At 68.9% G+C, this 44,444-nt stretch carries 43 protein-coding genes, 1 tRNA gene and 1 pseudogene (1 of these 45 running past the window's edge); 31 read left to right on the forward strand and 14 right to left on the reverse strand.

Features of this window, described 5'->3' with window-relative positions:
- Nucleotides 1-485, reverse strand: the 5' portion of a protein-coding gene (locus ABS64_RS03915) for a CGNR zinc finger domain-containing protein (RefSeq protein ID WP_005049319.1). 76 nt of this gene lie to the left of the window's left edge; 485 of the gene's 561 nt are visible here — the first part of the coding sequence; its start codon is at nucleotides 483-485; the stop codon falls past the left edge of the window.
- Nucleotides 486-615: 130 nt separating this feature from the next.
- On the opposite strand from ABS64_RS03915, the gene ABS64_RS03920 reads away from it, so the two are divergent.
- Nucleotides 616-1,611 (forward strand): DMT family transporter, encoded by a 996-nt coding sequence (locus ABS64_RS03920; RefSeq protein WP_292681042.1) that lies wholly within the window; start codon nucleotides 616-618, stop codon nucleotides 1,609-1,611.
- Here ABS64_RS03920 and ABS64_RS03925 read toward each other — a convergent pair.
- The gene (locus tag ABS64_RS03925; RefSeq protein WP_005049322.1) at nucleotides 1,553-2,032 is read right to left on the reverse strand and encodes an Lrp/AsnC family transcriptional regulator; all 480 of its coding nucleotides are present in this window, start codon (nucleotides 2,030-2,032) and stop codon (nucleotides 1,553-1,555) included. The genes ABS64_RS03920 and ABS64_RS03925 overlap by 59 nt on opposite strands.
- 168 nt (nucleotides 2,033-2,200) lie before the next feature.
- Here ABS64_RS03925 and ABS64_RS03930 point away from each other — a divergent pair, with 168 nt between their 5' ends.
- From ABS64_RS03930 to ABS64_RS03940, 3 genes are read left to right on the forward strand one after another with little or no spacing between them, the layout of a single operon-like run.
- On the forward strand, nucleotides 2,201-3,331 hold the full coding sequence (locus ABS64_RS03930; protein ID WP_043340164.1) for a thiamine pyrophosphate-dependent dehydrogenase E1 component subunit alpha: 1,131 nt from the start codon (nucleotides 2,201-2,203) through the stop codon (nucleotides 3,329-3,331).
- Entirely contained in the window at nucleotides 3,328-4,347 is a 1,020-nt protein-coding gene (locus ABS64_RS03935; RefSeq protein ID WP_292681049.1) for an alpha-ketoacid dehydrogenase subunit beta, read from the forward strand. The genes ABS64_RS03930 and ABS64_RS03935 overlap by 4 nt, the downstream gene beginning before the upstream one ends.
- Nucleotides 4,344-5,738, forward strand: a complete 1,395-nt coding sequence (locus ABS64_RS03940) for a dihydrolipoamide acetyltransferase family protein (RefSeq protein WP_292681052.1) — start codon at nucleotides 4,344-4,346, stop codon at nucleotides 5,736-5,738. Before ABS64_RS03935 ends, ABS64_RS03940 begins: the two co-directional genes overlap by 4 nt.
- A gap of 15 nt (nucleotides 5,739-5,753) precedes the next feature.
- Here the strand turns inward: ABS64_RS03940 and ABS64_RS03945 are convergent, their stop codons facing one another.
- Entirely contained in the window at nucleotides 5,754-6,377 is a 624-nt protein-coding gene (locus ABS64_RS03945; protein WP_292681055.1) for a TetR/AcrR family transcriptional regulator, read from the reverse strand.
- A gap of 116 nt (nucleotides 6,378-6,493) precedes the next feature.
- Here ABS64_RS03945 and ABS64_RS03950 point away from each other — a divergent pair, with 116 nt between their 5' ends.
- Nucleotides 6,494-7,690: an acyl-CoA dehydrogenase family protein gene (locus ABS64_RS03950; protein WP_292681058.1), complete on the forward strand. Its 1,197-nt coding sequence runs from the start codon at nucleotides 6,494-6,496 to the stop codon at nucleotides 7,688-7,690.
- A 9-nt stretch (nucleotides 7,691-7,699) separates the two neighbouring features.
- Nucleotides 7,700-8,512, forward strand: a complete 813-nt coding sequence (locus tag ABS64_RS03955) for a CoA ester lyase (protein WP_036289289.1) — start codon at nucleotides 7,700-7,702, stop codon at nucleotides 8,510-8,512.
- A gap of 33 nt (nucleotides 8,513-8,545) precedes the next feature.
- On the opposite strand, the gene ABS64_RS03960 is transcribed toward ABS64_RS03955, so the two are convergent.
- Nucleotides 8,546-9,154 carry a histidine phosphatase family protein gene (locus ABS64_RS03960; protein WP_061681515.1) on the reverse strand — a complete coding sequence of 203 codons (609 nt, stop codon included), beginning with the start codon at nucleotides 9,152-9,154 and terminating at the stop codon, nucleotides 8,546-8,548.
- 30 nt (nucleotides 9,155-9,184) lie between these two features.
- Entirely contained in the window at nucleotides 9,185-10,060 is an 876-nt protein-coding gene (locus ABS64_RS03965) for a Sir2 family NAD-dependent protein deacetylase (protein WP_292681066.1), read from the reverse strand.
- 105 nt (nucleotides 10,061-10,165) lie between these two features.
- Here ABS64_RS03965 and ABS64_RS03970 point away from each other — a divergent pair, with 105 nt between their 5' ends.
- Nucleotides 10,166-10,972, forward strand: a complete 807-nt coding sequence (locus ABS64_RS03970) for an RNA methyltransferase (protein WP_292681068.1) — start codon at nucleotides 10,166-10,168, stop codon at nucleotides 10,970-10,972.
- On the opposite strand, the gene ABS64_RS03975 is transcribed toward ABS64_RS03970, so the two are convergent.
- Nucleotides 10,969-11,841 (reverse strand): SGNH/GDSL hydrolase family protein, encoded by an 873-nt coding sequence (locus tag ABS64_RS03975; protein ID WP_292681071.1) that lies wholly within the window; start codon nucleotides 11,839-11,841, stop codon nucleotides 10,969-10,971. The two genes, ABS64_RS03970 and ABS64_RS03975, sit on opposite strands and share 4 nt — an antisense overlap.
- A gap of 95 nt (nucleotides 11,842-11,936) precedes the next feature.
- On the opposite strand from ABS64_RS03975, the gene ABS64_RS03980 reads away from it, so the two are divergent.
- From ABS64_RS03980 to ABS64_RS04005, 6 genes are all read left to right on the forward strand, one after another.
- Nucleotides 11,937-13,775 (forward strand): DEAD/DEAH box helicase, encoded by a 1,839-nt coding sequence (locus ABS64_RS03980; protein WP_292681073.1) that lies wholly within the window; start codon nucleotides 11,937-11,939, stop codon nucleotides 13,773-13,775.
- 31 nt (nucleotides 13,776-13,806) lie between these two features.
- Nucleotides 13,807-14,337 (forward strand): hypothetical protein, encoded by a 531-nt coding sequence (locus tag ABS64_RS03985; protein WP_036289305.1) that lies wholly within the window; start codon nucleotides 13,807-13,809, stop codon nucleotides 14,335-14,337.
- Nucleotides 14,338-14,348: 11 nt separating this feature from the next.
- Nucleotides 14,349-15,437, forward strand: a complete 1,089-nt coding sequence (locus ABS64_RS03990; RefSeq protein ID WP_288120463.1) for a VIT1/CCC1 family protein — start codon at nucleotides 14,349-14,351, stop codon at nucleotides 15,435-15,437.
- Between the two features lie 73 nt (nucleotides 15,438-15,510).
- Nucleotides 15,511-15,595 (forward strand) — tRNA-Leu (locus ABS64_RS03995).
- A 98-nt stretch (nucleotides 15,596-15,693) separates the two neighbouring features.
- Nucleotides 15,694-16,989: a M20/M25/M40 family metallo-hydrolase gene (locus ABS64_RS04000; RefSeq protein WP_288120465.1), complete on the forward strand. Its 1,296-nt coding sequence runs from the start codon at nucleotides 15,694-15,696 to the stop codon at nucleotides 16,987-16,989.
- A gap of 10 nt (nucleotides 16,990-16,999) precedes the next feature.
- Nucleotides 17,000-17,833, forward strand: coding sequence for an undecaprenyl-diphosphate phosphatase (locus tag ABS64_RS04005; protein ID WP_036287774.1), 834 nt, complete (start codon nucleotides 17,000-17,002; stop codon nucleotides 17,831-17,833).
- Here the strand turns inward: ABS64_RS04005 and ABS64_RS04010 are convergent, their stop codons facing one another.
- Nucleotides 17,834-18,700: a PAC2 family protein gene (locus tag ABS64_RS04010; protein WP_288120469.1), complete on the reverse strand. Its 867-nt coding sequence runs from the start codon at nucleotides 18,698-18,700 to the stop codon at nucleotides 17,834-17,836.
- Nucleotides 18,701-18,813: 113 nt separating this feature from the next.
- Between ABS64_RS04010 and ABS64_RS04015 the strand changes: the two genes are divergently transcribed.
- The 9 genes from ABS64_RS04015 to lnt all read left to right on the forward strand — a co-directional run bounded on the left by ABS64_RS04015 (nucleotide 18,814) and on the right by lnt (nucleotide 28,745).
- Nucleotides 18,814-19,500 carry an HAD family phosphatase gene (locus ABS64_RS04015; protein ID WP_288120471.1) on the forward strand — a complete coding sequence of 229 codons (687 nt, stop codon included), beginning with the start codon at nucleotides 18,814-18,816 and terminating at the stop codon, nucleotides 19,498-19,500.
- On the forward strand, nucleotides 19,497-20,543 hold the full coding sequence (locus ABS64_RS04020; RefSeq protein WP_061683416.1) for a tRNA (adenine-N1)-methyltransferase: 1,047 nt from the start codon (nucleotides 19,497-19,499) through the stop codon (nucleotides 20,541-20,543). The genes ABS64_RS04015 and ABS64_RS04020 overlap by 4 nt, the downstream gene beginning before the upstream one ends.
- A gap of 4 nt (nucleotides 20,544-20,547) precedes the next feature.
- Nucleotides 20,548-21,498 (forward strand): FKBP-type peptidyl-prolyl cis-trans isomerase, encoded by a 951-nt coding sequence (locus ABS64_RS04025; RefSeq protein ID WP_036287765.1) that lies wholly within the window; start codon nucleotides 20,548-20,550, stop codon nucleotides 21,496-21,498.
- A 49-nt stretch (nucleotides 21,499-21,547) separates the two neighbouring features.
- Nucleotides 21,548-22,552: a WYL domain-containing protein gene (locus ABS64_RS04030; RefSeq protein WP_036287763.1), complete on the forward strand. Its 1,005-nt coding sequence runs from the start codon at nucleotides 21,548-21,550 to the stop codon at nucleotides 22,550-22,552.
- A complete protein-coding gene (locus ABS64_RS04035; protein WP_016465288.1) occupies nucleotides 22,549-23,517 on the forward strand; it encodes a WYL domain-containing protein in 969 nt (322 codons plus the stop codon). The genes ABS64_RS04030 and ABS64_RS04035 overlap by 4 nt, the downstream gene beginning before the upstream one ends.
- 59 nt (nucleotides 23,518-23,576) lie before the next feature.
- Nucleotides 23,577-23,822: a twin-arginine translocase TatA/TatE family subunit gene (locus tag ABS64_RS04040; RefSeq protein WP_036287757.1), complete on the forward strand. Its 246-nt coding sequence runs from the start codon at nucleotides 23,577-23,579 to the stop codon at nucleotides 23,820-23,822.
- Nucleotides 23,823-23,887: 65 nt separating this feature from the next.
- Nucleotides 23,888-24,640, forward strand: a complete 753-nt coding sequence (gene tatC, locus ABS64_RS04045; RefSeq protein WP_036287794.1) for a twin-arginine translocase subunit TatC — start codon at nucleotides 23,888-23,890, stop codon at nucleotides 24,638-24,640.
- Nucleotides 24,637-27,117, forward strand: coding sequence for a DEAD/DEAH box helicase (locus ABS64_RS04050; protein WP_292681084.1), 2,481 nt, complete (start codon nucleotides 24,637-24,639; stop codon nucleotides 27,115-27,117). The genes tatC and ABS64_RS04050 overlap by 4 nt, the downstream gene beginning before the upstream one ends.
- 23 nt (nucleotides 27,118-27,140) lie before the next feature.
- A complete protein-coding gene (gene lnt / locus ABS64_RS04055; protein WP_292681086.1) occupies nucleotides 27,141-28,745 on the forward strand; it encodes an apolipoprotein N-acyltransferase in 1,605 nt (534 codons plus the stop codon).
- A 3-nt stretch (nucleotides 28,746-28,748) separates the two neighbouring features.
- On the opposite strand, the gene ABS64_RS04060 is transcribed toward lnt, so the two are convergent.
- The 4 genes from ABS64_RS04060 to ABS64_RS04075 form a co-directional block, all read right to left on the reverse strand.
- The gene (locus tag ABS64_RS04060; protein ID WP_292681089.1) at nucleotides 28,749-29,123 is read right to left on the reverse strand and encodes an RNA polymerase-binding protein RbpA; all 375 of its coding nucleotides are present in this window, start codon (nucleotides 29,121-29,123) and stop codon (nucleotides 28,749-28,751) included.
- Nucleotides 29,124-29,224: 101 nt separating this feature from the next.
- Nucleotides 29,225-29,998: a glycerophosphodiester phosphodiesterase family protein gene (locus ABS64_RS04065; protein WP_036287746.1), complete on the reverse strand. Its 774-nt coding sequence runs from the start codon at nucleotides 29,996-29,998 to the stop codon at nucleotides 29,225-29,227.
- Nucleotides 29,995-30,954, reverse strand: a complete 960-nt coding sequence (locus tag ABS64_RS04070; protein ID WP_036287743.1) for an SPFH domain-containing protein — start codon at nucleotides 30,952-30,954, stop codon at nucleotides 29,995-29,997. The genes ABS64_RS04065 and ABS64_RS04070 overlap by 4 nt, the downstream gene beginning before the upstream one ends.
- The gene (locus ABS64_RS04075; RefSeq protein WP_036287740.1) at nucleotides 30,954-31,469 is read right to left on the reverse strand and encodes an NfeD family protein; all 516 of its coding nucleotides are present in this window, start codon (nucleotides 31,467-31,469) and stop codon (nucleotides 30,954-30,956) included. The genes ABS64_RS04070 and ABS64_RS04075 overlap by 1 nt, the downstream gene beginning before the upstream one ends.
- A gap of 151 nt (nucleotides 31,470-31,620) precedes the next feature.
- Between ABS64_RS04075 and ABS64_RS04080 the strand changes: the two genes are divergently transcribed.
- Together ABS64_RS04080 and ABS64_RS04085 are read left to right on the forward strand one after the other, a co-directional pair.
- Entirely contained in the window at nucleotides 31,621-32,385 is a 765-nt protein-coding gene (locus ABS64_RS04080) for an SDR family oxidoreductase (protein WP_036287737.1), read from the forward strand.
- Between the two features lie 2 nt (nucleotides 32,386-32,387).
- Nucleotides 32,388-34,370 (forward strand): S9 family peptidase, encoded by a 1,983-nt coding sequence (locus tag ABS64_RS04085; RefSeq protein WP_292681099.1) that lies wholly within the window; start codon nucleotides 32,388-32,390, stop codon nucleotides 34,368-34,370.
- Between the two features lie 65 nt (nucleotides 34,371-34,435).
- Here ABS64_RS04085 and ABS64_RS04090 read toward each other — a convergent pair whose 3' ends face one another.
- Nucleotides 34,436-34,987 (reverse strand): DUF308 domain-containing protein, encoded by a 552-nt coding sequence (locus tag ABS64_RS04090; RefSeq protein WP_036287731.1) that lies wholly within the window; start codon nucleotides 34,985-34,987, stop codon nucleotides 34,436-34,438.
- Between the two features lie 600 nt (nucleotides 34,988-35,587).
- Here ABS64_RS04090 and ABS64_RS04095 point away from each other — a divergent pair.
- From ABS64_RS04095 to ABS64_RS04105, 3 genes are all read left to right on the forward strand, one after another.
- Nucleotides 35,588-36,628, forward strand: coding sequence for a site-specific integrase (locus tag ABS64_RS04095; protein WP_198159049.1), 1,041 nt, complete (start codon nucleotides 35,588-35,590; stop codon nucleotides 36,626-36,628).
- Nucleotides 36,625-36,966, forward strand: coding sequence for a helix-turn-helix transcriptional regulator (locus tag ABS64_RS04100; protein ID WP_076690905.1), 342 nt, complete (start codon nucleotides 36,625-36,627; stop codon nucleotides 36,964-36,966). The genes ABS64_RS04095 and ABS64_RS04100 overlap by 4 nt, the downstream gene beginning before the upstream one ends.
- A 112-nt stretch (nucleotides 36,967-37,078) precedes the next feature.
- Nucleotides 37,079-38,497, forward strand: a complete 1,419-nt coding sequence (locus tag ABS64_RS04105; protein WP_076690904.1) for a hypothetical protein — start codon at nucleotides 37,079-37,081, stop codon at nucleotides 38,495-38,497.
- Between the two features lie 13 nt (nucleotides 38,498-38,510).
- On the opposite strand, the gene ABS64_RS04110 is transcribed toward ABS64_RS04105, so the two are convergent.
- Together ABS64_RS04110 and ABS64_RS04115 are read right to left on the reverse strand one after the other, a co-directional pair.
- Nucleotides 38,511-39,749 (reverse strand): MFS transporter, encoded by a 1,239-nt coding sequence (locus tag ABS64_RS04110; RefSeq protein WP_076690903.1) that lies wholly within the window; start codon nucleotides 39,747-39,749, stop codon nucleotides 38,511-38,513.
- Nucleotides 39,742-40,128, reverse strand: a complete 387-nt coding sequence (locus tag ABS64_RS04115; protein WP_076690901.1) for a metalloregulator ArsR/SmtB family transcription factor — start codon at nucleotides 40,126-40,128, stop codon at nucleotides 39,742-39,744. Before ABS64_RS04115 ends, ABS64_RS04110 begins: the two co-directional genes overlap by 8 nt.
- A gap of 337 nt (nucleotides 40,129-40,465) precedes the next feature.
- Between ABS64_RS04115 and ABS64_RS04120 the strand changes: the two genes are divergently transcribed.
- The 4 genes and pseudogenes from ABS64_RS04120 (at nucleotide 40,466) to ABS64_RS04135 (ending at nucleotide 44,444) form a co-directional block, all read left to right on the forward strand.
- Complete coding sequence (locus tag ABS64_RS04120; protein WP_292681115.1) at nucleotides 40,466-41,578, forward strand: site-specific integrase; 1,113 nt, start codon at nucleotides 40,466-40,468, stop codon at nucleotides 41,576-41,578.
- On the forward strand, nucleotides 41,575-41,919 hold the full coding sequence (locus ABS64_RS04125) for a helix-turn-helix transcriptional regulator (protein ID WP_292681117.1): 345 nt from the start codon (nucleotides 41,575-41,577) through the stop codon (nucleotides 41,917-41,919). The genes ABS64_RS04120 and ABS64_RS04125 overlap by 4 nt, the downstream gene beginning before the upstream one ends.
- Nucleotides 41,920-42,286: 367 nt before the next feature.
- The gene (locus ABS64_RS04130) at nucleotides 42,287-43,459 is read left to right on the forward strand and encodes a hypothetical protein (protein WP_292681120.1); all 1,173 of its coding nucleotides are present in this window, start codon (nucleotides 42,287-42,289) and stop codon (nucleotides 43,457-43,459) included.
- Nucleotides 43,460-43,583: 124 nt separating this feature from the next.
- A pseudogene (locus ABS64_RS04135) lies at nucleotides 43,584-44,444 on the forward strand (IS5 family transposase).

Genomic DNA, 44,444 nt, shown 5'->3' on the forward strand with positions numbered 1-44,444 from the left:
TAGAGCTTCGAGCCGTTCTTCGAGAAGTCGACGTAGACAGACTCGCAGTCGTCGGCCGCGCACAACCGCACCCGGTCCCACGCGTCGGAGCGGATCACGTCCACGAACGCCATGGCGGACTCGGACAGTATGCGCATCGCCAAGGGGGCGTCGGGTTCGGTGGCGTGAATGTGCCAGTCGAAGTGGTCGTGGATGACCAGCTGTGGGAGAGCATGACCGTCGCGGAGCATGGCGTTGACCAACGGAACGGCGTTGTTGCGGTCCACACTCCAGAGCGCTCGCAGCCGCGGGCGGATCGCGCGGACGGCGGCGAGCTCGTCGGCATCCCGGCGGAACGCGCCGGTGTACGAGAAGGTGGCGAGATAGGCGTCGAGGTCGGCGTGTGTCTCCAGCCGATCCCGCCCCGATGTGTCGGTCTCGGGCAGCGTGTTGACCAGGGCTGCGGCGGCACGCAGAGACATCTCGGTGTCATGGATGAAGACCACGTTGACTCCTGACCTCGGCGAGCGCTAGTGTCACCAGTGTATTCGCTGTTCAGTCATGACAGCCCGCACTCGAACCCGAGGACCGCCGGTGTCCCGCACCGCTTCATCAGCCCGCACGACGGGTATCGTCATGGCCGTCGTCTCGGCCCTCGCCTTCTCCTCGAGCGGTCCGCTCGTCAAGCCGCTGCTCGAGGCGGGGTGGTCGCTCTCGGCGGCGCTCGTCGTGCGGATGGGGCTCGCCGCGCTCATCCTCTCGCCCGCGCTGGTGCGCGCAGCACGGCGCGAGCGCGGGTTCCTCCGCCGCCATGCGCTGTCGCTCGTCGCGTTCGGACTCGTCCCGGTGCTGGGCTGTCAGCTGCTCTTCTTCTCCGCCATGCAGCGGATGCCCGTCGCCGTGGCGCTGCTGATCCAGTACCTCGCTCCGGTCATGCTGGTCGGCTTCGTCTGGGTGCGCACCCGGCGAGCGCCCTCGCGCCTCGTAATGACCGGGTCCGTCGTCGCGATCGTGGGACTCGTGCTCGTCGTCGATGTCACGGGTGCCCGCTTCGACCTGCTCGGCACGGTGCTCGCGCTCGGCGCGGCGCTCTGCGTCTGCGTCTACTTCGTGATGAGCGAGCGCACCGGAGACGACCTGCCTCCCCTCGCCCTCGCCGCGGGCGGGCTCATGGTGGGGGCCTGCCTCATGCTCCTGCTCGCGGTTTTCGGAGTCATGCCGCTGTCCGCCCCGGCAGTGACGCTCACGTTCCGCGGGATCGACGTCCCCGGCCTCCTCGCCCTGGGGTGGGTCGGAGCCGTCGGGACGACTCTCGGCTACGCCTTCGGGGTGATGGCGGTGCCGCGGGTGGGTGCGCGACTGGCCTCGTTCATCGGCCTCAGCGAGGTGCTCTTCGCGCTCGGCTTCGCCTGGCTCCTGCTCGGTGAGGCCCCCTCGGCGGTGCAGATCGTCGGCGGTGCCGTGCTGCTCGCCGGCGTCGTGCTCGTGCGGATGGATGCCGGGGCGGCGCCGCTCGCGGCCCTTCCGGCGGACGCCATGCTGCCGCCGGCGCCCGAGCCCCTCCCCGGCGCGGTCAGCGAATCGCGTCCTCCCGTGCCGACTCCAGGAGCGGTCGGATCCGATATCCGATGACTTCGCCCATGACCAGCGACGTCTCGGTGCGTTCGACCCCGTCGATCGCGAGGATCCGCGCGTCGACGTCGAACAGGTGCTGGGTGTCGCGGGCGGCGACGCGCACCAGCAGGTCGACCTGTCCGCTCATGCCGTAGGCCTGCACGACTTCGGGGATGGTCGCGATCGCCTGGGTGATGCGGGGCAGTTCCGCCTGGCGGACGGTCACGCTCAGCATCGCCTCGATCGGAAGGCCCAGCGCGAGCGGGGGGATGGCGCGTTCGAACGACTGGAAGACGCCACCGCGTTCCAGTCGCGCCAGTCGGGCCTGCACGGTGTTGCGGGACAGGCCGAGCCGCTCGGCGAGCGCGACGACGGTGGCACGGTGATCGTCGGCGAGCGCGTTCAACAGGTCGAGGTCGACGCGATCAAGAGGGCCCATACTGCCCAACTGTACCAGGAGATGTCGGTGCGTTATGGGCAACATGCTCAGTGCAAGTGAGGATGCTTGAGCTAGGTGCCAGTCCGACGTAATCTTCCACGCAACCGGCGACGAGGCCGGCCCGGGCGGCCGCCGCGGTCCACAAGACAGCGGCTGAGCCAGAGAGGGATGACGACGATGTACACCCTGACGACAGACGAAGCGATGACCGCGCTCGACGACACGGCGCGACTGCTGAGCCCCGACGGGCGCCGGATCGCCGACCCGCGGCTGGATCCCTGGGTCGAGGACCTGGACGGCGCCGCGCTGCGGGGCCTGTATCGCGACATGGCGATCGCGCGTCGGATGGATGCCGAGGGGGTCGCCCTCCAGCGCCAGGGTCATCTCGGACTGTGGGCGCCCGCCCAGGGGCAGGAGGCGATCGCGGTCGGGACGGGGCGCGCCTGCCGTGCCGACGACTTCCTCTTTCCGAGCTACCGCGAGTTGAGCCTCGCCCTCTTGCGGGGCGGCGTACCCGCCGATCTCGTCCTCGCCTGGCGCGGAGAGGTGCACTCCACCTACGACCCCTTCGAGCTCCACCTCGCACCTCCCCAGATCATCATCGGTGCCCAGACGCTCCATGCCGTCGGATATGCGATGGGCATCCAGCGCGGCGGCGGGGATCAGGTGGCGGTGGCCTACTTCGGCGACGGGGCGTCCAGCCAGGGCGATGTCAACGAGGCGATGGTGTTCGCCTCGTCGTTCACCGCCCCTGTCGTCTTCGTCTGCTCCAACAACCAGTGGGCGATCTCCGAACCGGTCACGGTCCAGTCGCGCTTCCCGATCGCCGGTCGCGCCCCCGGGTTCGGCATCCCCAGCATGCGGGTGGACGGCAACGACGTGTTGGCGTGCACGGCGGCGATGCGGTGGGCGCTGGACCACGCGCGTCGCGGGGAGGGGCCCGTGTTCCTCGAAGCGGTGACGTATCGCATGGGCCCCCACACCACCTCGGACGACCCGACACGCTACCGGGACCGCGACGAACTCGAGGCGTGGCGGGCGCGTGACCCGCTGACGCGCCTGGAGGCGTTCCTGCGCGCCGGCGGCGACCTCGACGACGACACGATCGCCGTGATCGGTCGGGAGGCCGACGGGCTCGCCGCCCAGATGCGTGAGGCGGTGCTCGCGGCGCGCACGCGCCCGGCGATCGAGGTGTTCGATGACGTGTACGCCGAAGCGCATACCGGCCTGGAGCATCAGCGGGCACGCTTCTCGGCCTATCTGGACTCGTTCGCGGCCGACGCGGAGGGTGTGCGATGACCCAGATGAGCATGGGTGCGGCGCTCACCGCGAGCCTGCATCGGGCGATGGCCCTCGACGAGCGCGTCATCGTGATGGGCGAGGACATCGGCCGCCTCGGCGGAGTGTTCCGCATCACCGACGGCCTCCTCGACGAGTTCGGTCCCACCCGCGTCATCGACACCCCTCTCGCCGAATCCGGCATCGTGGGCACGGCCGTCGGGCTCGCGATGCGGGGGTTCCGCCCCGTCGTGGAGATCCAGTTCGACGGGTTCGTGTACCCGGCCTTCGACCAGATCGTCTGTCAGGTGGCCAAGCTGCACTACCGCACTCGCGGGCGCGTCCGCATGCCGCTGACCATCCGCATCCCCTGGGCAGGAGGCGTCGGCGCTGTCGAGCACCACTCCGAGTCGCCCGAGGCGTACTTCGTGCACACGGCGGGGCTGCGGGTGGTGGCCGTCTCGAACCCGCAGGATGCCTACACCATGCTTCAGCAGGCGATCGCCAGCGATGACCCCGTGGTCTTCTTCGAGCCCAAACGGCTGTATCACACCAAGGGCGAGATCGACCTTGACGGCGATGTGGCCGATGCCGCTCCGATGGGTCTCGCGCGCGTCGAGCGCGAAGGCTCCGACGTCACGCTGCTCGCCTACGGCGCGCAGGTGGCGACAGCGCTGGATGCCGCGATCGCCGCCGAAGACGACGGCATCTCGATCGAGGTCATCGACCTGCGCTCGCTCTCACCCGTCGACTACCGCACCATCGCGGCATCCGTCCGCAAGACGGGTCGCGTGGTGGTCACGCATGAGGCCGGTGGTGAGGCCGGCGTGGGCGCCGAGGTCATCGCCAGTATCACCGAGCAGTGCTTCCACTATCTCGAAGCGCCTCCGCTGCGCGTCACGGGACACGACATCCCGTATCCGCCGGCCAAGCTCGAGAAGCACCACCTGCCCGATCTCGACCGGATCCTCGACGCCGTCGATCGCGTTCTCGACCGGCCGAACAGCCTCACGCCGACGGCGGGGGTGGAGCGATGATCGCGGAGTTCCTCCTTCCCGATCTCGGCGAGGGTCTGCCCGAAGCGGAGATCGTGCAGTGGCTCGTCGCCCAGGGTGATGACGTGCGTCTGAATCAGCCCATCGCCGAAGTCGAGACCGCCAAGGCGATCGTCGAGCTGCCCTCGCCCTTCGCCGGCACCGTGAGCGCGCTGCACGCGGCTGCCGGGGATGTCGTGGAGGTGGGCTCTCCCCTGATCGCGTTCGAGGTCGAGGCTCCTGCCTCGCCACCCGGTGGCGCGTCCGAGCCGGGGTCCGCGGGGGCCGGGCGAGCGGAGCCCGATTCCCCGCTGCCGAACCTCGTCGGCTACGGCGCTGCGCCGCGCGCGGCGGGACGCCCGCAGCGCCGCGCCCGCGCGGGCGCGCGCCCTGACGAGCTCCAGGTCACCCAAACGGTCGCCGCACAGGTTCTGCACGATGCCCCGCATGACGTGGTGACGCCGCTGAGGGACGACGTGCGTGATGAGCGTCCGCGCTCGACTCCGCCGGTGCGCGCCTATGCACGTGAGCGCGGCGTCGACCTCGCGCTCATCGAGGCATCCGGGGTCACAGGGATCATCCGACGCGAAGACGTCGACCATTTCCTCGCCGGCCGCGCCCCGACCGCACCGGGCGCGTCCTCGGCTGATGCGCAGCGGGTGCCGCTCGCGGGTGCCGGTCAGGCGGCTGGAGACCGGGAGACGCGGCTACCGATCCGCGGCGTCCGCAAGCACACGGCGGCCGCGATGGTGCGCAGTGCCTTCACCGCCCCGCATGTCACGACGTTCCTGGAGGTCGATGTCACGGAGGCGACGCGCTTCGTCGCGCGCCTGCGCGCCGACCGGCGACTGGACGGCCACCGTGTCGGCATCATGGCGGTGGCAGCGAAGGCCGTGTGTCTGGCGCTGCGTGCCGAGCCGACGTTGAACGCCGCGTGGGACGAGGAGGCCGGTGAGATCGTGCAGTACCACTACGTCAACCTCGGCATCGCCGCCGCCACGGAGCGCGGCCTCGTCGTCCCGCACGTCGCCGACGCCGACAGGCTCAGTCTGATCGATCTCGCCGACGAGATCGGCCGTGTGGCGGAGACGGCCCGTGCGGGACGCACGAGTCCGGCCGCCCTCAGCGGCGGGACCTTCTCCATCACCAACTTCGGCGTCTTCGGGATCGACGCGGGCACGCCCATCCTCAATCCCGGCGAGGCCGGCATCCTCGGTCTGGGGTCGGTGCGCCGTCGGCCCTGGGAGCACGAGGGTGACATCGTTCTGCGTGACGTGATGACGCTGAGCCTGTCGTTCGACCACCGGCTCGTCGACGGCGAGCAGGCGGCGCGGTTCCTGACGGCGGTCGGCGACATCCTGCGCGAGCCGGGGCGTGCGCTGCTGTTCGTGTGAGCGGTGCCGCGCGGTTCAGGGTGTGGCGAGTGCTGCGTAAGCCATCTCGGAGAGGATTTGACGCAGGAGTGCGTCCGTCTCGGCATCCACCGCCACCTCCCGACGTGTGCGCACGACGTAGGGGGTGGAGTTGATCAGCCCGAACCCCGCGTGGGCCCGGACGCGCAGGTCGGTGTCGCCGCGGTCCGGGTGCACGGCGCGGAGCACGTCGACCCACAGTTCCATGTACTCGCGCTGCAGTCGGCGGACGGTGCGGCGATCCTCATCGCTCAATCGGGTGAGGTCACGGTCCTGCACGCGGATGACATCGGCGCTTCGCACCGCGAAGTCGACGTGGAAATCGACGAGCTCACGGAGGGAGCGCTGGGCGTCGTGCCCTGCCGCCGTCACGTGCCGGCCGCCGGCGAGCAGATCGGAGCTGGCTCGCAGGAGGATGGCGCCGAGGAGCGCGCGTTTGCTGTCGAAGTGACGGTAGACGGCGGGCCCGCTGACGCCGACGGCAGATCCGAGCTCTTCGAGGCTCACCCCGTCGAACCCGTGCTGGGCGAACAGGCGTGCTGCCGCCTCCACGAGTGCGTCCGCACGCTCCGCCTTGGCGCGCTCGCGCGTGGTGCGCGATGCCCGGGAGTGCGTTGTCATTCCAGTTAATCCTCGATAACCTGGACCAATGGGTTAATGAACACTAACCCACCGCTCGTCCGTGCGCCACGCGCGCGCGTGAGCCGTTACGCGACCGCGACATCGAAGGAGATGGCATGGCGATCCTCGACCCCCACGACTACGGATTGAGCGACGAAGAGCGGGAGTTGGCCGCCATGATCCGCGCCTTCGCCGACGAGCGGGTCGCCCCGCAGGCCTACGAAGCCGACCGCACCAAGACCCTGCCGCTGGACATCGTCGCCGAGATGGGGGAGATGGGGCTGTTCGGGATCCCCTTCCCCGAAGACGTCGGCGGGCAGGGCGGCGACGGCGTCGCGCTCGGACTCGCGATCGAGGCGCTGGCCCGCGTCGACCAGTCGATCGCGATCACGCTCGAGGCGGCGGTCAGCCTCGGCGCGATGCCCGTGTTCCGCTTCGGCACCGACGCGCAGCGGGGCGCACTTCTTCCCGACCTGCTGGCCGGGCGTGCGCTCGCCGGATTCGGTCTCACCGAACCCGAAGCGGGATCGGATGCCGGCGCGACCCGCACCACCGCTCGTCTCGAGGCCGGCGAGTGGGTCATCGATGGAGCCAAGCAGTTCATCACGAACTCCGGCACGGCCATCACGCGCTTCGTCACCGTCACGGCGGTGACCGGCGACAGCGGCGCTCGGAAAGAGATCTCCACGATCATCGTGCCCTCCGGAACCCCCGGCTTCACGGTGGGCCCGGCGTACGACAAGGTGGGGTGGCACGCGTCCGACACCCATCCGCTGAGCTTCTCGGGCGCCCGTGTCCCGGCCGAGAACCTGCTCGGCGAGCGCGGCCGCGGCTTCGCCAACTTCCTCAGCATCCTCGACGAGGGCCGCATCGCGATCGCCGCTCTGGCCACCGGTGCGGCGGAGGGCTGTCTGGAGGCGGCCCTGGACTACGCCGGCAGTCGCATCGTGTTCGCCGAGCCGCTGGGCTCACGCCAGTCGATCCAGTTCCTGCTGGCACGGATGCAGCAGCGCGTGCACGTGTCGCGGCTGGCCTGGCTCCACGCGGCGCGCCTGCGCGACGCGGGGCGTGCGTTCGGCACCGCCGCCGCACTGGCCAAGCTCACGGCGGGCGAGGCGGCGATGGACAACGCGAGGGATGCGACGCAGATCTTCGGTGGCAACGGCTTCATGAACGAGTACCCCGTCGCGCGCCACTACCGCGATGCGAAGATCCTCGAGATCGGCGAGGGGACCACCGAGGTGCAGCTCCTCCTGATCGCTCGTGCCCTCGGACTGACCAGCCTCGGATCGGGCGCGCGACCGGCCCGGTAGCGTGAACGCATGACCGCCGACTTCACCCTCGGACCCGCTCTGCTGTTCTGCCCGGCTGATCGTCCGGAACGCTTCGAGAAGGCCCTCGATCGCGCCGATGGCGTCATCCTCGACCTCGAAGACGCTGTCGCACCCGCCGACAAGGTGGCGGCGAGGGTCGCGCTGATCGACTCACAGCTCGACCCCGAGCGCGTCATCGTCCGAGTGAATGCCCTCGGGTCCGCCGAGATCGTCTCCGACCTCGCCTCGCTCTCGCAGACCGATTACCGCCGCGTGATGGTCGCCAAGGCGGAATCGGCGACGGCGATCTCCCGCATCGACCCGCGGTTCGACGTCATCGCGCTGTGCGAGACCGCTCGCGGCATCGTCGCGGCCGAGAAGATCGCCGCTCAGGACAACGTCGTCGCCCTCATGTGGGGCGCGGAGGACCTCGTCGCTTCGCTCGGAGGGACATCCAGTCGCACGCCGAAGGGGCGCTACCGCGATGTCGCACGTGCCGCCCGTTCGCGTCTTCTGCTGGCGGCGGGAGCGGCGGGTATCGCGGCGATCGACGCGGTGCACCTCGACATCGCCGACGAGAAGGGGCTGGCGAAGGAGGCGCGGGATGCCGCCGCGAGCGGCTTTCGGGCCACCGCGTGCATTCATCCGGCGCAGGTCCCGACGATCCGGGCCGCCTACCGGCCCGACCCCGATACGCTCACCTGGGCCCGCGACGTGCTGGATGCCGCCGTCGGCGAGCGTGGCGCCTTCGCGTTCCGTGGTCGGATGATCGACGAACCGGTGCTGCGTCACGCCCGCACCCTCCTCGCCCGCGGAATGTGATGCCGCGGCATCCACGGAGCGATCGCGCGCAGGTCAGGTCATCGGGATCGCGGCGTAGGACTGCACGCTGAGACGGTCGCGCTCCACGAGGAAGCGATGCGTGGACGCGTTGGCCAGACGCTCGCCCTCGAGCGGGAACGCACCGGCAGACGCGTGCCGGATGACCTCGCGGATGAGGGCGCCGTGGGAGACGACGACCACGGTGGGCGCCTGCGGTGCGGCGTCGCGGCGGGCGTCCCGGACGGCGCGCTGGAGACCCGCGAGCGCGCGGCGGCGCACCTGCGGCCAGGTCTCCGCCTCCGGCACCTCTGCCTCGGCCCACGATCCCCACCGGTCGCGGAACTCCTCGACGCTCGCGCCCTCGGCGATGCCGTACGAACGTTCGCGCAGCTGCCGGTAGGTTCGCGGCGCCGGCACTGCCAGAGTGGCGGCGATGATCCGAGCGGTCTCGACGGCGCGCGACAGGTCGCTCGAGGCGACGACCACGGGCCCGACCGCCGAGAGCTCCTGCTGAAGTCGCTCGGCGACCTCTCGCGCCTGAGCGCGGCCGGTGTCGTTGAGGGGGATGTCGGTGGAGCCCTGGATGCGTCTCGTCGCGTTCCAGTCGGTCTCGCCGTGGCGCACGAGGATGAGGGTCGTCACGCTTCGAGCCTAGGCGAGGTCGGCGTGGGTTCAGCGCGCCGCCGGCAGCGCGCGGGCGAACGCGCGCAGCACCTCGGTCGTGCCCGCGTCGATCTTGACCGTCGCCCGCGCATCGCCGCGGGTCTGGCCGCGGTTGACGATCACGACCGGGAGCTTGCGACGTCGGGCGCGCTCGAGCAGTCGGATGCCGGAGTTGACGACGAGAGACGAGCCGGCGATGACGAGGGCCTCGCTGGTCTGTACCAGCTGCTCGGCCTCGGTGAACTTGGCGACGGGGATGTACTCGCCGAAGAAGACGACGTCGGGCTTGAGCATCCCGTGGCACACGCTGCAATCCGGCACGACTAAGCCGTCGCTCGAGGAGGGGAGGACGTCGCCGTCGGGGCCGAGCTCGACGGCATCCGGCACCGTGATCCAGGGGTTGTCCGCCTCGACGCGCGCCGCCAGGTCGCGGCGATCGAACACCTGCCCGCAGTGCGTGCAGAGCACGCGGCGCATCGTGCCGTGCAGTTCGACGACACGGCGGCTGCCCGCGCGCACGTGCAGGCCGTCCACGTTCTGGGTGATGACCCCGCTCGCGATACCGCGGCTCTCCAGCTCGGCGAGGGCGAGATGGCCGTCGTTCGGCTGCGCGGCGGCGAAAGCGCGCCATCCCAGGTGGCTGCCGACCCAGTACCGTCGGCGAGAGGACGCACTGGAGAGGAACTGCTGCGCCGTCATCGGGGTGCGTGTGGGAGCGCCCTTGCCGCGGTAGTCGGGAATGCCGGAGTCCGTCGACACACCCGCGCCGGTGAGCACCGCGATGCGCCGACCCGAGAGGGCATCCACAGCGCGTTCGACGGCATCCGCGGTCTCCGGATCGAGGTGCGGTACGGCCTCGTGCGAGTGATCCAGCAGCGTCGACATGGCGTCCTCCCTCCATCGATCCCACCTCGAGACTACGCGCCCCGCTTTTCGCGGAGGTTACGCCGTGGCCCGCTGCACCCGCGCGCGGCGTGACAGCATGGACGGATGCCTGTCGTGCGCATCGACGATCCGACCGATGACCGTCTCGCGGACTACCGCGACCTGACCGACGTCGCCCTGCGGCGTGTGCTGGAGCCCGCGGGCGGTCTGTACATCGCCGAGTCGTCGAAGGTGATCGCCCGCGCCGTCGCCGCGGGCCACCGGCCACGATCCCTGCTGGTGCAGCAGAAGTGGCTGGACGATACGGCGCACCTCGCCGGTGACGCCCCCGTCTACCTGGTCGACGACGACGTGGCCGAGCGACTCACCGGCTACGCCGTGCACCGCGGAGCACTCGCGGCGATGCACCGGCCGTCTCTGCCGCCCGTCGAGGAGGTCGTCGCCGGTGCGCGCCTGGTTCTCGTCCTGGAGGACATCGTCGACCACACCAATGTCGGCGCGGCGTTCCGCGCCGCCGCCGGGCTCGGCGCCGACGCCGTGCTGGTCACGCAGCGCTGCGCCGACCCGCTCTACCGTCGGAGCGTTCGCGTCAGCATGGGGACGGTGTTCCAGGTGCCGTGGACCCGTCTGCCCGACGAGGCGGACGGGGGCTGGAGCGCGGGCCGCGACCTGCTGCACGATGCCGGGCTCCACCTGGCCGCCCTCGCGCTCGCCGACGATGCGGTCGCCCTCGACGCGTTCGCCGCCGCTCGTCCGCCGCAGGTCGCGCTGCTCATGGGCGCCGAAGGCGACGGGCTCTCGCGGCGCGCACTGGCCGCGGCCGACACGGTCGTCACGATCCCGATGACCGGCGGCGTCGACTCCCTCAACGTCGCGGCGGCCGCGGCCGTGGCGCTCTGGGCCCTGCGCTAAGCCTGCCGACCGGGGCCCGCGGTGCGGTCGCGGGCCGGAGCCTCGACGGTGACCGGCAGCGGCTCGGGGCGCTTCGCGGTGATGTTGTCGCCCGAGGACTGATGGCGAAGGCGACGCAGCACCCAGGGAACGAAGTGCGTGCGCGCCCAGACGAGGTCGTTGGTGCGCGCCTCGCGCCAGGTGAGCTGCGGCAGGGGGTCGGGCTGCATCGGCTGCAGATCGTTCGGCACGTTGAGCGCACGCAGCACCATGCGGGCGATCTCGTGATGGCCGAGCGCGTTGTAGTGCAGGCGATCGTCGTCGAAGAATCGCATGTCCTGCACCTCCTTCAGCGCCCACTGGTCAGCCACGATGCAGTCGTAGCGGTCGGCGATCGCCCGGATATTCTCGTTGTAGATGGCGACGCGCCCGCGGATGCCGCGGAACACCGGCGTGAACTCGGTGTCCACACCGGTGAAGACGAGAAGCGTCGCCCCCTGGGAGCTCAGGCGCGCGACCGCGTCCTCGAACTGCTGCGCCACGGCGTCGGGATCGCCGTTGGGACGCAGCACGTCGTTCCCGCCGGCGGAGAACGTGATGAGGTCGGGGTTCAGGGCGAGGGCGGGCTCCACCTGGTCGGCCATGATCTGCGTGATCAGCTTTCCGCGGACCGCGAGGTTGGCGTAGGCGAAGTCGTCGACCTGGGCGGCGAGCACCTCGGCGACGCGGTCGGCCCATCCGCGGTGACCGTCGGCGGTGCCGGGGATGGGATCGCCGATGCCTTCGGTGAAGGAGTCGCCGATCGACACCATGCGACGCCAGGGGTGCGCACTCTCGTTGGGAATGTAAGGCGAACGGTGCTCGTCGGGGGTTGCTTCGTTCCTGCGCATGGCTCTCCTGACTCGTGGTCTTCTTCGAGGCTACCGGGGAGCGGCCTTCCCACCGAGAGCCGCCGTGGGGGAGGCGTCGTTTAGGGTGGTCAGTCGTGGATGGGACGGACGAGCGAGGACAGGAGCACTTCGGCAGCTTCGCCGCCGAACACCTTTCGCCCGCCTTCCCGCAGCGCGCCCCCTGGGGAACGGCGCAGAATCTCCGCGCGTGGCAGGCCGAAGCGCTCGAGGCGTACTTCTCCGCCGACGGACCAGACGGCGTGGGTTCCGGCCCACGCGACTTCCTCGCCGCCGCGACCCCGGGCGCCGGCAAGACGACCTTCGCGCTGCGTCTGGCGAGTGAACTGCTGCGCCGCGGCATGGTGGACCGCCTCGTCGTGGTCGCGCCCACCGAGCACCTGAAGACCCAGTGGGCAGATGCGGCAGCTCGTGTCGGCATCCGACTCGACCCGCGGTTCACCAACCGTCAGAGCGCGCCGGCTCGTCACTTCCACGGCGTCGCCGTCACCTACGCTCAGGTCGCCGTGAAGGCGTCGGTGCATCAACGTCTGACGATGGACGCGCGCACGCTCGTGATCCTCGACGAGGTGCACCACGGCGGTGACGCGCTCAGCTGGGGCGATGCGCTGCGCGAGGCATACGGTCGCGCGACGCGCCGCCTCCTGCTGTCGGGCACACCGTTTCGCAGCGACACGGCACCGATCCCGTTCGTCGAGTACCACCCGAACGAGAAGGGCATCCGCCTTTCGCGCACCGATTACAACTACGGCTACGGGCGCGCGCTCGCCGACGGGGTCGTGCGCCCGGTGCTCTTCCTCGTCTACGCCGGCAAGATGCGCTGGCGCACGAAAGCCGGCGACGAACTCGAAGCGCATCTCGGGCAGGACAACACGAAGGACGTCACCGCCCAAGCCTGGCGCACGGCGCTCGATCCGGAGGGCGACTGGATCCCCGCCGTGCTCCGCAGCGCCGACCGCCGTCTCACCGAGGTGCGTCAGGACGTCCCGGATGCCGGGGGCCTGGTCATCGCGACGGATCAGACGGCGGCACGCGCCTACGCGGCGATTCTCCGCGAGATCACGGGCGAAGCGCCGACGGTCGTCCTGTCCGACGACAAGGCCGCCTCCGGCCGCATCGAGACGTTCGGAAATGCGACGACCCGTTGGATGGTCGCCGTGCGCATGGTGTCCGAAGGCGTCGACGTCCCCCGCCTCGCGGTCGGTGTCTATGCCACGAGCGCGTCGACGCCGCTGTTCTTCGCGCAGGCGATCGGCCGCTTCGTGCGGGCGCGGCGTCGGGGCGAGTCGGCATCCGTCTTCCTTCCCAACGTGCCGGTGCTGCTCACGCTGGCGGGGGAGATGGAGCGTGAGCGCGACCACGCCCTCGACCGCGAGGGCGGCGACGACGACGGGCTCGAAGACACCTTGCTCGCCGAGGCGGAACGAGAGGACAAGGCCTCCGACGACCTCGAGCAGGAGTTCTCCTATCAGGCGCTCGGTTCGGTCGCCCACTTCGACCGTGTGCTCTACGACGGCAAGGAGTTCGGTCAGCTGGCGGTGCCGGGAACGCCCGAGGAGGAGGAGTTCCTGGGCCTTCCGGGACTGCTCGAGCCCGAGCACGTCCACGAACTGCTCATGCAGCGCCAGTCCCGCCAGAGCCGGCACCGCCGCGCCCGCGAGGCGAAGGAGGGTGCGGCGGTCACCGAGGCACCGGATGCCGAGTCGACACTGCCGCCGGCGCTGCACCGCACGCTGCGCGAACAGCGTCAGCTGCTCAACAGCCTCGTCGGTCTCTACGCGCGCCAGAGCGGAGAGCCGCACGGAGCCGTCCACGCGGAACTCCGTCGGATCTGCGGGGGACCCGAGGTCGCGCGAGCGACGGTGGCACAACTGCAAGCGCGGATCGAGGTGCTGCGCTCGCGCGTGCGCTCCTGATCGAGCCTCGGCGACGGCTACACTCGCGCGCATGTCGCGGGAGTACGCCTTCACTTCGCACTGGCTCGTGCCGGTGTCCGCCGAGGAGTGCTGGCGCCTGTGCGAGCGGAGTCTGACGACGGGCGTCGTCGCGTGGTGGCCGGCCGTCCGCGTCGAGCCCCAGCCCCACCCGCCCACGCCCGGCGACGTCGTGCGGCTGCAGGTGCGCAGCCCGTGGGGGTATCGTCTGCGGGTCGCGCTCACGATCACCGCCGCTACGCCGCCCCGACTGTTGGCGGCCGCGAGCACGGGCGACCTGGCCGGTCGGGGGAGTCTCCGGCTCACGCCCGAAGGCGGCGCCGCCGGTGCGCGGACGGGGCTCACGTGGGTGTGGGAGGTGGCCCTCGTCCGCCGGTGGATGCGGGTGGCGAGCCCCGTTCTGCGGCCCGCGTTCGCTGCCGCGCACGCGATCGTGATGCGCCGCGGCGAGCGCGGACTCCTGGCCGAGATCGCGCGGGGTTCGGACGTCCGAAATGCTGGCAATCCCGGCGATCGGGAGTCACCCGGCACCACGCGCGGCTAGCGTGAACTCCCGTGACCGCGCAGCCCGTTCCCACGCCTCGTGACCGCCGCCGTTGGGCGCGCTACCTCGCCGACGAACGCGCGGAAGCGCAGGTGTACCGCGACCTCGCGCAGCGCCGGGAAGGCGAGGAGCGCGAGATCCTGCTGGCCCTGGCCGACGCCGAGGGGCGCCACGAGGCGCACTGGCTCGAACTGCTCGGCGGCGAACCGTCGCGCCTGCCCTCTCCGGGCCTCGGCTCCCTCCTGCTGGGATGGATGGCTCGGCGGTTCGGCTCCATCTTCGTGCTCGCTCTGGCCCAGAACGCGGAAGGGCGCTCGCCGTACGAGAGCGAGCCGTTCGCGACGGCACGCATGGTCGCTGACGAGAAGATCCATCGTGAGGTCGTGCGAGGTCTGGCCGCGCGCGGGCGGCGGCGATTGTCTGGCACGTTCCGCGCCGCGGTGTTCGGCGCCAACGACGGCCTCGTCTCCAACCTCGCTCTCGTGATGGGCATCGGCGCCACCGGCGTGGGGGCGCAGTTCGTGCTGTTCAGCGGCGTCGCCGGCCTTCTCGCCGGCGCCCTGTCCATGGGGGCGGGGGAGTACGTGTCGGTGCGCTCACAGCGGGAACTGCTGGATGCCACGGAGCCGAGTGACTACGCCGACCATGTGCTGCCGGACCTCGACCTCGATGCCAACGAGCTCGCTCTGGTCTACCGTGCGCGGGGTGTCGGTGAACGCGACGCCGAGAAGCGTGCGCGCCAGATCGTCGAGGCCGCGCAGGCCGCCGACCGCAGTGAGCCGTACCGCTTGCACCGCGCCGCCGGAGCCGATCACGAAGTGGTCGGCAGTGCTCTGGGCGCCGCCGGGTCGAGCTTCCTCTTCTTCGCGTCCGGCGCGATCATCCCGGTGCTGCCCTGGATCTTCGGGCTCAGCGGGCTCCCCGCCGTCGTCCTGGCCCTCGTGCTCGTCGGGACGGCGCTGCTGGGCACGGGAGCGATGGTGGGCCTGCTGTCGGGTGCGCCGCCGCTGCGGCGAGGGCTGCGGCAGCTGGCGATCGGTTTCGGGGCGGCGGCGGTGACGTACGTGCTCGGTCTGCTCTTCGGTGTCTCGGCGGGATGAGCCCGGCCCCGATTCCGCGTCTGGCTCGGAATCTGGTACTGTCGATCTTCGGTTGCGAAACCGAAAACCACCTGCGCGGGTGGCGGAATAGGTAGACGCGCTAGCTTGAGGTGCTAGTGCCCGTATAGGGCGTGGGGGTTCAAGTCCCCCCTCGCGCACAGAAGGAGAAAGGTCCCGTCAGGGGCCTTTTTCTTTTGTCTCCAGAGACGTGTCCTCCGCTCTCGGATCGTGGCATCGGGAGCGCTAGCGTGGAGGCATGCCCTCCTCCGAACTCCCCGAGGTCGCCCGCGTCGCGCGTGACCTGATCCGTTTCGACACCACCAACTTCGGCGAGGGGCGCGCGCACGGGGAGCGAGAGGCCGCCGAGTACGTGGGCGCCTACCTGGAGGCGCTCGGCCTGCGTCCCGAGTACTACGAGCCCATCCCGCGCCGCACCAACCTCAGCGTGCGGGTGCCGGGACGCAATCGCGACAAGCCCGCCCTCGTCCTGCACGGCCACCTCGACGTGGTCCCCGCCGTCGCTGACGACTGGAGCGTCGACCCGTTCGGCGGCGTGATCAGGGACGGAATGCTGTGGGGGCGCGGTGCCGTCGACATGAAGGACATGGACGCGATGATCCTCACCTCTGTCGCCGAGCTCCTGAGAGCGGGGGAGCAGTCGGAGCGCGATCTGATCCTCACGTTCTTCGCCGACGAGGAGAACGGCGGGGTGGAGGGCTCGCAGCTGGTCGTGCGGGATCGGCCGCACTGGTTCGACGGCGCCACGGAGGCCATCAGCGAGGTCGGCGGCTACTCGATCCCGGTGGGCGAGCAGCGCGCCTATCTGCTGCAGGTGGGGGAGAAGGCCCTCGTGTGGCTTCGGCTGCGCGCTCGCGGCACCGCCGGCCACGGCAGCCGCTTCCACCCGGACAACGCCGTGACGCGGCTGGCCGAGGCCGTCGCCGCCCTCGGCCGGTCGGTCTGGCCGCTCGAGCTCACCGCCACCACGCGCCAGACCGTCGACGGTCTCGCGGCCCTGTGCGGCGTCGACCCCGCCGATCCGGATGCCGTGGCAGACGCGACCGGCGCGGCATCCGGTTTCCTGCGTTCCACCTTCCGCACGACGACCAACCCCACGGGTCTCGTCGCGGGGTACAAGCACAACGTCATCCCGGATGCCGCGGTCGCGACGATCGACGTGCGCACGCTCCCGGGGCAGGAGGAGCGGGTGCTCGCGGAGATCCAGCGCATCGTGGGCGACGACATCGAGGTCGAGATCTCGCATCGCGACATCGGGCTCGAGGTGCCCTTTCATGGAGAGCTCGTGGAGGCGATGGTCGGGGCGCTCGAGCGGCACGATCCGGGGGTTCCGGTGCTGCCCTACCTGATGGGCGGCGGCACCGACAACAAGGCCCTCGCCGAGCTCGGCATCGCCGGATACGGGTTCGCGCCGCTGCGGCTTCCCACGGATCTCGATTTCACCGGTATGTTCCACGGTGTGGACGAACGCGTCCCCATCGACGCGTTGGTCTTCGGGCAGCGCGTGCTCACCGATCTGATCCGCACGTACTGAAAGGGCCCCCATGCACCTGTTCGAGGCGATCATCCTGGGCCTGGTCCAGGGACTCACCGAGTTCCTCCCCGTCTCCTCCAGTGCCCACCTGCGCATCATGGGCGAGTTCCTCCCGTCCGCCGAAGACCCCGGCGCGACCTTCACCGCCATCACCCAGATCGGCACCGAGCTCGCGGTGCTCGTCTACTTCTGGGGCAAGATCGTGCGGATCATCTCCCAGTGGGCGAAGTCGCTGACCGGCCGCGTGCCGCGCAACGACCCCGACGCCCGCATGGGGTGGATCGTCATCATCGGCACGATCCCGATCGGCATCGCCGGATACCTGTTCCAGGAGTCCATCCGCAACACGTTCCGCAACCTCTGGCTGGTCGCGATCGTGCTCATCGTCTTCGGTCTCCTGCTCGGCGCCGCCGACGCGTTGGGGCGCCGCACCCGCACCGAGAAGGACCTGACCTACGGGCACGGCCTCGCTCTGGGCCTGGCCCAGATGCTCGCCCTCGTCCCGGGTGTCTCGCGCTCCGGTGCGACGACGACGATGGGCCTGGCCCTGGGCTACACCCGTCCGGCCGCGGCGGAGGTCGCGTTCCTGCTTGCGGTGCCGGCCGTGTTCGGCAGCGGCCTCTACGAGCTGGTGCAGGCCATCAAAGACCCGGGCGACCAGGTGTACAACATGTTCGAGACGGGCGTCGCCACGGTCGTCGCGTTCGGCGTGGGCCTCGCGGTGATCGCGTTCCTGATGCGCTACCTCAAGCGCGGCAGCTTCCTGCCGTTCGTGCTCTACCGGCTTGCGCTCGGCATCCTGTTGATCATCCTGCTCAGCTTCGGCGTCCTGCAGGCGTACTGATCAGGAGCGGCGAGGGTCGGGCGGACCAGGTTTGCCGGGACCCTCGCCGCCCCGGCGCAGGTACCGCTCGAACTCCTGCGCGATGGCGTCGCCGGACGCCTCGGGCGAGTCCCAGGTGTCGCGCGTCTGCTCCAGCTGGTGGATGTACTCGGTCATCTCCTCGTCGTCGGCCGCGGCCGCGTCGATCGATGCCTCCCAGGCCAGTGCCTGAGCGGGGAGCTCCCCGCGCGCCACGACCGCGCCCGTCAGATCGGTGACGCGGTCCAGCAGCGCGACCGTGGCCTTCGGTGACGGGGTATGGCCGGCGACGTAATGCGGAACGTTCGCCCACAGCGCCGCCGTCGGGATGCCGGCCGCCTCGGCAGCCGCAGTGAGCACGCTGAGGATGCCCGCCGGGCCCTCGTAGGTGGGCTTCTCGAGGCCGAGCGCGCCGCGGAGGGTGTCGTTCTCGCTGCCGGCGAACACCGAGATCGGTCGCGTATGCGGAACGTCGGACATCATCGAGCCCAGCGCGACGATGCCGGTGATGCCCTCCGTGAGCGCGGCGTCCACGAGCTCGGCGGCGAACGACTGCCAGGCGCGCGCGGGCTCGACCCCGGACAGCACCCACAGGCGTGTGCCGTCGGCGGGATGGAGCGGTCGCCACAGTGTGGCGTCCGGCCAGGTGAGCGTGCGCGAGCCGTCGGCGTCGAGAGTGATCTGTGGGCGGGTGTACTGGTAGTCGAAGTACAGCTCCGGGTCGACGGCGAAGACCTCCCGGTACGCGCCGGACTCGCGGATGTGCGCCGCGGCGGCGGAGGCGGCCTCACCCGCATCATTCCAGCCGTCGAAGGCCACGATCAGCACGCGGTTACCCAGTTCGTCCACTCCGCCCCTCTCGCACGGTCCATCGATTCCTCCACGATACGCGCCGACGCCGTCGCGAGGGCGGCCGTCACGCGCGCGACAGCGGCGCCGAGGGGCGTCGGTAGCATGGACCGATGAGCTCCGCCCTCCCCGCCGCCGTTCTCTGGGACATGGACGGCACCCTCGTGGACACCGAGCCCTACTGGATGGAGGCCGAGACGGCCCTCGTCGAGAGCTTCGGCGGCACCTGGACGCACGAACAGGCCCTGACTCTGGTGGGTCAGGGACTCGAGACCTCCGGGGCGATCCTTCAGGAGGCCGGCGTGCGGATGTCCGTCGCCGACATCATCGCCCACCTCACCGCAGAGGTGACGCGCCTGCTTTCGGAGCGGGGGAACCCTCTGCGTCCCGGGGCGCACGAGCTGCTGACCGCGCTGCGCGGCGCCGGCATCCGCTGTGCGCTGGTGACGATGTCGATGCGGCGGATGGCATCACAGGTCGTCGCGCCCTTTCCCGAGCTGTTCGAGATCATCGTCGCGGGCGATGACGTCACGCGTCCCAAGCCGTTCCCGGACGCATATCTGCATGCGTGCCGTGCCCTCGGCATCGACCCCGCCGACGCCGTCGCGATCGAGGACTCGCCGACGGGCGTGCGCGCCGCCGTCGCCGCGGGCGTCACGACGATCGGGGTGCCGCTGATGGTCTCGCTCGTCGGGACGGGCGCCCACACCGTGTGGCCGACACTCGCAGGCCGTACGCCCGAGGACATCGCCGCGGTCCACGCGGCGCACCGGACCCACCGCACAGGAGAGCACGCGTGACCACCCCGACATCCCTCGTCGACCTGCGCCCGAGCGGCCCGTTCCGCCTGGGCGACCGCGTGCAGCTGACCGGACCCAAGGGCCGCCTCCACACCGTCACCCTGCGGGAGGGCGGCGAGTTGCACACCCACCACGGCGTGCTCAAACACGAACAGCTGCTCGGTCAGCCCGACGGGTCGGTGGTGACCAACTCCGGTGGTCACGAGTACCTGGCACTGCGGCCGCTGCTTCGCGACTTCGTGATGTCGATGCCGCGCGGTGCTGCCATCGTGTACCCGAAGGATGCCGCGCAGATTCTGGCGTCCGCCGACATCTTCCCCGGCGCGACGGTGGTCGAGGCGGGTGTGGGCTCGGGCGCGCTGTCGATGTGGCTGCTGCGCACGATCGGTCCGGCGGGGCGCCTGATCTCCTTCGAGCGCCGTGACGAGTTCGCGGAGGTGGCTCGTGCCAACGTGGAGACCTTCTTCGGGCACACGCCCGGCAGCTGGGAAGTTGTCGTGGGTGATCTCGTGGAAGAGCTTCCCGGTGCGGTGGGCCCGGCATCCGTGGATCGCGTCGTTCTGGACATGCTGGCCCCGTGGGAGTGCATCGACGCGGTTGCCGACGCTCTCACGCCCGGGGGTGTGGTGCTCTGCTACATCGCCACCGCGACCCAACTCAGTCGTGTCGCGGAGTACATCCGCGCCACCGGTCTGTTCACCGAGCCCGAAGCGACCGAGACGATGGTGCGTGGATGGCACGTCGAGGGACTCGCGGTGCGACCGGATCATCGGATGGTCGCACACACGGGGTTTCTCATCACGGCGCGTCGCCTGGCACCGGGTGCGATGCCCCCGGACGTGCGCAAGCGCGCACTGAAGAAGCCCAGTTATGCCGATGAGGACGTCGAACTCTGGACGCCCGGGGCCGTCGGCGACCGTCAGATCACCGACAAGAACCTCCGCAAGCGCGTGCGCGAGGCACAGCGCGCAGCGGACGGCGCTCGGCAGGCGACGGCCGACGCCGTCACGGCCGGGCGCGGTGCACCGGACGACGTAGACTGATCCGGTGCGCCGGATCCCTGCTGCCCTCGCCGTCATCGGCCTGTCTGCTCTGACCCTCGTCGGATGCGCTTCGACGCCCGGATCGGCGGCCTCGTGCGACCGCCCCACCGACAGCTCGGGTGTGCTCAACACGGTGAGCGTCTCCGGGGCTGAGGGCGCCCCCAACGTGACCTTGAGCGCTCCGGTCTACGTCGATCACACGGTCGCCGTGGACGAGACCGTCGGCTCCGGCCTGCGGGTCACCTCCGACATGCAGGATGTGCAGTTCACCATCACGATCATGAGCGGGTCGACCGGTCAGAAGATCCTGACGTCGGGCACGCAGGTGACGCCGCTGTCGAAGTGGCGTGAGCAGTACGCCGGCTTCGCCGAGCTGATGACCTGCGCGACCGAGGGCTCCCGCATCCTCGGCGCCGTTCCGGCCAGCGCGCTGTCGGCCGAGGCCGCGCAGGGGTGGGGCCTCACCGGCGCAGACTCGATCGTCGTGGCGATCGACCTGCAGAAGGTCTACCTCGCCGCGGCGGACGGCACGCCCCAGTACAACGATCGACGGGGGATGCCCTCCGTCGTGCTGGCTCCCAACGGCACGCCGGGCATCATCATCCCGGACACCGCGCCGCCGTCCGACCTCGCCGTGGAGGTGCTGAAGAAGGGCGACGGCCCCGCCGTCGGAGACGGCGATCAGATCCGGATCAACTACACGGGCCTCACGTGGGCCGATCGTAAAGTGTTCGACTCGACGTGGGATAAGGGGGCATCGACGGCGGTCACGCTGGATGCCGTCGTGCCGGGCTTCGCGCAGGCTCTGAAGGGGCAGACGGTCGGGTCGCAGATCCTCGTGGTGATCCCGCCGTCCCTCGGCTATGGGGACAAGACCACCTCATCGATCCCCGCGGGCTCGACGCTCGTGTTCGTCATCGACGTGCTGGGCGTGGACACTCCCGCCGCCCCCTGACCCCGCGCGGCACCGCCGCCGCTCCACAGGCGGCGCCTAAGATTGACGGGTGCCCACCGAGACCAGCCGCAGCGCGCCCGAGGAGCGCCTCGTCAACCTGGTGGTCGCACTCATGGCGACGGAGCAGGGGCTGACGAAGGACACGATCCTCTCGTCGGTGGCCGGCTACCGCGAGCAGGGTTCCGCGGGGGCTTCCAAAGACGCGCTGGAGAAGATGTTCGAGCGCGACAAGGAGAATCTCCGCTCGCTCGGCATCCCCGTGGAGACCATCGGCGACTACGCCGACCCCGACGATCTCCGTGAGGCGCGGTACCGCATCCCCACCGCAGAATACGAGCTTCCCGCCGACATCGAGTTCACGCCGGCCGAGCTCGCCGTGCTGAACCTCGCCGGCGGTGTGTGGAGCGAGAGCTCGATGTCGGCCGATGCGCGCAGCGGCCTGCGCAAGATCCGGGCGTTGGGCATCGACGTCGACGCGCCGATCATCGGCTACTCGCCGCGCGTGAACCTGCGCGAGCCCGCCTTCGCGCCGATGCAGCGCGCGATCGAACAGGGCCGCGTCGTCGAGTTCTCCTATCTGAAGGCGGGAGAGGAGAGTGCGCGCGTGCGTCGCGTGCAGCCCTACGCGTTGATCGAGTACGAGGCGCGGTGGCACGTCTACGGGTTCGATCTGATTCAGGGTGACGTGCGCACGTTCCTGCTGTCGCGGATCGTGTCGGATGTCGCGATCACGCGGACGACGTTCGATCTCGCCCTGCGCGAGGGCGCCGGCGAGCGTGCGCTGACCGGACTGGCGGAGCTCGCCGCCCGTCAGCAGGCGCTGCTGGAGATCGCCCCGGGCACCGAGGCCGCTCTGCGACTCACGCGCCGGGCGACGCCCGCCGACCAGGGAATCCGCGTGCCCTACGTCGACGTCCACATCTTCGCCGACGAGCTGGCCTCGTACGGCCCGGAGGTGCGCGTGGTCGAACCGGGAGAACTGCGCGACCAGGTGATCGCGCGTTTGGAGCGCACGCTACGTGTGCACGGCACCGGCGCGGGGGAGCGATCATGAGTGCGCGGCGTAAGCCTCTTCTCGCCACCGATCGCGCTGCCCTGATCCTCCAGCTGGTGCCCTACCTGATCGGGAAGGGCGAGGTTTCGCTCACCGAGGCGGCAGAGGAGTTCGACGTCACGGTCGAGCAGATGCGGACCATGGTGGAGAAGCTGACCGTCATCGGGCTACCCGGCGACGGCGGCTTCTGGCAGATGGCGAACGATCTGTTCGACATCGATTGGGATCTTCTCGATCAGCAGGATCTCATCGTCATCACCAACACCGTCGGGCTCGAGCGCACCCCGCGTCTGACGGCACCGGAGGCGGCGGCCCTGCTCGCCGGACTCCGCGTCGCGGCATCGCTGCCCGGCGTCGGCGACAGCGGCGTGATCCAGGGGCTGCTCGCCAAGCTCGCGCGTGGCGCTTCGGGCGTGCCGGCCGATGTCATCGTCGCGTCCGGCGAGGTCGACGACGTCCGTCTGACGGTCGATCGCGCGCTGCGCGACGGCGTCGCCGTGGCCTTCACCTACCAAGCTCCGGATGCCGCGCCCACCACCCGCACGGTCGACCCGGTCAAGGTCCACCTCGCCGGTGGTCAGTGGTACCTGCAGGGGTGGTGCCACCTGCGTCAGGCGATGCGCACCTTCCATCTCGATCGCGTCTCCGATGTGCATCTCACCGACATCGTGAGCACCCACGGCGACGACAGCGTTCCCGCGTTGTTCGAGGGTGCCTCCCGCGACGTCGAAGTCGTCGTCCGCTATCGGGCATCGGCTGCGCCCCTGCTGGCCGACTACGTCGTGATCGACGACCCGGCCGATGCCGGCGCCGCGGTGCGCTCGGCACGGGTGCGCGTGGGGGATGCCCGCAGCCTGAAGCGTGTCGCGGCGAAGCTCGGCGGAGATCTGGAGATCGTCGGACCGGATGCCGCGCGTCACGCAGCCGCGGCGTGGGCCGAGGCGGGGCTCGCCCAGTACGCCTGAGCCCGGCGGCGGGACCGACAGGTAGACTGGGCGATATCCCCAGACCCGAGGAGACCCTCATGCTCGGAGGCTTGACCGGCTGGCACCTGCTGGCCCTTGTCGTCATCATCCTGCTCCTGTTCGGAGCGGCGAAGCTCCCTGCGCTGGCCAAGAGCGTCGGTCAGTCCGCGCGCGTCTTCAAGGGCGAGATGAAGGCGATGAAGGAAGACGACGCCGCCGCGGCGCCGCCCGCACCGCCGGTGACCGGAAGCGCAGCCGGGACGGCCGCCTCGAGCGCCGAGCCCGGACCCGACGCCAAGCCCTGACGTCGGTGGCCACGGTCGAGTCCGCTCGTCTCGGCGAGGACGACGCGCCCCGTCGCGATCGCCGGATGTCGCTGGCGGAGCACCTCACGGAGCTGCGCCGACGCTTCATCATCGGCATCATCGCGCTCGTCGTCGGCATGATCATCGCGTGGATCTTCACTGATGCCATCATCTGGGCGATGACCGAGCCGATCCGGGTCGTCGCCGCGCAACGCGGCGACGGCGACGTTGTCACTCTGATGTACCAGAGCATCACGGGCCCGTTCGATATGCGGCTGCGCATCGCACTGGCCGTCGGCGTCATCTTCTCCGCACCGGTGTGGGTCTGGCAGATCTGGGCGTTTCTCGTTCCGGGTCTGACCCGGAAGGAGATCCGCTACACCATCGGGTTCGTGAGCGCCGCCGTGCCCCTTTTCGCCGCCGGCGTGTTCGTCGGGTGGCTGATCATGCCCCACATCGTGGAGCTCATGGCCTCCTTCACTCCGCAGGGCGCGTCGAACATCTACGACTCGAAGTACTACTACGACTTCGTCTTCAAGCTGCTGCTCGTCGTCGGCGTCTCCTTCGTGCTTCCCGTCTTCCTGGTCGCGTTGAACCTCGCCGGTGTGATGAGCGGTATGGCGATCCTGAGGGGCTGGCGGGTCGCCGTTCTCGTTGCGTCACTGTTCGCGGCGCTCGCCACGCCCGCCGCCGACATCGTCAGCATGCTGCTGCTGGCCGGCATCCTCACCGTGCTCTACTTCGCCGCGGCTGGGCTGTCGGTGCTCTTCGATCGCAGACGCGCCAAGCGCGAGAAGGCGCTCGGGCTCGACCTGTGACGGATCCCGCCAGCCGCTACGCGCAGGCCCAGGCCCGCCAGGCGCATCCGATCACGGCCTCCTTCGCCGACGGCCAGCGCTTCGACCTCGATCCCTTCCAGATCGCGGGATGCCACGCCCTCGAGGACGGACGCAGCGTGCTGGTGGCGGCGCCCACCGGCGCGGGAAAGACCATCGTGGGCGAGTTCGCCGTGCATCTGGCCATGCGCGAGCCCGGCGAGAAGGCCTTCTACACGACGCCGATGAAGGCGCTGTCGAACCAGAAGTTCCGCGAGCTGCAGCAGGTGTACGGCGAGGACGAGGTGGGCCTGCTCACGGGCGACACGAACATCAACGGCAACGCCCGCGTCGTCGTGATGACCACCGAGGTGCTGCGCAACATGCTCTACGCCGACTCCCCGGCGCTGCGCGGTCTGCGCTACGTGGTGATGGACGAAGTCCACTACCTCGCCGATCGGTTCCGCGGCGCGGTGTGGGAGGAGGTCATCATCCATCTGCCGTCGCGCGTGAAGCTGGTGTCGCTGTCGGCCACCGTGTCCAATGCCGAGGAGTTCGGCGACTGGCTCGACACCGTGCGTGGTGACACCGCGGTCATCGTCTCCGAGACCCGACCCGTTCCGCTCGAACAGCATGTGCTGGTCCGTGGCGATCTACTGCCGTTGTTCGACGACCGGGCCGGCATCGCGACCGCGCAGGTCAATCAGGAGCTCATGCGCCTGCGATCGGTGCGCGGCTCCACGTTCGAGAGCAATCGCCGGGCTCAGGATTACCGCTCACAGCGTCACCGGTCGCAGGGCGATCGATCCGGCGGCCCGCGGCCCTCGAAGGGGGCAACGCGGCCGCTGCGCTCTGCCGACATGCAGCGCATCGAGCGCATCGACCGGCCACAGGTGGTGGAGCTGCTGGCGCGGGCGAACCTCCTGCCGGCGATCTTCTTCATCTTCAGCCGTGCGGGCTGCGAGGGCGCGGTGCAGCAGGTTCGACGCTCCGGTGTGCGTCTGACAGACCGCGACGAGCGCGATGAGATCCGCCGGATCGTCGACGAGCGTACGCTGACGCTTCCCGACGAGGATCTCGCCGTGCTCGGCTTCTGGGAGTGGCGGGAGAACCTCGAACGCGGTGTCGCCGCTCACCACGCGGGCCTGCTCCCCGCGTTCAAGGAGATCGTCGAGGAGCTCTTCCAGCGCAAGCTCGTCAAGATCGTCTTCGCGACGGAGACACTCGCGCTCGGTATCAACATGCCGGCGCGCACCGTCGTCCTCGAGAAGCTCGAGAAGTTCAACGGTGAGGCGCGGGTCGCCATCACTTCCGGCGAGTACACCCAGCTGACGGGGCGCGCGGGACGGCGCGGCATCGATGTCGAAGGCCACGCGGTCATCCAGTGGAGTGAGAATCTCGATCCCCAGGCCGTGGCCGCCCTGGCCTCGCGGCGCACCTACCCGCTCAACTCGAGCTTCCGCCCGACGTACAACATGGCGGTCAACCTCATCGACCAGTTCGGTCGTTCCCGAGCGCGCGAGATCCTCGAGTCGTCGTTCGCTCAGTTCCAGGCCGACCGCGCCGTGGTCGGGCTCGCGCGCGAGGTCAAGGATGCCGAGGTCTCCCTGGCCGGCTACGCGGCGTCGATGGCGTGCGATCGGGGTGACTTCGCCGAGTTCTCCCGGATGAGACGCGAGCTCGGCGACCTCGAACGCAAGGGCGACCGCTCCGGCCCTCCGAAGGTGCGCCAGCAGCGTCAGGAGCAGATCGAGTCGCTGCGGCGCAGTCTCAAGCGGCATCCGTGCCAGAGCTGCCCCGACCGCGAGAAGCACGCCCGATGGGCCGAACGGTACGGGAAGCTCCGGCGCCACAGCGACAAGTTGCGTCAGCAGATCGACATGCGCACCGGAACCGTCGCCCGCATCTTCGACCGGGTCGTCGACGTGCTCACCGCGCTGGACTATGTGCACGTCGATGCCGACGGAGCCACCGCGCTGACGGCGGCCGGTGCGACGATGAAGCGGATCTACGGGGAACGGGATCTCCTTGTGGCGGAGTCTCTGCGCACCGGTATCTGGAAAGACCTCGATCCATCCGGCCTGGCCGCCCTGGCCTGCTGTCTCGTGTATGAGCCGCGTCGCGACGAGAGCGGCCCGGGCGAGCACGGACTTCCGCGCGGTACGTTCCGGGGGGCCTTGACGGCGACCCAGGAGCTGTGGGCGCGCCTCGACGATCTGGAGCAGGACCATCGCCTGCCGGGGTCGTCCCCGGTGGCCACGGGGCTTGCCCAGGCCATGCACTCCTGGGCGCGCGGGGCCTCGCTGGACCGTGTGCTGCACGAGGCGGATCTCGCCGCGGGCGACTTCGTCCGCTGGACGAAGCAGACCATCGATCTGCTCGATCAGCTGTCGATGGTCGCCGACGCTCCGCTCGCCACGACGGCGCGCGCCGCCCTCGATGCCGTCCGACGCGGGATCGTCGCGTACGGCTCCTCCTGAATCCGCTCGCCTAGGCTCGATCCGTGCCCGAACGACTTCGTCCTGCCGCCCCGCCGGTGCGACCGCTTCTTCCGCTGTGGGCGGCAGCTGTCGTCGCGACGGCCGCGGGCCTGGTGCTCACGCTCGCGTTCCCCGCGCTGTCGTGGTGGCCCGCGGTCTTCGTCGCCGTGCCGTTGGGGCTGCTGACGCTCATCGGACGGCGCACCGGCGGCGCGTTCACGGTCGGACTCCTCTTCGGCGTCGGCCTGTTCTTCGTGAACTTCTCCTTCACGGCCCGCTATCTCGGGCCGGTGCCGTGGATCGCGCTGTCGACGCTGGAGTCGGTGCTGACGGCGGTCATGGCCATTCCCATCGCCTGGGCCTATCGATGGCTGCCCCGCTGGGCACCCGGCGCCGCAGGACGCCTCCTCGCGCTGCCGGCTCTCGTGGCGGGGTTGTGGGTGTCGCGGGAGGAACTGCAGGGCACGTTCCCCTACGGAGGCTTTCCCTGGACCCGCGTCGCCGTGACGCAGGCGGACTCGCCGCTCGTGCACGTCACGTCGTGGACGGGGATGAGCGGTCTGTCGTTCCTGATCGTGTTCGCCTGTGCCGCGGCGATCGAGGCGGCGCGGCTCGGACGATCCCGCGGTGTGCCCGCCGCGGCGCTGCGGATCCTGCCGGCGGCGATCACCGTCCTGGTGCTCTTTCTTCTTCCCGCCTTTCCCACGACGGATGCCGGCAGCATCCGCGTGGGGGCCGTGCAGGGCAACGGGCCGGCCGGCTACTTCGATCAGCGTGCCGCCTACGACGTGTTCCGCGCGCAACTTGCGGCGACGCGACCCATCGAAGACCGCGACATCGATCTGCTGCTCTGGCCGGAGGGTGGGATCGATGCCGACCCGCTGTCGAACACGTCGGTGCGCACAGCTCTGGACGCTCTGGCAGACCGTGTCGGCGCACCGCTGCTGGTCAGCGGCGTCACCCAACGCGGCGATCAGTACTTCAACTCCTCGCTGCTGTGGAAGGCCGGGGCCCAGAACCCGACGGCGCTGTATGACAAGCGCCACCCGGTTCCGTTCGGCGAGTACGTGCCGGACCGTTGGTTCTACAACATGCTCGCCCCGGATCTCATCGGCCTCATCCAGCGCGAGTACACGCCGGGGACGACGACGCCCATGTTCGAGGTGAACGGTGTGGGAGTCGGGCTCGCCATCTGCTTCGACGTGATCTACGACGATGTCATCCGCGAGGGCGCCGTGTCCGGGGCCCAGGTGTACATGTTCCAGACGAACAACGCCGACTTCCGCGGAACCGACGAGAACCTCCAGCAACTCGCGTTCGCCCGTATTCGAGCCGTCGAGAGCGGCCGCGCCGTCGTCAACCTGTCGACCGTCGGCACCAGTCAGGTCATCGGACCCGACGGCCGCACGATCGACGCGCTGCCCGCCGACAAGCCGGGGGCGATGGTCACCGACGTGCCACTGCGTACCGGTCTGACCCCCGGCATCCTTCTGGGCGATGCCATCCAGACCTTGCTCGGGTGGGGCAGTGTGGTGGCGCTGGCCGTGGTCGGCCTCCTCGTCCGCCGTCGCGCGCGCACGCCGAAGACGCCGACCCCCGAAGGGGCCGACGTCGAAGCGGGGGAGTGAGCGTCAGGCGCTCAGGCGGGAGTGGTCCGCAGCGCCGCGACGGGCGCGCAGCAGGGAGAGGCGCTCTTCGAGCAGCTCCTCCAGCTCGGGAACGGTACGACGCTCCAGCAGCATGTCCCAGTGGGTGCGGGGAGCCTTGTCCCCGGAGTGGTCGACCTCGACAACCGAATCGCCCACGCGGAGCACGGCCTCGGCGCCGCACGTGCGGCACTCCCAGGCGTCGGGAAGCTCGGCGTCGGCCGCGAAGGTCATCACGGTCTCGCGTCCGCACTGCGTGCAGACATAGGTGTGGTTGGCGCGCTCATGGAACACGACGCCTTCTTCGCTCTGTAGGCTCGAGGCGCCGAGTCGGATGCCGCGCAGGCTGCGATCTGCCATTGTGTGGTCCTCTCGTCGTGTCAGGTATAACGTGCGCACCTGTGTGCCTCATCCGAACGTCCGTGCCAAATCGCCCTTTCACAGGGGATCCCCAGCCCTGATCAGGGGCGCGACGCAGTGGCGGTCAGCGCGAGGTCGGCACGATCGGTGACGAGACCGTCGACGCCCAGCGCCAGAAGGCGATCCATGTCGTCGCGGTCGTTGACCGTCCAGACGTGCACCTCGACGTCGGCGTCGTGAACGAGGCGCAGCAGGCGTGGTGTCACGATGCGGATCGGTCCCTGGCGCTCGGGGATCTGCACGGCATCCACCCCGCGAAGTACGCGTTTGACCAGAGCGCTCGATCCCGTCGACACGGCCGCGAGCAGCCTTGCGACGGTCTCACGGCCGGCCGACGTCGCCGGCTCGCCGCCGAGATGACGTGCCGCATCGAGCGCTCGCCTGCGGCGCGCGTCCGAGAAGCTCGTGACCAGCACGCGATCCGCGTGCCCGGCGACCACGCGGCCCAGGGGGCGAGCAGCATCGGGCGACTTGACGTCGATGTTGAAGCGCAGCGTCGGAAACGCCTCGATCGTGTCGGCGGCGGTGGCGAGACCGCCGCGGTCGGCCATGATCTCCGCGAGCTCGTCATGACGCACGGCGGCGATCTTGCGAGGATCGGCGGCCACCCGCAGCAGATCCTCATCGTGGAAGAAGACCACGACGCCGTCGGCGGTCAGATGGCAGTCCGATTCCACATACCTCGCGCCGATCGCATGCGCGGCGGCGAAAGCGGCGACCGTGTTCTCCACGATGCCCTCGGCGTCGCTCGGAACGAAACCTCGATGAGCCAGCACACGCGGAGCCGCGGTGGCGGCGAACCACGGGTGGCTCACGAGAGATCAGTGGGAGGCGTGGCCGTCGTCGCGGGCGGCCTCGGTGCGTCGCCGGCATCCGCGCGCGCGGCGAACGCGCTTCCGAGACCCTTCATCGCCTCCGTGAACTCACTGGGAATGATCCACAGCTTGCTTGACGCGCTGTCGCTGATCTTCGGCAGGGTCTGCAGGTACTGATACGCGAGGAGCTTGTCGTCGGGGCGGCCCGCGTGGATCGCGGAGAAGACGTTCTGGATCGCGGCGGCCTCGCCCTCGGCACGGAGGATCGCGGCCTGCTTGTCACCCTCTGCGCCCAGGATCGCCGCCTGACGGCGGCCCTCCGCCTCGAGGATCTGCGACTGCTTCGATCCCTCGGCGGTGAGGATGGTCGCGCGACGCTCGCGCTCGGCCCTCATCTGCTTCTCCATCGAGTCCTGGATGGAGTGGGGCGGGTCGATGGCCTTCAGCTCGACGCGCGACACCCGCAGGCCCCACTTGCCGGTTGCCTCATCGAGGACGACGCGCAGCTGCCCGTTGATGTTGTCCCGACTCGTCAGCGCCTCTTCCAGGTTGAGACCGCCGACGACGTTGCGGAGCGTGGTCGTCGTGAGCTGTTCGACGGCCGACAGGTAGTTGGCGATCTCATACGTCGCGGCGCGCGCGTCGGTCACCTGGAAGTAGACGACCGTGTCGATCGAGACGACGAGGTTGTCCTCGGTGATGACGGGCTGCGGCGGGAAGGAGACCACCTGCTCGCGCATGTCGACCAGAGGACGCAGGCGGTCGATGAACGGCACCAGGATGTTGAGCCCGGGGGAGAGGGTGCGCTGATAGCGGCCCAGCCGCTCGACGACTCCGGTGTAGGCCTGCGGGATGATCCGAATGGATCGGAAGAGGACCACGATCACGAAGATCGCGACCACGACGAGCAGGACGATCACGAAGATCTGACCCACGAACGCTCCGACGTCGACCATCAGTCGGTGCTCCTTTCGGGAGAGTCGGATGCCGCCGGGGAGCCGGTGGCGGGGGAGGAGGGGACAGGTGCCACTTCGACCGTGGCACCGCGCACCGCAGTGACCACAGCCCGGTCGCCGGGAGACAGTGCGGTGGCCGCCGGGGCGAGCTCTGCCGTCCACTGCTCGCCGTTGTCGAGACGGACGAAGCCGCGACCATCGACGAAGGGCGCCGTCACGCGTGCGGCCATGCCGTAGAGCGCGTCGACGTTCGTCGGGTGCGGCTGGCTCGATCGGCGCAGCGCGGTGAGCAGGAGCGGGCGGATCGTGAACAGCAGCAGTGCCGACACGGCAGCGGCGATGAGTACCTGAAGCCACCAGGGGCCGCCGAGCAGGTTCACGCCGAGGCCGCCGATGACCGCGCCGGCGGCGAGCATGAGGAAGGTGAACTCGAGGGTCAGCAGTTCGATGATCACGAAGACCACGGCGAGCACGATCCAGGCGATCCAGAGATATTGCGTGAGATCGGGCAGCATGCGCGCTCCCTTCGTGGGTCTTGTTCGAACCCTAACACCCGGCCGTCTCGATGCGGTGGCCAGCCGCCGGGTGTTCGTCGGGCACCGGTTGATAGTGTCGAGAAGGCTGCGGCGACATCCGCCCGGCATCCGTCTTCTTGCAGGAGCAATCATGTCCCAGCCCATCCCCGCCGGCTCCCTCGCCGGACGGACGGCCCTCGTCACCGGATCTTCGCGCGGCATCGGTGCCGACACGGCTCGCTACCTCGCCGAGGGTGGCGCGAACGTCGTCATCAACTTCCGCAACAAGGCGCCGCGGGCCGAGAAGCTCGCTGCCGAGCTGCGGGAACTCGGCGTCGAGGTGCTGGTCGTCGGCGCCGATCTGACCGATGCCGGTTCGGTCGCGGCGATGATGGAAGCCGTCAAGGAGACGTTCGGGACTCTCGATCTGCTCGTCCTCAACGCGTCCGGCGGCATGGAGAGCGGAATGGGCGCCGACTATGCGCTCGTCCTCAACCGCGACGCCCAGCTGGGAGTCCTCGAGGCCGCGCTGCCCCTGCTGCACGACGGCTCTCGGGTGGTCTTCGTCACGAGCCACCAGGCCCACTTCATCCGCACGACACCGACGATGCCCGAGTACGAGCCGGTCGCCTTGTCCAAGCGTGCCGGTGAAGACGCGCTGCGCGAGCGGATCCCCGCCCTCGCCGAACAGGGCATCGACTTCGTCGTCGTGTCGGGTGACATGATCGAGGGCACGATCACCGCCACGCTTCTCGAGCGCGCCAACCCGGGCGCCATCGCCGATCGCCGCGAGTCGGCCGGCAAGCTGTACAACGTGTCGGAGTTCGCCGCCGAGGTGGCCCTCGCCGCGGTCGAGCCGATTCCGGACGACAACACGCGTCTCGTCGGGGACGTGAGTTCGTTCGGCGGCGAGTGAGCATGCGTCCCGTCGACATCGCATCCCTCACCAGCGTTGGACGCCCCAGCATCGCCCCCGATGGCTCGTTCACCGTCTTCGCAACGTCGCGTCCCGACCTCGGCGCCGACCGCAACGTCGGTCAGATCTGGCGGATCGATCTGCCGGACGGTGCGCCCCGTCGTCTGACGCGTGGGGTGTGGGACTCGTCGCCGCAGGTATCACCCGACGGTGAGCGCGTCGCTTTCGTGCGCGCGGACGCCGACGGAACTTCGCAGATCTTCGTGATCCCGGCCTCTGGTGGCGAGCCGGTGCAGGCGACCGAGGCCCGCGGCGGCGTGGGGTCGTTCGCGTGGTCGCCCGATGGGGCACGTATCGCGTTCACGGCGCGGGTGCCCGAGCAGGGACGGTACGGAACCGTCGAGGGCCGCTCGGCAGAGGCGGAATCGCCGCGCCGCATCACGGGTGTGCGCTGGCATGCCAACGGTCTTGGCTACCTCGCCGACCGTCCGTCGCATCTCTTCATCATCGATGCCCCCGACACCGGTGCGGAGCCGTTCTATGCGCCCGCGCCGACGGCTGCGGGCGAGGCGGGTAAGGAGCGGCGAGTCGGGGCACAGGCGACCGCGCTGACCTCGGGCGCCGCTTCGCATCACGGCGTCGTGTTCACGGCCGATGGCGCTCATCTGCTGACGGTCGTCGACGAGATCGAGGACGATCGTCGCGATCTGCGGACGCCGCTGGTCGCCGTGGCCGTCGACGGCTCGGGCGCGATCGAGGTGCTCTCTCGCGATGCGGGCTACGCCGTCGACGACGTGGGCGTCGCCGACGACGGCACGATCGCCGTCCTGGCATCACGACCGGGGGAGTCCGGCATCGATTTCATCGCTCCGGACGTCGCGCTCTACGTCCTCGAGGGACCGCTGTCTGCGCCCGCGCCGCGTGCGCTCACCGACCCCGACGCCGTCGACCTCGGAGAGGTGGGCTCCCACATCACCCCGTTCGGAGAAGACTTCCTCGTCCAGAACCGCACGCGTGGCCGCGTCGAGCTCCTGCGCGTGACGCGTGCCGGGGACGTCTCGGTGCTGGTCGACGGCGATGTCGAGGTCGTCGGTCACGCGGCGGCGGGGGAGCGCATCGTCTTCTCCCACGCGACGCCGTTCAGCCTTGGCGAGGTGTCACTGCTCGGGTCCGGCCCGCTGACGACGTTCGGTGCGGCCGCCGAGGCCCGGGCCATCGTGCGGCCCGAGGAACGGGAGATCGTCGCCCGTGACGGCTATCCCGTTCACGGGTGGGTCGCCGTCCCAGCGGGGGAGGGCCCCTTCCCGGTGATCTTGCAGATCCACGGCGGGCCGTATGCGTCGTACGGCATACATCTGTTCGATGAGACGCAGGTTCTCGTCGATGCCGGCTACGCCGTCGTCTACTGCAACCCGCGGGGGAGCGCCGGATACGGTCGGGCGCACGGTCGGAGCATTCGCGGCGCCATGGGCACCGTCGACATGACGGACGTCCTCGATTTCCTCGACGGTGTCGTCGCCGGCGATGCTCGTCTGGACGGCGCGCGCGTCGGCATCCAGGGCGGGTCGTACGGCGGCTATCTCACCGCGTGGACCATTGCACACGACCACCGGTTCGCCGGCGCCATCGTCGAGCGCGGCTTCCTCGACCCGGTGAGTTTCCAGGGCACCAGCGATATCGGATCGTTCTTCGGAGACGAATACGTCGGCACCGATGCGGAGGACATGGCACGGCAAAGCCCGATGGCCGTCGTGCACGACGTGCGCACGCCGACTCTCGTCCTGCACTCCGAGCTGGACTTCCGCTGCCCCCTCGAGCAGGCGACGCGTTATTACGCGGCGCTGAAGCGACAGGGGACGGATGCCGAGATGCTCATCTTCCCGGGGGAGAACCACGAACTGACGCGCTCGGGACGCCCTCGCCATCGCGAGGAGAGATTCGACGCGGTCCTCGACTGGTGGTCCCGTCACCTCCCGGCCGACTGAGTCACGGCATCCGCCACGTCGAAGCGCCCCGCTGCCTCACGGCGAGCGGGGCGCTTCGTGTCGTGTCACTTGCCGAACGAGAAGGCGCGTCCGATCTGGATGATGCCCATGACGACCGCGGAGATTCCGATGAGCCACCACAGCACGACGGCGCCCCACAGCGGCGAGAAGAGCAGCGTGAGACCGGCGATGATCGAGATGATCGCGTAGAAGATCGTCCATCCCCGGGAGGGCGCCAGATCGAGCGTCGAGAGCGCCACGACGCCCTCGATGACCCACATGATGCCGACGAGGATGCCGAGGAAGACGGCCAGCGCGAGTGCGGCCAGGCCGAGGTTGGAGAACGCGACGATACCGGCGACGACGTAGAGCACGCCGAGGAGCACGTGACCGACGCGCGACCACCCGCCCTTTCCGGTTGCGAAGATTCCCATTCCCGCGTACACGAGTCCGGCGACGATGGCGTAGATCGCGATGATCGCGGTCACGACCATCGCGGTCTTTCCTGGCCAGACGAGAATGACGATGCCGAGGATGACGGACAGCGCGCCGCCCAGACCGAGAGCGGTCCGGATGCCGTTGGTCGCCGTCTTCTCGAGGGTAGGTTCAGCAGTCATGGCGGAGCCCTCTCTAAAATCTCCTGTGAGTGGAGATGTTCTCAGGTTAGCGCTGACAGCTCGGTCGTGCGATCCAAGACGCGCCGCACGCGTCATCGGGCCCGTTCTGTCGCTCGGCGGTGCGGAATCCGCCCGTTCGCGCCGGATGAGCAGTGGTGCCGCTCGACCGGCGTCGCGCCTGTGGAGCTTTTGCCGATAATGCACATTATGTCAGAAAGTAAATCCAGAACTTGCAGGAATTGCAGGATCTGGAGAACCGGCTAATCCCCTTCCCCGCTTGCATTAATCGCGCTTGACCAGGAATTACTCCGTTCTCGGGCGCCTCACGCATCCAGCAACGCCGGTCGGAATTCAACTGGTGACGATCCCTTTGGATTTACCCTCTGATCTGGTTTTCCGGATCCACCCATTGCGATTTCTGCAGGAATCCTGCAATATTCGCAGGCGAGGCGGTGGTGTCCGATGGTGGGTTCTGATGGCGGCGGGACGCTTTCATTCCTGCCTGTTCCCGGGGCTGCTCCAGACCCTGACGTCTTCCTCGAAGAGGTTCTTGACGCGTGGGCGGCGTCGTTGTGCTCGCGCGGCATCAAGGCAGGCTACGTGCGCACGAGTCGTTCGGTGGTGTTCCGCCTGTGTGACTCGGCGGGCAAGTTCCCCTGGGAGTGGAACGTGGGCGACGCGACCGACTGGTTCGATCATCTTCGTTCGGTTCGAGGGTTGGCACAGTCCACGCTGCGCGCGTATCAGGGCATGATCGAGGCATTCTGCGACTTCGCGACGAGCCCGGCGTACGACTGGAGCGTGCGCTCGGCTCAGATGTTCGGCCAGGTTTTCTCGCAGGTCGTCAACGAATTCAACCGGATCACGCACTCACAGACCAACGAGGCCAAACCCGAGAAGCGGGCATTCACTGAGGACGAGCTCCAGCAGCTCTTCGACCTCCTCGACGTGGAGTACGTGCGCGTGCTCGAGTCCGGGCGCAGCGGCGCCCTGACGGTGCTCAGAGACGCCGCGGCCTGCAAGATCGCGTACGGGTGGGGGCTCCGCGTCACCGAGGTCCGGCGGCTGCAGATCGTTGACTTCTCCGCGAACGCTCGCACACCCTACTTCGGCGACTTCGGCAACCTGCACGTGCGATTCGGGAAGGCGAAGGCCGGCCAGGTGTTCAAGCCGCGAAACGTGCTGACGGTGTGGCAGTGGGCCGCCGAGGTCGCCGAGGACTGGACGAACAACGTCCTCCCCCGCTACGGCGAACCGCTCACTGATCTGTTTCCCACCAACACAGGCAGCGTGGTGTCGGCGAACCACCTCTGGCAACGGATCAGCGATTGCGTCGACGAGCTTGGCTTTCCTCCGGGACTCGATTTCCACTCGCTGCGCCGTTCGTATGCGACGCATCTGCTCACGTCCTATCGGTACGACATCAAGTTCATCCAGATGCAGCTCGGACACGAGCACGCTGCGACAACGTCGATCTACACCCTCCCGGCGGCCGATTTCCAGATCGCCGAGCTCGCCCGAGTGCACCGGGAGATGCTCGAGGCGACCGGCACCGCGGTCGCCTTGCCGAAGCGAAAGCTCAGGCTTCCGCCGCGGCCGCCGCTCCCACCCAACCGCAAGAAGAATCGGGGCGCATCATGAGACGCGAGATCGAGTACCAGTGGCGAATCCGCGAGCTGATGGCCAGACAGCACATCACCAGCAGCACCCAGCTCGTCGAACCGCTTCGCGAGCGAGGAATCACATTGTCGGCCTCGCAGGTCTACCGCTTGGTGGCACAGGACCCGGAACGGATCGCGTTCAAGGTTCTCGTGGCGCTGTGCGACATCCTGCATTGCGAGGTGAACGATCTAGTGACCTTCACCGCGGCAGACGCCCGCACCATCCGCCAGAAGCGCGTCGCGAACGGCGATCCAGGCGTTCCCGACCTGCGCAACTACCGGCCCGTCCGCGCCCGCGTCACCCGAGACGATGGCTAGACCCCGCGAGTACGGCCGCGTCCGGCCGGCTACGTTGAACTCGCTCACACCGCCGGAGCCACGCGGGCGACCACGATCCGAGGGCGAGAAGCACTGCGACCGGTGCGGGCGCATGAGCGCCAAGATTCGCGTCCGCTGGCCGGATGGAGCGATCTGCGGCATCTGCTTCAGGGAAGCGGCCCACACGTACGGGGTGTGCGCGGGCTGCGGCGACGACCGCCTGCTCCCGGGCCGCGACGAGCACGCCAAGCCGATCTGCCGAGACTGCGCCGGCATCACGACCAACATGACCTGCGGCAGGTGCGGCGTCGAAGCCGAGCGGTTCCGCAACGGCCAATGTGCCCGCTGCGTCATCGAGGCCGACCTGACCGAGCTCCTCAAGCCCACCACTCCCCCAGATCTACGCATCAAACGACTGATCCAAGTGTTCGTCGAGTCAACACGGCCTGAGAGCATCTACACCTGGATGCGAGGCGAGAAGGCCCACGAGTTGCTCAGGAAGATCGGCGACAGAGAACTCGACCTCACCCCGGAGGCGTTCAACGCATTGCCGCGCGGGCATTCGGTGGAGCACCTTCGTGAAATCCTCATCCACAACCGCCTCATGGTCGCCCCCGCGGATCGGCACCTGGCGATCTTCGAAGGCTGGGTCGACGCCCGCCTACGTGAGCTGCAGCCCCATCCTGACGTGGCGTCGATCATCGAGCAGTACGCCCGGTGGCATCACCTGAACCGGCTACGTGAGCGCGTCGGCGTCGCGAACATGGACATCGCCTGCCGGAACGCACGACAGCAGATCACTGAGGCTGGCAAGTTCCTCATCTGGGTCGAACAGGCCCGGGAGCGAACCGTCGCCACATTCCACCAGGAAGACATCGACGCCTACCTGGATGGTGCGGTCACGACACGTTTCCAAATCAAGCACTTCATCGGCTGGTTCGCGCGCGGTCGTGGCGGATCACGGAAGCTCTACGTCCCGCCGCGCAAGGCGATCACCCTGCCCACACTCACGCAGGCGCAGCGCATCCAAGCGATCCGCAACGCGGTCGAGTTCGAACAAGTCGCGCTCAGCACCAGAGTCGCCGCACTCATCCACCTCCTTTGGGCGACACCGCTCACCCGCATCGTCAGACTCACAGCGGATCAGCTCGAGCTACGCCCGGACGGCATGTTCATCCGGCTCGGTGTGAACGTGAGCGAGATCCCCGAACCTCTCGCGCCCATGTTCTGGCGACAGCTCGAGGACCGCGACGGAATGACCACGAACACCGGCACCGACTGGCTGTTCCCGGGTTACCGTGCCGGCCGGCACCTGTCAGTTCCCACCCTGCAGCAGCGGCTCAACACGCTGGGTATCGACCCGCAGCGCACCCGGAACACGACCTTGAAACAGCTCACCGCACTCATCGACGTAGCGTCGCTTTCCGATTTGCTCGGGTATTCGCCGAAGACCCTCGCTCAGCATGCCGAGCGATCCGGATCCCACATGGCGCGGTACGTCGACGCGAAACAGCACGCCCATCGACCTTGACCCCAGCGGAGACCTAGGCGCCCGACTGAGCGAGCTCGCTGCCTGCCGGTGAGGAGGCCCGGCGAGCACCAAGCCAGGCAAGGGCCGCGGCAGCGGTGCCGATTGCGGCGAGGACGAGGGCCACAGCCGGGAGACCGAGCAGAGCACCGAGCGTGCCCGCCAAGGGGTACGTGATGATGAAGCACGCATGCGACAGCGAGAACTGCGCAGCGAACACCGCCGGGCGAGTCCCCACGTCGGATGCCCGCCGAAGCAGTCGAGCCGACGGTGTGAGCAGCAACGAGGTCGCCGCGCCGAGGTAGAACCACGTCGCGATGAGCGCGCCCCATGTTCCAGTCGACGCAGGCATCCCGATGAAGATGGCCGCCGCGACCAACCCAACCGGAAGCGCAATAGCGCCGGCGAGCATGACCTTGAGATCACGGATCCGGTCGAGCACCTTCGGCAGCCCGAGCGCCACGACCATGGACCCAGCGCCGTAGGCGGCCAAGAGGAGCGCGACATCGGTCTGGGGCCGCCCGAGGAGCCCCTGCACGAGCACCACGGTGTTCACGATGACCATCGCCGTCGAGGTCGCCACGACGAGGTTCATCGCGAGCAGGCTCCGCAACTCCGGCGTCCGCCAGAACACGCGCACCCCGCTGGTCAGCCGTTCGAAGAAGGGAGCCGGTTCGGCAGGGGCGATCTTCGGGAACTTGGTCGCGATCACGAGCGCCGCGGACCCGATGAAGCCGAGGAAGGTGCCGACGAAAAGGTTGTTGTAGGTGATGACCGTCAGCAGCGCCGCAGCGAGCATCGGACTCACCAACGCTTCGAGGTCGTACGCGAGACGTGACAGGGACAAGGCCCGCGTGTACTGCCCCTCGTCAGGGAGCACTTCCGGAATCACCGCCTGGAAGGCGGGCGTGAACGTCGCTGACGCGGCCTGCAAGACGAAGATGAGGATGAAGATCTGCCACGCTTCGGTAACGAACGGGAGACTGATCGCGACCGCAGCACGAAGCACATCAGCTGCGATGAGGACGTGCTTGCGCGGCAGGTGACCAGTGAGCGCAGCGACTACCGGGGCGACGCCGACGTACGCCAGCATCTTGATCGTGAGCGCTGTGCCGAGAACGACGCCGGCGTCACCACCGGCGATGTCGAACGCGAGCAACCCGAGCGCAATCGTCAGTAGCCCCGTGCCAAGGAGAGCGACGACCTGAGCGCAGAAGAGCTTCGCGTACGACGGGCTCCGGAGAACCTCAAGCACCAGTGATGCTCCTCACCGGCGCAGCGGCCGGCATCGCAGCGCGATGGTGCGCCGGGTTCTGATCGAGCGCGTGCTCGGCCTGGAAGATGGCGTCGGCGACCAGCTGACGAGCGTGCTCATTCGCGAGCCGATAGAACACCCGAGTGCCCTCCTGCCGAGTCGCCACGATCCGAGCCAGGCGCAGCTTCGCGAGGTGCTGCGAAACGGCCGCCGGAGACTTGTCGACGATGTCCGCGAGATGGTTGACCGACAGCTCCTCATCGCGCAACGCGAGGATGATCCGAATGCGAGTGGCATCCGCGAGCATCGAGAACACCTCGACGGCGAGCTCAACGTACTGACTATCCGGCGACAGCCCACACTTGTTATCTGCATTCATACGCAAATAGTTGCATTAACGACGCCAAACCGCCAATCCAGGCGGACAAGTCAGAGAGTTCTGGAAGAACGAGTAACTGACTTCACCATCAGTAGTTTAACTATGTGCGAAACTTGCACGTAGTTAGAAAACGGGTATGCCCTAGGGCACTCCCCGATTCTGGCGTTGATCAGGTATTTTTGGACGCCACCTCCAGTCACCAATGCAGGTCCCGGTGAGCAACTTGCTTCGACTCCGTCGCTGGCCGTCAGCCATCTGATCAGGGATTTCTTGAAAGACAGTTGCAGGTTTCGCACACTGCGTGCGATTCTTGCTACCACTCTCAAGGGTCGGAGGCGTGGTGGAACACGACGACAACGTCATCCTGTTCGCCCCGTTCGGCGGTGCCGCTCCCGACCCTGAGCTGTTCCTCGCCGGGGTGCTCGACGGCTGGGAGCGGCAGCAGCGGTCGAAGGACTTCTCGCCCGGCACGATCCGCACCAGGAGGGCTCTGGTGCTGAAGCTGGTCGATTTCAGCGGTCACTATCCGTGGGAGTGGACCTTCGCCGATGTCGACGACTTTTTCGCCCACGCCCGGGGTGTCCGCAACCTCTCGCACGCGACGGTGCGGTCGTATCAGACGTCGATCAAGCTGTTCTGCGACTATGCATGCGATCCGCGCTACGACTGGAACGAGCAGAGCGGTCGGCTGTTTGGGCAGCTGTTCTCTCAGGTCGTCACGGAGTTCAACCGGGTCAGTCATTCGCTTCCATCCGAGGCTCGGCCCGTGAAGCGCCCGTTCACGCCCCGCGAGCTGCAGGAGCTGTTCGATCTGGCGGATCTCGAGGTGACGCGGATCCTGGACTCCGGTCGCCGCTCCCCCGTCGCCGCGTGGCGGGATGCGGTCGCGTTCAAGACCGCGTATGGCTGGGGTCTTCGATCCAACGAGTTGCGGCATCTGCAGCTCGTCGATCTGTCCAGCAATCATCGGGCCCCGTACTTCGGCGAGTACGGGGTGCTGCGGGTGCGGTGGGGCAAGCCCCATCGCGGCTCGGCGAAGAAGGTCCGCTCCGTCCTGACGGTGTGGGAATGGAGCGCCCAGGTGCTGCGCGACTGGGTCGAGAACGGGCTTCCGATCTTCGGAAATCCGGTGAACGACCTGTTCCCCACGAGCGGTGGAGCGGTCGTCAGCGAGCCCCACCTACTCGGCCGACTACGGGGCCTCATCGACGAGCTCGGGTTCCCACCGGGCCTGGACCTGCACTCGTTCCGCCGCGCCTACGCGACCAACCTCATCACGGGCGAGGGCTTCGACGTGTCGTTCGTGCAGATGCAGCTCGGCCACGAGCACGCCTCGACCACCTCGATCTACTCGATCCCCTCCCCCGACTATCAGACCCGTGCCCTGCAGCAGGCGCATGAGCGCACCCTCGCCGCCGCGAAACAGCTACCGAGAAGGAGAGAACCGTGACTCGTCGAGAGATCGAATACACCTGGCGGGCGCGAGAGGTCATGGCCCGCCACCACATCTTCCTCGCCAAGGACCTCGCTCCCCTGCTCCACGAGCGCGGCATCACCCTGACCGCGAATGCGATCTGGCGGATCGTGAAGGACGACCCGGAGCGGATTTCGCTCAAACTGCTCGTGGCCCTCGCAGACGCGCTGGACGTGGGTATCGACGAGCTGGTCACCTTCACCGCGCACGACGCGAAGACCATCCGCACCCGCCGTGCCGCCGGCGACGGCCTGCCCGACATCCGCGACTACCGCCCCGTCCGGGCCCGGATCATCGACGACGACGATGACCAGTAGTGGAGGCCGGCCGGCAACCGGCGGCAACGGCTCAACCCGCCCGGCGACCATCCGCGGCCTCACCGAGCCCCGACGTCGCGGCCGGCCCCGGTCGGTCGGGAGCCATCGTTGCGACCGCTGCGGCAACGATGTTCCCAAGATCCGGGTTCGCTGGCCGGACGGCTCTATCTGCGGGGCGTGCTTTACCGCCGCGACCCACAGCTACGGCGTCTGCGCCGCCTGCGGGGTCCACCGGATGGTGCCCGGCCGATCACGCCTCGGTGAGGCGATCTGCCGCGACTGCGCCGGGATCAGCACGGAGCTGTCGTGCGCCCGCTGCGGCACGGAGGCCGAACGGGTCCGCGGTGGCCTGTGCGCCCGGTGCGTCTTGCGCGACGAGCTCGAACACCTCCTGCAGCCAGCCGAGGACCGTCGGCTGCAGGCTCTCATCACGGCGCTCGTCGATGCTGAGCGCCCGGAAAGCCTCATCACCTACACCCGTGGCGCGAAGGCGCGAGACCTGCTCACCCGGATCGGCAGCCGTGAGCTCGATCTCACCCACGCCGCGTTCGATGCCCTCCCCAGTTCGACGGCCGCGGAGCACCTGCGTGCGCTGCTGACCCACCACGGCGTGCTCCCTAACCGTGGCAGCGACCCCGTCGCCGCGTTTAAGACCTGGCTCGCCGGCCGACTCTCCACTCTCCCCGACGACGGCACCCGCTCGAGCATCGAGCAGTTCGCAACCTGGCGGCATCTGCGCCGCATCCGGGAGCGCGAGCACGACGACTCGCGCAATCTCACCACCGTCACGCATGCCGCAAAGCAGGAGATCACCGAAGCCGGAAAGTTCCTGACCTGGCTGCGCGACGCTCACGACGTCGGACCGAACGGCATCCAGCAGGCCCACGTCGACGAGTACCTCAGCACCGGCACCACCACGCGTCGCCACATCCGCAACTACTTGCACTGGCTCGATCCGAGTCCGACCCGGCGTTTCCGGAAGATCGACGCTCCGCACCGGGTCGCGAACTCCACGCCGATCGTCACGCAGGAGCAGCGGCTGCAGATGGTGCGGAACTGCCTCGAGCTAGACCAGGTGGTCCTCTCCACCCGGATCGCGGGACTGATCCTGCTGCTGTGGGCGCAGCCTCTGAACCGGATCGTCATGCTCCGGCGTCGCGACCTGTCGCCCCGCGTCGACGGGCTCTACCTGACCTTCGGGACGGTGCCCAGCATCGTGCCGCCCGAGCTCGCCGACACCTTCGGCGACTACTTCGCCCATCCCTCCAACCAGCAGACCGGGAACACCGGAACAGACTGGCTCTTCCCCGGCACTCGCGCGGGCCGGCACCTGCACGAGAACACGCTCGGGGAGCGGCTCAAGGTTCTCGGCATCGACGCCCAACGCGCACGCAACGCGACCCTGCAAGACCTCGTGAGACAGGTCGACGCTCGGTCGCTGATCGACCTGCTCGGCTACAGCGGCACGATCATCACGCTGCACGCCGCCCGTGCCGGCACACCGATGGCTGACTACGTCGACCTCCGGCAGCCACGATGAGCGCGCAAGCGACCGTAGCAGCGTGACTTCGGGCTAGGCCGTGTTGATCAAGTGGTTTCGGGTTCCGGTGGGCGAGTCTTGAACGGTGACGCGACACGAGGTCTCTGACGAGGTGTGGGCTGTGATGGAGCCGAGCCGCTGATGCCGGTGCCGACGGGAAGGTCTCGGCCGTGGGCGGATCACCGCCTTGCGGTGGAGGGCATGGCGTGGAAGTACCGCACCGGGGCGCCGTGGCGGGACGTGCCGGAGCGGTTCGGGAAGTGGAACTCGATCTACAAGCGGTTCAACCGGTGGGCCGAGGACGGCACCTGGGAGAAGCTGCTCGCCGAGGTGCAGAAGCAGGCCGACGCTGCCGGGAAGATCGACTGGGTCGTCTCGATCGACTCGACCATCGCGCGTGTCCATCAGCACGGTGCCACTCTCGCCCGGGACACAGGGGGCCCTGCCGAATCACAAGAATCCGTGGTTCGAGCCGCCTGATCACGGGATCGGACGCTCCCGTGGCGGGCTGACGACGAAGCTGCACCTGGTCTGCGACGGGCGCGGCAGACCGCTGGGCATGATGATCACCGGCGGGAATGTCAACGACACGACGATGATGACCGCGGTGCTCGAGGACATCCGCGTCCCCCGCACCGGGAAAGGCCGCCCGAGGACCCGTCCGGACCGGGTGCTCGCCGACAAGGGCTACCCCTCTAAGGCGAACCGGGCCTGGCTGCGAACGAGAGGAATCGCGGCGACGATCCCGGAGCGCGACGACCAGATCGCGCACCGTCGCAAGAAGCCGGGCCGGCCGATCGACTTCGGCGACCAGCAGCAGGAACGCTACAAGGGTCGCAACGTCGTGGAGCGCTGCTTCAACAAGCTCAAGCAGTGGCGCGGCATCGCGATGCGCTCGGACAAGACCGCCCGCAACTACCGTGCCGCGATCTGCCTCGCCGCCACCCTGATCTGGATCAAGACCGACTTGATCAACACGGCCTAG

The sequence above is a fragment of the Microbacterium sp. SCN 69-37 genome (genome assembly GCF_001724435.1).
Taxonomy (GTDB): domain Bacteria; phylum Actinomycetota; class Actinomycetes; order Actinomycetales; family Microbacteriaceae; genus Microbacterium; species Microbacterium laevaniformans.

Coding starts and splice junctions, on each gene's coding strand:
- ABS64_RS04015 (WP_288120471.1), top strand. CDS start 18,814: ATGAGCTCCGCCCTCCCCGCCGCCGTTCTCTGGGACATGGACGGCACC.
- ABS64_RS03920 (WP_292681042.1), top strand. CDS start 616: ATGGCCGTCGTCTCGGCCCTCGCCTTCTCCTCGAGCGGTCCGCTCGTC.
- ABS64_RS03935 (WP_292681049.1), top strand. CDS start 3,328: ATGACCCAGATGAGCATGGGTGCGGCGCTCACCGCGAGCCTGCATCGG.
- ABS64_RS03965 (WP_292681066.1), bottom strand. CDS start 10,060: ATGTCGACGCTGCTGGATCACTCGCACGAGGCCGTACCGCACCTCGAT.
- ABS64_RS04000 (WP_288120465.1), top strand. CDS start 15,694: ATGCCCTCCTCCGAACTCCCCGAGGTCGCCCGCGTCGCGCGTGACCTG.
- ABS64_RS04090 (WP_036287731.1), bottom strand. CDS start 34,987: ATGACTGCTGAACCTACCCTCGAGAAGACGGCGACCAACGGCATCCGG.
- ABS64_RS04115 (WP_076690901.1), bottom strand. CDS start 40,128: ATGAATGCAGATAACAAGTGTGGGCTGTCGCCGGATAGTCAGTACGTT.
- ABS64_RS04070 (WP_036287743.1), bottom strand. CDS start 30,954: ATGGTCGACGTCGGAGCGTTCGTGGGTCAGATCTTCGTGATCGTCCTG.
- ABS64_RS04040 (WP_036287757.1), top strand. CDS start 23,577: ATGCTCGGAGGCTTGACCGGCTGGCACCTGCTGGCCCTTGTCGTCATC.
- ABS64_RS03945 (WP_292681055.1), bottom strand. CDS start 6,377: ATGACAACGCACTCCCGGGCATCGCGCACCACGCGCGAGCGCGCCAAG.
- ABS64_RS03930 (WP_043340164.1), top strand. CDS start 2,201: ATGACGACGATGTACACCCTGACGACAGACGAAGCGATGACCGCGCTC.
- ABS64_RS04080 (WP_036287737.1), top strand. CDS start 31,621: ATGTCCCAGCCCATCCCCGCCGGCTCCCTCGCCGGACGGACGGCCCTC.
- ABS64_RS03940 (WP_292681052.1), top strand. CDS start 4,344: ATGATCGCGGAGTTCCTCCTTCCCGATCTCGGCGAGGGTCTGCCCGAA.
- ABS64_RS03950 (WP_292681058.1), top strand. CDS start 6,494: ATGGCGATCCTCGACCCCCACGACTACGGATTGAGCGACGAAGAGCGG.
- ABS64_RS03970 (WP_292681068.1), top strand. CDS start 10,166: ATGCCTGTCGTGCGCATCGACGATCCGACCGATGACCGTCTCGCGGAC.
- ABS64_RS04100 (WP_076690905.1), top strand. CDS start 36,625: ATGAGACGCGAGATCGAGTACCAGTGGCGAATCCGCGAGCTGATGGCC.
- ABS64_RS04085 (WP_292681099.1), top strand. CDS start 32,388: ATGCGTCCCGTCGACATCGCATCCCTCACCAGCGTTGGACGCCCCAGC.
- ABS64_RS03925 (WP_005049322.1), bottom strand. CDS start 2,032: ATGGGCCCTCTTGATCGCGTCGACCTCGACCTGTTGAACGCGCTCGCC.
- ABS64_RS04075 (WP_036287740.1), bottom strand. CDS start 31,469: ATGCTGCCCGATCTCACGCAATATCTCTGGATCGCCTGGATCGTGCTC.
- tatC (WP_036287794.1), top strand. CDS start 23,888: ATGTCGCTGGCGGAGCACCTCACGGAGCTGCGCCGACGCTTCATCATC.
- ABS64_RS04105 (WP_076690904.1), top strand. CDS start 37,079: ATGAGCGCCAAGATTCGCGTCCGCTGGCCGGATGGAGCGATCTGCGGC.
- ABS64_RS03955 (WP_036289289.1), top strand. CDS start 7,700: ATGACCGCCGACTTCACCCTCGGACCCGCTCTGCTGTTCTGCCCGGCT.
- ABS64_RS04060 (WP_292681089.1), bottom strand. CDS start 29,123: ATGGCAGATCGCAGCCTGCGCGGCATCCGACTCGGCGCCTCGAGCCTA.
- ABS64_RS04005 (WP_036287774.1), top strand. CDS start 17,000: ATGCACCTGTTCGAGGCGATCATCCTGGGCCTGGTCCAGGGACTCACC.
- ABS64_RS03985 (WP_036289305.1), top strand. CDS start 13,807: ATGTCGCGGGAGTACGCCTTCACTTCGCACTGGCTCGTGCCGGTGTCC.
- ABS64_RS04035 (WP_016465288.1), top strand. CDS start 22,549: ATGAGTGCGCGGCGTAAGCCTCTTCTCGCCACCGATCGCGCTGCCCTG.
- ABS64_RS03975 (WP_292681071.1), bottom strand. CDS start 11,841: ATGCGCAGGAACGAAGCAACCCCCGACGAGCACCGTTCGCCTTACATT.